Below are 57,061 nucleotides of genomic sequence, written 5' to 3' on the forward strand. Positions count from 1 at the left end.
TAGGTTTAACCGTGGTCGCGGAAGGGGTAGAGAAAAAAGAGCAGCTTGACTGGCTGAGAGGCCACGGCTGCTACCGCTATCAAGGCTATCTATTTGGCCGCCCGACGCCCATTGAATATCTTTTCGAGACCTATTGAGGGGGAAAGCAAAACCCCTTTCCAGCACGCTGAAAAGGGGTAAAGAGTAGTACCTATCAATTTGTCTGGCTTAGCTGAAAAGCGCAAAGCTATCGGCGTTGAGCCACATATGCACCAAAATACTGGCGATGTAGCCGAGCAAAATAACCGGCGACCAGCGTAAGTGGCCCATAAACGTATAGGATCCCCTTGCCTGACCCATTACCGCCACACCGGCTGCGGAGCCTATCGATAGTAAGCTGCCCCCGACGCCAGCGGTTAAGGTAATCAGCAGCCACTGGCCATGGGACATATCGGGCTCCATGGTCAGCACCGCAAACATCACCGGGATGTTGTCCACCACGGCCGAAACAATGCCTAATACGATATTGGCCGCGGTCGCGTTCCAACCGGTATATAGCGCTTCTGACAGTAAGCCGAGATAGCCCATAAAACCCAGCCCACCAACGCACATAACGACGCCGTAGAAGAACAGCAATGTATCCCACTCGGCCCGCGCTACGCGGTTGAAGACGTCAAACGGCACTACGCTACCCAATTGCTCAAGCTTCTTGTTGTCGCCGCGGCGACTATAGCGCTCGCGCTTGCGTTCCAAGGAGCGGGGCAGGCTGCGGCGCAGGTAGTAACCGAAGAACTGCAAGTAGCCAAGGCCGGTCATCATGCCTAACACCGGGGGGAGATGGAGCACCACGTGACACAGTACGGCGGTGACAATCGTTAGTAAAAACAGCAGCACAATGCGCCGGGCGCCACGTTTCATCCACACATCTTCATAAACGCTTTCGGGTTTTTCATCCTTGATAAACAGACTCATGATGCATGCTGGAATCAGGAAGTTGACCAGGGCGGGGAAGAACAGAATGAAGAACTCCTGGAACTCCACCATGCCCGCTTGCCATACCATTAGGGTGGTGATGTCGCCAAACGGACTAAACGCGCCCCCGGCGTTGGCGGCAACGACGATATTGATACAGGCCAGGTTAATATAGCGCTGGTTGCCTTCGGCCACTTTTGTCACCACCGCACACATCAACAGCGCGGTGGTGAGGTTGTCGGCGATGGGGGATAACACAAAGGCGAGACCGCCGGTCAGCCAAAAAAGCGTTCGGTAGTTAAAGCCCTTGCGCAGCATCCAGGAACGCAACGCATCAAAGACACGGCGCTCTTCCATGGCGTTGATGTAGGTCATGGCCACCAGCAAGAACAGCATCAGCTCGGTGAACTCCAAAAGCGTGACGCGGAAAGCGTACTCAGACGCGTCCGACATGCCGTTTTGGACATACACCCAGCCGATGAGGCTCCAGATGATACCGGCCGCCACCAACACCGGCTTAGACTTGCGCATATGGATCTTTTCTTCCGCCATGACTAATGCATACGCCAGGACGAAAATCGCAACAGCAAAAAAGCCAACGGTAGACGTCGTTAGATCTAATTCACCGGTCACTGCAAAAGCATTGGGACTTGCGCCTAATAGTAAGGCCGCTAACAAAAAAAGCCAGCGACGATATAATCGTGGCTGGCGAGAGGGTTGGCACAACGTAGGCATGTGACGTTCTTCCTCATGGTTAAGTTGTCAGGAGTGGTGTAAAAACGCCCTTATTTTATCAGTCTATATTGCGCCGCAATACCTTATTAAAACGAACGAAAGTAGTTCTTCTTAAGGGAATAGCATCTTTTTTTAGTAAATTAATCTTTTAGGTAATGGTAAATCGTGCAGTAATAGTTTTATAAAAAAGTTAATAGCGGTTTAAAAATTATACTATTGACGCATAGCATTGTTGAATAAGATTCAGAGTCTATATCTTTTTAAGCTAATATTAGATGTCAATAAAACACTCTGGCGGGCATGGGGAGGGCGACCGCGGAGAGTGCCTGTCGGAGGACAGTCGTGCTATTTTAATGCGCGCCACGCTCTCAGCTTGGTCATATAACAACTGGGTAAGATAAAAACGAGGCCGATTAGAAGCGGCCGCTGGATACGTCGAGGAATATAACGATGCGCAATCCCTTTCGCTCCCTACACCGCACGCTTTTTGTCTCGGCTGCTACGTTAGTGCTGACAAGTGCCGCCTTCTCCGCCCACGCAGAAACCCGTGTAACCTATAAATCGGCTTCAGCGGGTACCGCCTATTATCAAATGGGTGTAGAGCTCTCAGAAGCGATCCGTCAGGGAACCGATGACGCTATCATCCTCACTCTGGAAGAGAGCCAGGGCTCGGTGCAAAACGTGATGGAGGTCATGGCTCGCCAAGGCAATTATGTATTTACCACGCCGCCTGCGTTAGTCGCTCAGGCCATGGGCGGCGAGGGCGCCTTTGCCGAGCGGCAGAGTCCGCGTTTTCAAGAGATTCGAGGCCTGTTTCCGATTCCCTCTATCACCATGCACTTTGTGTTAGCGGGTGACGAAGGCGTGACTGATATTTCCGCACTGGAAGGTAAGCACTTATTGATTGGCCGCGGCACCTTTGGTGCCCGTGAGGCGGCCCGTTACCTGGAACTGTTTGGTCTGGAAGAGAGCGTGCAAATTGCCGATGCGGCGATTGGCAGCGGCCCCGATGCACTTAAAAACGGTCAAATTGATGGTTTTGTAACCGCTAGCTCTTTCCCCTCGCCCAACGTCATTGAGACAGCGGCCAGCATGCCTGTGACCTTGATTAGCCTCACCGATGAGCAGATCGAACAGATTGGTGCGCCGCGCCAAACGATACCCGGCGGCACCTACCCCGGGGTGGCTCAAGACGTCGAAACCACGTCGCTACCGGTGATTGCCTACACCACAACGGCTATGGATGACGACACTGCCTATACGCTAACCAAGACGTTTTGGGAGCGCCGCGATGCCATGGCCGAAGAGGCTGCCTGGTGGGGCAGTATTAGCCCCGATATGTTGGAAAACATGACCGGCACGCTCCACCCTGGGGCGCTGCGTTACTACCAAGAAGCGCAGATTGCGGTGCCTGACGCGCTGCGTTAGTGGCTTTCTCCCCACCTCCACCTTTCATCTTCCCGCTGCCACGGTGCTTGCGCTGTGGCAGTCCTGTATTGATGCAGTACTGATAGGCAACAAGGCATGCGTGTTTTTACCTCTTCGCAAGCGGCGACCCCTGAGGATGATCGTTCATTAGCGCCTGGCTGGATGGCGTTAGGCGCGGTCAGTGTAATGTTCCATCTTGGCTTGATTTTTTATGGCTTAACACCTGCGCTGGTCAGCCGACCGCTGCATATGGCGCTGCTATTGCCTTGGGTGCTGGTCTATATGGCCAATACGCCAGCGCAGCGAGTCAGCGGCTGGCTGCTGACGGTATTGGGTGCTGCCGCGTGTGGCTATATCGCATTTAACGAAGCTGCGCTAGCCAACCAGTACGGCTTTATTGATACTCATCTACAGATGGGCATTGGCCTGTTTTTGATGGCTTTAGCGCTTGAGGCTGCCCGTCGAGCCATCGGTTGGCCTCTGCCGCTGGTGGCCTTGCTGGCGTTAATGTATGGCGCCTTCGGCCAATATATTCCTGGCGCTTTTGGTCATCCTGGGCTGCCGCTGGCCAGTATGGTGGGTACGCTAACGATTGCCGAAGGCGGATTATGGGGGTCGCTGACGGGGGTAAGCGTCAGCGTGGTGGCGATTTTTGTGATTTTTGGTGCGGTGCTCAATGCGGGAGAGGCGGGCCAGGGCTTTATGAACCTGGCCAGTGCGGTGGCGGGGCGGCTCACTGGTGGGGCCGCTAAAGTGGCGGTGATTTCATCGGCGCTGATGGGCTCTATCTCCGGCTCGGCGTCTGCCAACGTCGCTTCCACTGGGGCAATCACCATTCCCTCTATGGTGCGGCTGCGTTACCCTCGTTCGCTGGCAGGTGCGGTGGAAGCTGTTGCTTCCTCCGGCGGGCAAATCATGCCGCCGCTAATGGGCGCGGGGGCGTTCGTGATGGTGGAGCTGACCGGCACGCCCTATACCCAAATCATGGCCGCGGCGATGCTTCCAGCGGTGCTTTACTTTTTGACCGTCTGGGTGGGTATTAATGCCTATGCGACCCGGCATGATCTAAAGCCCGTGGCTGAAAGTGAACGACCCAGCGCGAAAGAGGTGCTGATTACCTCGCTGTTTTTTGCCATCCCCTTCGTGCTGCTGTTAGAACGTATCTTTAACGGCGGTTTTACTCCCCAGTACGCCGCCAGCATTGCGATTTTCGCCGGTATTGCGCTGCTCTTCTTTAACGTGACGCTGCGTTTTTCGCTCCCCGGCTTTGCTAACCGTTTATCCGACGCAGTGGTCACCGCTGGGCGTCAGATTGCCGTCATTGGTTCCATTATTCTGTGTGCTTCACTAGTGGTCGGCGTGCTGTCGTTGACAGGATTGGGCGTCAAGATCACCTCGGGCATTTTATCGCTCTCCAATGACATGCTCTGGCCAGCCTTGCTACTCACAGCGCTCGCCTGCTTGATTTTAGGCATGGAGGTGCCCACCACCGCCGCTTATGTGATTTGTGTCTCTGTCGCTGGGCCTGCCCTGACCTCGCTAGGTTTGGAACCGCTTTTGGCGCATCTGTTTGTCTTTTGGTACGCGCTGCTCTCGACGATCACGCCGCCGGTGTGTGGCGGCGTGTTTATCGCTGCGGGCATGGTGGGGGAGAATTGGCTAAAAGTCGCATTCAAAGCCATGGCGTTAGGAATAGGGTTGTATATTATTCCTCTAGCCATGGTGGCCAACCCAGAGATGATTCAGCTGGCCTTTAACCCTTTCGGCGCCTTGTTGGATGCGCTGAAAGTGGCGATTGGTTTAGGTGCTATCTCTTACGGAGTTATTGCGCGAAAAGCGCTGTGGCAGCGGGGTGGATTGATCCTGGGAGGAACTATTCTGATCTTTGTAGTTTAGCCCTGTTGTTTAACCGTCAGCGTCTAGCCGTAATGGCGAAGAGGCGGGTAGTGGGGTGGTGGCAAACACTACCCAGGTATCTAGCGCAGGCCCCAGTGACTGCACCAAACGCAGTTGCTCGGGGGCTTGCCCTAGCACCTCTTCAGCGCAAATGCCCGCCTCAAAACGTCCTGCCAGAAGCCCTTCTGCCACCGCCACTGTGGTGGGGGTGTCTATGATCTCTGTATAGGCCGTTAAGTCGGTGTAGTAGCGGGTCGCTGGTTGTAGCGCTACTTGGGTGGGGCTAACAGAGGTGCGCTGGGCGATCAGCGCCAGCGGCTTGCTACCGGCAATAAACGTATCCACAGGGTAAGCGCGATGCATATAGCGGCCGACGCAATCGCTATGGGCAAAATGCGCGGTACACTGCAACACATGGCTCACTTGGTCATTGATCAGTGCGTGGAAGGCATCTTCAAAGCGGGTAAATAACGTAATGCTGCCTTCTCCTGAGCAGCGCATTTTGAGATAGCGCTTGGCAATCAGCTCATGGTTATTGCCACTAGGCCCCAAAGTTGCAATGTGCACGATGACTTTTCTCCGCGATAAACAATCAAGTCGTTGAGCCAAAACGATGGGCTTTTGGCTCAACGCAATCAACGGTTAGATCATCTCAAAAGATCGTAAAGCTCAACGCTATATATGCGGCATAGCCTGCGAGCAGCAAGGCGCCCTCCCAGCGCGACAGGCGCATACCGGTATACAAAAACAGCACCAGTATGCCCGCGGCTCCCAGCATTACCCACTGGTCAAATAGGGCCACCCGCGGCGCAAGGGGCAGCGGCTGTAAAAACGCGGAGATACCCAGAATGCCAAGCAGGTTAAAAATATTGCTGCCCAGAATATTCCCGACGGCAACATCCGCATGGCGGCGTAACGCAGCAATTACCGATACGGCCATCTCCGGCAGGGAGGTGCCGATGGCGACGATGGTTAAACCGATGACTGCTTCGGAAATGCCCATGGCCTGGGCCAACCCAATGGCGCCATATAGGAGTAGCTGGGATCCGCCAATCAGCATGCCCAAACCAACCACTAACGCTACGGCGATCATCCAGCCTGTCGTGGGGAGTTTGGTCATCTCCTCCGCTTCTGAAGCGTGCATTTCCGCCGCGGGGATGTGCTGACGGCTTTCACTTAAGTAGGCCCAAACAAGATAGCCAACCAGGCCCGCTATAAAAATTGCTGCATCGACACGACCCAGTGCACCGCCGAAGGAAAGCGCAATAAACAGCAGGCTGGCCAACACCACGACCAGCCCATCCCGGCGCAGCGCTAAAGGCTGAACCACCATTGGGCAGATAACCGCGCATAGGCCTAGAATCAATAAGATATTGCCGATATTGCTGCCCACAATGTTACCAACCGCAATGTCAGGCTGCTGGTTAATTGCGGCATCAATCGAGACGACAAGCTCAGGGGCCGAGGTGCCAAAACCCACCACCACCAACCCTGTTAACAGTGGCGAGACGCCAGCTCTTCGTGCGCCAGCCACCGCGCCGCGGATAAGTGATTCCCCACCGAGGGTCAACAGGGCGATACCTGCCAACAAACTAAGTCCATATAGCATGCTAAAACCTCTTCCAAAGTGCTCGCCAGGCCGCGAATGACGCGGGTTTCACCGGGCAAGCCAAGCGCGCTAGGCGGACGAATTAGTAGTGCCTAGCTCACTGGCAAGATTACGACTTTTTTGGGGAGTTTGCGCGGTTTTAAAGTGGCTATAAGTGGCAGAACAACAAAATAAAAAACATAAAGGCTTTGACCTGCTGTTGACTACGTGACAGGATGTGCGCAGTTAGTAAGTTAGCAAGCAAGCATGGTTCCAGAAACATTCGAATTCTTTCGGTAGTCTGTAATTGTATTCCTTGTTCTACTCACTATTTATCTGGGTAATACCAGGATTTCTACAATTCGCGACTTGCGAAAAGGATTTAATATCATGGCAACTGGCACAGTTAAGTGGTTCAACGATTCTAAAGGCTTCGGTTTCATTGCTCCTTCTGACGGCAGCGATGACGTTTTTGCTCATTTTTCTGAAATTCAGTCTGATGGCTTCAAAACTCTGCCTGAAGGCGCTAACGTCTCTTTTGACGTTACCCAAGGTCAGAAAGGCCTTCAAGCTTCAAACATTAAGCTGCTTTCTTAATCCTAGCGATTATTTAAGTTCTCGAATCGCTTAGATTCGATGATCGGGCCCCGCTTAGGCGGGGCCCGATGCGTTTGTGCCTGCCAAAAAATATTTCCCATTAAGCATAGCTGCGCCTGCTATAAGAGCAGCAAAAGCTCTGCGATCAATTCCTTAGTTTTATAGGGTTTATTCGCGGAATGTAAAAACGAGCTTGATTGATTGGTATGTTATATTGTATCTTTTGGCGACTTGTTTCACGAGCAGCCAAAGGAAAAACGAATATGACACCATTGCCACTTAAGGCCGCCAGCGCGTTTGTATTGAGTGCCCTGATACTGACGGGCGTTCAAGGCGTTAGCGCCAGCGATCATGACCATGATCACGACCATACTCATAGCGACCACGACCACGACCACGACCACGACCACGACCACGATAGCGATAGCGATATCTATTCAGGCTATTTTGATGATGAGCAGGTTGAGGATCGTGCGCTTTCAGATTGGGAAGGCGATTGGCAGTCCGTTTATCCCTATCTGCAGGATGGCACGCTTGACGAAGTTTTTGCGCATAAAGCAGAAAATGGCGACAAGACGGCCGAAGAGTACAAAGCGTATTACGATACCGGTTACCAAACGGATGTAGAGCGTATCGTCATTGACGGCAATAGCGTCACCTTCGTCGAAAGTGGCGAAGAGAGATCAGGCGAATACCAATACGACGGCTATGAAATTCTAACTTACCAAGCAGGTAACCGAGGTGTGCGGTTTATCTATGAGCTTGAAGAAGCGTCTGAAGACCTGCCTAAATATATCCAATTTAGCGACCACAGTATTTACCCCACTGATGCGCATCACTACCATCTCTACTGGGGTGATGATCGCCAAGCGTTATTAGAGGAAGTCACCCACTGGCCGACGTATTACCCATCCGAGCTGAGCGGTGAGGAAATCGTTGAAGAAATGATTTCGCATTAAGCTGCACTGATTGATACGAAAAAACTCCTTCCATTAGGTTCGTATCACGCTATACGTGCAGGTTACAAAGCGCTGGCTAGATGCCAGCGCTTTGCTTTTTAAGCCACCTTTATTGAGGCTAAACCGGATTTAGCTGCGCCTATTGCCCCCTCTCAGCGGATATGATTTTATTGCTAAATAAATTTAACTCAGGCGCTTGGCGCTCTCGACCGGGCAGAGCATAAGGGTCTAGCCGAAAAAAGCGCGAAGGGAATAGTGAAGGGAATATAGGAGCGGGTATGGCCACCTATACGCTTTATGACAAAGATGGCAATGAACTTATCCACAACGATTTACAAAAAAAGCTGGAGTGGTGTAAGGACGGGGAGCGCTTGGAGACGCGTTTTCTAACGCTATACGGCGAAAAGCTGGGGTTGAGGCTGAATGAGGAGAAGGTAAGCGACCCAACAGTGCCCGATTTTATCCACACTGAATCAGGCAGATACGTTGACCTTAAAAGCCAAACGACGCCCTTTTTTCAGTCACACAAGTATGGCGTCGATCCTCAATACGCGGTGACATTAAATAAAATCGATGTGGATAGGTACTATCAGTTATACCCCGGCATTATCGTTCTTTATCATGTGAACTGGATAGCGGTAAAGATGGTAAGTGGTTATGGGAAAACAACGGAAGTAAAAGCAATGGAAGGAATTTGGGCGGCCACTATCAATAAAATAAAAGCTATGTGTACACCTGAAAATCTCCATGCGTATTTACAGCGCACTAACGACAAGCAGGGTAATGCACGAGATAGCTATGTACTGAACTTAAAGCATCATCACTTCAAAGTCATCGATGATGATAAGCAGAGCTTAAAGCGGCTAAATTGAGCTGCTAGGCCATATTTCATTTGTGTTCTGTTAACTGGGCGAACAGCGGCATCAGTAGCGCGAAGAGTTCCGCCTGGGATGAAATGCAGCACTTGGCATAGAGCTGGCGACGGAAGACTTTAACTGTCTGGAGGCTGACTTCCAGATGTAGGCTGATGGATAAGGATGAGTGGCCTCTTAGAATAAACAGGGCCACTTCCGCCTGGCGTGGACTCAAACGGATGCTGTGTTGTTGATTTAGGGCCTCTCTTAGGCGTTCCTCAAGAGGAACTGACGGCGCTATGCTCATGCCTTCAGCGCGGTAGTCTTGCCAGTGTTTTTTCAGCAGGTAACTGAGGGTCAGCTCGTACTGTTGCAGAACCTCAAGCTCACGCCTATTGAAGGGTTTGCCACTGGAACGATCCCTACCAAAACAGGCGGTTATCGTATCGCTCTCAGTGATATTGGCGAAAACCGCTACCTCGTCCAGTAGTGTGGTCTGCTGATAGTAGTTCTTATAGTAATGCGTGCGTCGAAAGTGATCGGGTGCTATGTCTCTCAATCGGCGTATGCCCTGCACATCGCCTCTGAGGTGCTCACGGTAAAACGGATCCAGCAGGTAATCTCCCCCTAGATATTGGCTATCCATCGGTAGATAAACGACAGGGTCGGTGTATTCCCGATAGAGCACCGCTGGCCGATGTTCGCCGTGATAAGCGATGATGATCAAATTATCGAATGCCGCTAGACGTTTCACCAATGCGGAGAAGTGTTGCGGCAACGCAGGGGTCGCCAACGCCATGAGGGTATTGGCCAGTACTGCGTCAATTTCGCTATGAGTCACCAATTCCACATCCGCAGGCCCATACCACGCTGGGGTTATATACGATCCGATGAGCTGCCAATACCGTTCTAGATAGGTTGGCTAAGAAGCATCTCAGTCTAGCTGGACAGCTGCACCGCCAGCAACTGAGGTTTATTTGCCGATCATTAACGGTAGCAAGCTGGTCTAGCCTCGGCGGCTGGCTTGATAAACCACCTCTTCGTTTTGTGCCGACTCAGCGATTGTCCGCTGTCGGTTCCAACGTTTCCTGGAGACGGATCATGACGGATAACAATATCAAACTGGAAAGAACCCTATCCCTAAAAGCCGTGGTACTGTTTGGCCTAGCCTACATGACGCCATTGATCGTGCTGGGCACTTTCGGTGTGATTGCCAGCACTAGCAATGGCGCCGTACCCACAGCTTACCTCATCACTACCGTTGCCATGCTATTCACGGCATACAGCTACGGCATTATGGCGCGTACTTATCCCGTAGCAGGGTCTGCCTATACTTATGCGCGCAGAGCCATCGACTCGCGGGTTGGCTTCATGGTGGGATGGAGCGTACTGCTGGATTATTTCTTCCTGCCGATGGTGATTTGGTTGATCGGCGCCGCTTATCTGAACGCGCGTTTTCCTGAAGTGCCGAGCTGGATATTCCTGCTGGGCTTCATCGGTATCACCACCTTCTTGAATATCTACGGCATCAAACTTGCTTCCAAAGTGAACTCGTTGCTGATGGTCTTCCAAATACTGGTGATCGCGTTCTTCGTACTGCTTTCAATTCGTCACGTGTTTGCAACCGGTGGCACCGACGCACTTTTTAGCCTGGGGCCGTTCTTGGGTGAAGAGGCGGGCTTTACCGCGATAGCTGCGGGCGCAGCGGTGGCCGCTTACTCGTTTCTTGGCTTCGACGCCGTGACCACACTGACCGAGGAGACCATCGAGCCAAAGCGTAATATTCCCAAAGCCATCATGCTCACCGCTCTGATTGGCGGCGGTATCTACGTGCTTGTGGGCTACACCACCCAGCTGGTTCACCCGGGTGGAAGTTTCGTAAACGCCGACTCCGCCGCCTTTGAAATTGCCACCACCATCGGTGCGGATCTCTTCGGGGCTATCTTTCTGGCCGGCATGGTACTCGCCCAGTTCACGTCTGGCCTGGCCGCCCAAGCGAGTGCCTCTCGACTGCTGTTTGCCATGGGGCGGGACACGGTACTGCCGCCGAAGCTGTTCGGTGCGCTGCACTCGCGCTTCCATACGCCGGTGTTCAATATCGTGTTGACGGGCGCTATCGGCATCATCGCTTTGTTTCTCGATGTATTATCGGCCGCCTCGTTTATCAATTTCGGTGCCTTCATCGCCTTCACGATGGTTAACCTGTCAGTGATCTTTCTGGTGAGTAAAGACGCCGATGCAAAGCGCCAGTATGGTGTGATTAGAGGAATGTTAGTGCCGCTCATCGGTGCCCTGGTCAACCTTTGGCTGATGAGTAAGCTGGATATCAATGCCTTTATTCTTGGTCTGATCTGGCTTTCCATCGGTCTCGCACAACTGGCTTACCTGACCCGATTCTTCCGTCGCGAACCGCCGGAAGTGGCCTTTGATGACTCAGAGCCCGAGTCAGCAACCGCCTCAGTAAAAGCGACCCATTAACGGAGATCTACCATGTCCAGAAATTTGCCTGTCCTTGTGGTGCAGGAAGCCTCGCGGCCGCACGGCATTGACTTCGAGCTGCTGGACTTCGAGGCCGAGATGGCGGTACACCTGAGTGACTTCGGTGCTGATTTTGAACAGCCCAGGATGGTGGTTTATCCGGAGCTTCATCTGTGCGGTGCCACGGGTACGCCTCAGCAGCGCAAGGAGCAACTGGAAGCCGCTGCTGAGCCAATCGATGGCCCTCGCCATCAGCATTTGTCACGTATCGCCCGCAACCTGGGGGTATGGTTGCTACCCGGCACAGTATGCGAACGGGGTGAGGACGGGCATCTGTACAACACCGCGCCGGTGTATTCGCCCGAAGGTGAGCGAGTGGCTGCCTACCGTAAGTGTTTCCCGTGGCGGCCTTACGAACCTTATCAGCCGGGAGATCGCTTTGAAGTGTTCGATGTGCCGGGCATAGGTCGGGTCGGCCTTGCCATCTGCTACGACATCTGGTTTCCCGAGATGGTGCGCCAGCTAGCGTGGCTGGGGGCAGAGGTGATCATCAACCAAGTGGCCACCACCACCTGCGACCGCGCCCAGGAGCAAATCCTTGTCCAGGCAAATGCTATTTTCAACCAAGTGTATATGGTGAGCGCCAATTCGGCCGCGCCTTCGGGGGAGGGGCAGAGTTTGATCGTCGACCCCGAAGGCCGTATCCGCGCGAGGATGTCCGGCGCGACCCCAGGCATTCTTACCGATGTACTTAACCTGGATGAGGTCGAGCGTGTGCGTACTTTCGGCACTGCGGGTTTGAACCGCATGTGGTCTCAGTTCCGAGACGATGACCCGGTGCTGGAATTACCCATGTACGAAGGGCGAATTGATCCACGTAAGTGGAAGGAAAAGCGTTAACAGATCCTTGTAGGCTAGGGCCGCTCGATTGGTTATTCACTAGGGGAACTGGTGTTTATCTCTTTCTGTCCATACAATTAAAAGCATGATAATCGACTTTGACTCAAACAAAAGCGCTCAGAACGAAGAGGAGCGCAGTCTACCGTTTACAGCGGTAGAGCGTTTTGACTGGGAAGGAGCGCTATTCCATGAGGATAAGCGCGTTGACTATCCAGAGCAGCGCTTTATAGGTTTGGGAAAAATTGGGGAGAGGGTGCCTGTGGTGTGCTTTACACCCATTGAAGGAGGCATCCGGGTTATCAGTCTTAGAAAGGCCAACGCACGAGAGGTAAGGCGCTATGAAAACGCGGCTCACGAATAAGGACGGTGAAGTAAGAGAGCTCACAGACCGAGACGTTGAGCAAATGAAGCCTATGTCTGGAGTATTGCCTGCTAATCTGCAGCGAACCATTGGGCAGCGCGGACGCCAGCAGACGCCCACTAAAGTTAAGACCTCCATTCGTCTGTCACCGGAAGTGATCGAGCATTTTAAGGCTCAAGGTGATGGTTGGCAGCGTCGCATCGACCAAGCACTAAAAGCATATATCCAAGAGCATGGTCGGTCTTAAGGCGCGTAGAAACTGCTAAATTAAATGTTGACATAGCTATGCCTAAAACAGCCTTTTACAGCCCACAGGCACAAAAAAAGCACCCGTAGGTGCTTGATTTGTATAGTAAGGTGGTGGAGGCGGCGTCCAACTAAAAGTGATGCTTAACTTTTGATAATTCAGTGTTTTTGTAAGAGGGAAATGTCGTATGCCCCCATTTATGCCCCTTCTTGATGAAGTAATAAAAGTATTGGCTTAACAGGACAGAAATGGCTGTATACCATCATCGTCTTAAGCACATGCATAAAATAGCACAATTACTGGTTTATTGGGAAAATCAGCGACATGTTAATTATAGTCACTCATGGGTAAAAAATTGAGAGCATAAGCCTACTACCTTGGCAGGCGTACCGCACTGCGAAAAACGCTACCGCAGTTGCGGTGCTAATTATCTGATTTTGAAGCATTATACATCTCATTATTTTTTAGGAGTTGTTGTAATGCGTCAAATGAAAAATGACTATCCTACTCTGATTCGCCGCCCTGAAGTATTGAAGCGCTGCGCTTTTAGTAGCACAACCTTGCATCGACTTATCCATGCAAATGATTTCCCTTCGCCCGTTCAGCTTTCTGAACGTTCTGTTGCATGGGTAGAGAACGAAGTAGACGAATGGATTGTAGAGAGAATTAAGAGAAGAAAGGGCTGATACTACGTAATTGAGCTTGTCATCAAGGCAATTACCCCCTTAACCCGTTAGTGTGTTTCTGCGTTATCTTTGCTCCTTGCTTAAGTATTTTAACGCATATTGCAAAGGTTATTTATTGTTTATACCAATTGTATAGGTTTGCTATGCTTTTCTGTGATGATATGTTTAATGATAATTCCTTAGTCTCTGAGTTGTACATTAATGGCGTTCCTAAAGTTGTATGGAGAACGAAAAGGGAAATATTAAAGGAGGACTGTTTCGATTTACCTAAGATTTTTGGAATTATATCAGAGGATTTGAATGCTAGGCTAGGGCGCGATGGTATTAATACAGATAATATTGATATAGTTTTTCAATATCAAAATGAAGATTTTGATGGGTTTGTTAACTTTGAAATAATTGTGTTAGAGGATGTACTAACCCTATCCAAAGAAGTCGGTGTGAGTCAAGATGCGGTTTTGGAAATTTTTAGGAATGTATTTAAATTTTATACGAAGCCCATAGATATTGATTCGTTTTATATTTCAATGAATTGATATTTCAATTATATTATAAATAGTTGAAAATATGTATTGCTTTAAATGCTTAAGCGCTTACATGATGATATGTAAATTTAACACTACAGGTGGCTTTTGCAAAGATCGTCTGATGCATTCATCTATTGATGTATTTGTAATAGCACCATCAGCATTTAAAAAGGGGCTACAGGCAGCTGTAGGGCCGATGAGATAATGCTGCTCGATAACATATGTGAAGATGACAGAATTGAATTTGAAAAATTGGATAATCGAGTGGGTGAGATGCTCTAACTTATGCATATCATCTTGCTACATTACATTTCTAATATTAGTATTCACGTTGTAAAAAATGATTGTAAAGAAATCCATTAATTCAAGGTGAACCAATGTCATCAGTATTGAGTGACTACATCAAGAAAGAACAGCTTCTAAAGCAACTGCAAGAAGAACTGAACGCATTACAAGATAACAAGGAGCTACAGCAAGAATTAGAATTTAAAGACGCACTCACTAAGCTGATGACCGAATATGGCAAAGTATCGCGTGAAGTGTGTGAAATGCTTGATCCCAACTATGAAGCGCCAGGGGCGGGCAAGAAAGCTGCTAGTAACACAGACGGACGTAAGAAACGTACACTTAAGGTCTACAAGAACCCTCACACGGGTGAGGTGGTAGAAACGCGTGGTGGTAACCAGAAACAGATACAAGAATGGAAAGCAGAATTCGGAAATGAAGAAGTTGTAGGCTGGGTTGTTGAAGAGCGAGAATAATTAGCAAATGAAAATTCTTCTATTGGGGTGTATTTGTAGGAGATTACTTACAAATACTGAAGTCAATCACTTACATTCACACAGTTTTAAACAAGGTAGGGTGTAAGTGTGATGCCGAGTATCGCCGCTTAAAGCATGTCGAATGCATCACACCAAGGATGTAATTTTAGAAGGGAAAGGATTCAGTCTTGCCAGGGACGGCATCCTTCTAAGACTTTGCTACCGCTAATTCGTCCCACCTTGATGTATATCGCGGCGTACGATGCTCACAACGGAGCTCCCAGGCGTTTTGCTTTCTTGGCATTCCAAGCCTTACAGTGTTTTTGTCGTGCTCTCGGTTTAACTTATCCAATGTGGCCATGAGTTTTTCATTTCGTGCGCGCTTTGCATCACTCTGTGGCTCGGCTAGCAAACCCAGTTGTTCGTGATCGTGATCGCACAAATCAATTAACATCACGCCGCACTTTTGGTACCAGATACTCTCTTTGAAGATGCGCTCAAGTCCTGCCCTGGCTGCCCTGGCTAGTTCACGACGTCATCAGTGGTGTGCGGGAGGGGGATTAAGAGACCCCGAACACTATCATTTCCCGCTAGATAAACAAGTCAAAACGTTAAAAATATAGTTCGTCTTGTATAAAATATATAGCATAGGCTAACTATGTTTCCCCGCCCTTTACTTTTTCCCTAGCTGCATAAATAATTGAACAATAGTGCATATTAAGTGTGCTAACCCAATAAATATAAAATTACTAATGTTCCAACTCCTGCTGCTCCCAATGCGTCGAGCGTATCTATTAAATCATTTTCAACCATTTTCAGTGCACTGATAGAAAAATAGCGTCCAAGTAACTGTGATATGCCATTTGAAATTATACTTAATATGCCGATGATGATCTCGATTTTTTCTATTCCCGTTAACCACAGCAGAATCGCTAGTAAGGTAATTAAAACAACACTGGCTCTAAAGGAAAGCCATTTAGTAGACTGAATAGATGTATTGGCATCGCCTACTAAGCCTTCCAAGGTTGCCTTTTTTTGGGGTAGAAGCCCTCTCCAAAAACATTGGCTGGAGTCCAATAAATACGATAAAACCATGTGCATGCACCAGAATAATTGAGCAGAGTGGAAACCAGCTTGCCATGGAATACTTAACGATAACTTAAGCATTCATTAATTGGCGATGCTCCGGCACTTTTGGTTAATATCTTCTGCCTGCTGGTAAACGTCCGTTGCTACGCCAAGCAAACCCAGTACGCTGTGAAATAAGTTATCGTGCGAGGCGGCTTGATTAGAGACTTGGCGTAAGCAATCCATATCAAGCCCTTGCTGCTGTGAAAATGAGTTGGAAAGCCACCAGACCATAGGCACATGGGTCTGTTCATCGGGAGCAATGGCATAGGGAATGCCGTGCAAATATAGGCCTTTTTCACCCAGTGATTCACCATGATCAGAGAGGTAGATCATCGCAGTTGCGTAGTCATCCTGACGATTTAACGTCTCAATCACCTGATCCAACACGGTGTCGGTATAGAGAATGGCATTGTCGTAGCTGTTTGTGATGGCGTCTCTTGAACACTTGGCTAAATCAGCGGTGGTGCAGGTAGGCACAAACCGTTCGTAGGCAGCAGGGTAACGTTGGTAATAGCTGGGACCATGGTTGCCTAGCTGATGTAGCACAACCACCTGATCAGCTGAGGTACCGCTAATTTGCGTGGTTAAGGCTTGAACCAGTGCCTCATCCAGGCATCGCCCATCTTGGCATAAAGACGCATAGTCCTCTGATGAGAGCGCTTTTGTTGCTACTCCCTCACAGACACCTTTACAGCCTGACTGGTTATCAAGCCATGTGACCTCAAACCCGGCGTGGGCTAATACGTCCAGCAAGGATTCATGTTGCTGAGCATAAGATTTAGCGTAATCGGCACGCCCTGGTAATGAAAACATGCAGGGTAATGAGACTGCTGTGCTTGTACCGCATGAGGAAACTTCTGAAAAATTGATAACGTCAGGCTGCTGGGCAAGTTTAGGTGTGGTTTGGCGTTCATAACCATTTAACCCCCAATTCGCCGCCCGTACCGTTTCACCCACGACGATGACGAGTAGTGTGGGTTTGTCACCCACGTGCGAACTGATACGGGCGTCCTCTCCCACTGGGGATCGCACCGTGTTCGCGGTAGCGTGTTGGCTGGAAATCGCCTGCGTCATCGATACAATATAATTACCTGGAGTCACCAAGTAGCGAAGCTCTTTATTGTTGCGCATGAGTGACGACACTTCTTGATAAGATAAAAAGATCGCTAACAGCAATATCGCTGTACTGGCGAAGCAATAAGCTAAACGGCGCAGAACAGCCTTCTTCCAGGTTGAAGGCATGATGTTAACTCGCCAAATCATGACGGTAGGCAAGCCAAAAAAGAAGGCCAAATGAATCAATAAACCAACGGTGAGAAGTTCCTGTGCTTCGTTAGTATCTGTTTGAAGCACATTATCTAACATGGAAGTATCAAAATAGGTGCCGTAGTAACTGGTAAAGTAACTGACGAAGGCGGCAATCAGAAACAGTAAGGTTAAGAGGGGTTTTACCAGTGTTCGCGAAGCTAGGCTAACGAAGACCAAAAAGTTAAGACAGGTCATTACTAAAAACATATTGGCAAAGGTCAGCCACGTCTGGACGGCAAAAAGGTCATAGCCAGCAAAGACTTGTTGCCAAAAAGGTACATTGTAAAAAACACTGAATATGACAACACCCCATAAGACAAGCTGCTCCGTACTTAATGTAGGGCGATAAGACCAAGCGGAGTCGACAATTGTTGAAGGCAATGACAGCAAAGGGGACATCGAAAGGTTCTCTGTATGAAAAGATTAATGAACGCTGAGGTGTAATATGACTCTTGAAAGAACAAAGCTTACGGTCCAGCAAATCATGGCCGTCCAGAGGTCATGGGACAGAAAGTGCGCCCCGCGTAACTGTTGTGTGATCCCAAACGTAAGGCCAAGCCCTAAACCCAGCGCAAGCCCTGCCCATCGCCAATGGGGCCGTATGGCGGCAAAAAAGAAGTAGAAGGCTATCCACGTATAGCCTGCGCTGGCATGCCCGGCGGGAAAGCAGGCGGACGCTGGCATTGAGGAAGGCCGTATGTGGAGCAAGCCAATAAATTCTCGTGCCCCACCATAGCGAACTAAGTCCCAAGGGCATTCCATGCTCACCAAGTGTTTAATAGTTGCTACCAATAGCGCTGAAAGAAGCGTTGCGGAAAAAAGATATAAAAGCGGTGTGCGATACGCTTTGAGACGAGTAACTATGGTGCTTAGTATTAATAGGAAAAGTGTGGCTAAACCCATCACCAAGCTTAGCCATTTACCGCCTTTGTGAAGAACATCTTGGGTAATAAAGGTATCTTTCCATTCCCAAGCATTACCCTGAAGGCGATATATAAAATCGGCTAGCGTAAAATCTATGCTTAAACTACTGAAAATCGACATGGCAATAAGAAATAAAAGCCAAGTGGATGCCAAGGGTTGGAGAACATTTAGTTGAGCAGCACGCATAGCCACACACCCATCATCATAAAAATGGTCATCATGACGGCGGCAGCCCCCATGTCTTTAGCACGCCCGCTAAGTTCGTTATGTTCTAGTCCGATACGGTCAATGGTGCTTTCGATAGCGGAGTTAATGAGTTCCACTATCACTACAAGGGTGAGTGAAGAAAACAGCAACGCTTTTTCCACGGAAGTGGCATTAACAAAAAATACAAAAGGGTAAAGGGCGAGACAGAGCATCACCTCTTGCCTAAAGGCAGATTCATTTATCCAGCAAGCCTTTAAACCCGATACTGCATTGATAGAAGCGCGGAAGATGCGTTTAACACCCGTGCCGTTAGGTTTTGATGTAGTTAAAATAGGCAAGACAGTACACTCGATAACGTAATAGTAGAGGCACTATAAAGTGCAAGGCTTAACGAACAGTTATGTGCTTTAATTCAGTAGCTAGAATACAACTGGTCAGCACTAGGTGGTGGTGTTACCCACTGTGTGGGTTGGTTTGTTAACGAGGCCGATTGAACGGGAGCCGTTGCGTTTTGTCCTCCAAGAGTAGCGCGTATGGCGTCTATTACCGTGCTGATCTCTGGGCGCCACAGAACGGTGTCATAGGGTTCTCGTGGTACGAAGGCGAGTGATTTTTTCTGGCGCACCAGGGAAATGGTGGCTACATCAAGAGCAGCCGCTAAGTGCATCGGCCCTGAGTCTGGCGTCACGAGTAGTCGAGCACGCTCTAAAACGGCGGCAAAGTGACGAATAGCAAGCGGAGGACATAAGCTGCCATACAGCGATGACATCAAACGCTGTTCAATGGGTGCTAAAAGCCTAAACTCTTCAGGCCCAAGGAAAACGACATAGCGTATTTTATGGGCTTCCATGGCATCGATGAGCATAAGCCAGAATGCCAACGGCCACCGTTTGTTTTGATGCCCGCCTACGAATATCGCAATAAAGTCAGTCTCTGACGGGTGATCACTATGAAGACTGACGAGCTGTTCTAACTTTGCCATTGCTTGATAGCGTTCCTGCTCCGTTAGCTGGAGCAATGGCCGATTACGGCATGCAACGCCGAGCGGACGTGTCAAATTAACGATGGCATCGTAGGCATGTGATGACTTGCCATCCGCCTCAATGCTATACCAGCGCTGGGGACCTTTACGTGACCCCATGCTGTACCGTGCCCCTATTAACCGGGTCACGATAAAGCCGCTCGTTGATCCTCCGCTCACTTGTACTGCTAGGTCATAGCGTTGTGCTCGTAAGCGTCGTAATAGTGTCACACACTGCCAAGGACGAAGGATCGCGGTTCTCGACAGTAAATAAAAATGGTCAACAGGTCGGTGCTGCAACAGTGGCAACGTTTTATCCGTCGCTAAATAGTCTATGCGCGCGGAAGGAAAACATTCACGCAAAGCATCGATGACAGGGGTACTGATAAGTGCGTTGCCCAGACGAAAATTAGGGCGAATAATTAAAATTTTCTCTATGCCCACAAGGCTGTCGATGCTTTCTGGCGCAGGCGCTTTGAGGATGTATCGTATGCCTCCCAGTAAATATCGTTTCATTCTTTTTTCTAAAAAACGGGCCATTATTTTTAAATAATAGTTTGTTCTAATAAGGGTCAGTAAGTGCATACTCTGGCGCTCTGTTCAGTTAATCGGAAATGATCCACCAATTGCAGCGATTAGGGCGATTCAAAATAAACGCAGGTGATAGCGCTGCGTTGGCTTTGCCCATGGCGGTAGGGACAGCTTGAGCCTCATAACTTAAAGAAGAGTTAAACTGCGCAAGAGGTTTGCAAAATAGGGTGGTTGGATTCAGATGCGTATGCCTTGTGTGGTATACGTTGTCGTATTTAAGAAAAGGTTAAGTTTTGGTAGCCAAGATAGCGGTTTGTCGATTGAGGAAGCAGCATGCGTGCACTGCTGATAGAAGATGACCCCTTGCTGGGGGATGGAATTAAAACGGCGCTGGAACGCGAGGGGTACACGGTCGATTGGTTTATGCTTGGCCGCGAGGCAATCAGCGCTATCAGCAGCGAGACCTTTAGTGTGATCATTTTGGACCTTGGACTGCCCGATATAGACGGTATGCAAGTGCTGCATTTACTCCGTAAGCAATCCACTCTGCCTATTCTGATTTTGACGGCCCGCGATGCGATGGAAGACCGTATTGGCGGCTTAGATGCGGGGGCGGATGACTATGTGCTCAAGCCTTTCAATTTGCAGGAGTTACTTGCCCGTTTGCGGGTTGTCATGCGCCGTGCTGAGGGGCGTGCTTCGCAAATATTGACGCTGGGGGCGCTGAGTATTGATGAAGCTCGTCATGCGGTGAGTTGGCGGGGTAAAGACGTAAAGTTGGGCCGACGCGAGTATGCCTTATTGTTAGAGTTAGCCAGGCACCCGGACAGGGTTCTCTCTCGTCCTCGTTTAGAAAATTTGCTTTACGGTTGGGGCGACGAGGTAGAGTCCAATGCGGTGGAAGTGCATATCCATCATCTGCGTAAAAAGCTTGAAAAGCATCTGATTATTAACGTACGCGGGATTGGCTATCGACTGGATAGCCAAGCACAATGATATCGATAAGGCGTTATCTACTCCGCACCCTAGCCATTACCATGGTGGTCGCCGGGGGCGTTGCGGTTACTGCTGCCTACTTGATTACGGATCATGAGCTAGAAGAAATTCTCGATACACAGCTCAGCCTGCATAGCCGGATTGTGGCTGGCCAGCTCGATCCAAACGCGACCATTGACGACTATGCTCGCATGGCTTCGCGCATGGGGCTTCCAGAATATCCGGCGCAGCTATATCGTGATGGTAAAGCAGTGCCAGTGATCAGCGCTGAATCAGGTTCCCAGCTTTATCACGAAGAAGAGCTTAAATTAGTACTGGGTTTTTGGAATGCAGATGGCTCACCCAGACTGTTAGGGGGCAAATGGAGCGATGCAGGCCCTTTCCCCGCGCCTCTAGAAGAGGGCTTTCGCTGGGAAAGCTACGATGGTCATCGTTGGCGGGTGTTCAGCATGTTCGACTTTGCCAGCGATACCTGGATCAGCATGGGGGTGCGAGGTTCGTTTCACGATGAAGTGGTGGAGCGCATCACCTGGAACAATTTATTGCCGATGCTCTTTTTGCTGCCACTCCTCCTGTGGCTAATGAGCCGTATTATCCTGCGCGGTATTACGCCCATCCAAGCGCTTTCCAGCCAAGTACAAGGCCGCTCCGCCCACGACTTACGTAAAATCGATAACCCTGTTCCTCAAGAGCTGAATGAATTACGCCAATCGCTAAACGACTTTATAACTAGGTTAAAAGAAACCTTAGAGCGCGAGAGACGCTTTACAGCAGATGCGGCCCATGAATTACGTACTCCCTTAGCCGCACTTAGGATACATCTGGATAACGCGCAGGCGGGGGGGGAGCATTCACTGCAAAAGGCTTATGTTGGCGTAGAAAGGCTTCAGCGGGTGGTAGAACAATTGCTTATTTTGGCGCGTTTGGATCAAGTCGCTACAACCTCGCCTGCGACTATCGATCTTTATCCGATTATTGCTGAATTGGTAGCTGAGATGTGGCCACTCGCTGAAGAGCGAAACCAGCACTTAAGACTAACAGGCTTAACCCAGCTGGAGGTTCGCGCCGACGAAGTCGAGGTGGGTATTCTCTTTCGTAACCTACTGGATAACGCCTTGCGCTATACGCCGGAAGGCGGTGAAGTGGAAGTAGAGTTGGCGCTTTGGGAGGGGTCGCCTCAACTGATTGTACGAGACACTGGCCCAGGGCTGCCTGAGGCACTTTTGGATAAAGTCACTGAGCGCTTTAGGCGCGCTGCTGGCCAGGGCACCACCGGCAGCGGATTGGGTTTATCGATTGTCTCGGAGTTGGCTCAGCGCCAAAACGCACGCCTTACGCTTAGTAATCGCACGCCCCATGGGCTAGCGGTCATTGTGACGTGGGAGCAAAACCAACAACAAAATCATTGATTAGCTTGCTGAGTTTGTCTTCGAATCTAACTGCGTTTCCACCGTTATATGCACCAGAGAATCGCACTGTTTCTGAATGCGCTGCCGGTAAATGTCAGGTGATTCTGGGGTGCCTGAGACCAGCGCGACAATCGCTGCATGGATATTGGGACCAATCGACCAAATGTGTAAGTCGGTGATGTGCTTTTGCTCGTCTTCGATAGCCTTTTTAACCTGTGCTTCTAGTTCACGGCGCTGCTGATCAAGTAATACGCGGGCGGTATCCTTAAGCAAAAGCCACGACCATCGAGTGATCAGCACGGTGCCAACAATGCCCATGGCTGGAGCCATCCAGTTCCAGCCCATGTATTTACCTGATAGTAGGGCGGCAATCGCCAGCACTGACGTTAAGGCATCGGCGAGTACGTGAAAGTAAGCCGCGTGCTCGGTTTAGCCGCTTGATGATCTTTGGATGTGTTTGATGTTTATGCGATGTCATGATGTGTCCCCTCTTATATTCCTATCCCCCCGGAGGGGATGTTAAATTATTCAGAATTTTTTACTATAACCTGTGAATGACGAACACCGCTGGTGGTGCATTGCAATGGATTATGCGCCCGATGTTGTTGCTATAAGAGTCGCTGCGAACGCTTGTCTATCTAAATTTAAGTCAACACCTGGTTACTTAGTGTCACTGCTAATAGTGACGTAGAGGATGGAGCTGTTGCGACATTCACTTACTTGGGCGTCCGAGGGTGGGTCACTGAATTTCGACACCCGCGGTAAAGGAAATGGCAACTTGATCAGCTACGAGAAAAGGTCGCGGCGTGCCCGAAAATAAAGGCGGATTATAAACAGCGTTCACTGGCAACCACGGTTGGTTCTTCCGTAACCGCAATGATAACGACGTGACCGTCGTTTTGCGTGTTGGGGGACTACGGGGAGCTTAAGTGTATGCTTTGATGTCCTCACCCGAACCGCTCCGGCCAAGTTGTTTAATGAGCTATTCTATGATTCTCCTTTGGAGAAAAAAATATACAGCAAGAAATTGACCGATTAACGGTGTTTACCAAAATTCCCAAAAGTTCGATTCGAATTCCGGTATCTGGTGGGGGAACCTATTCACCTCACTTCGTTTACATTGTCGAAGGAAGGGTTGGTAAAAAGCCACTGAACTTTATCGTTGAGACCAAAGACAAGGATGAGGGAGACTTTTAAAAGGATGAGAAACAGCGAATAAAACATGCGGAAGAACTACTTAACCGACTCAACCTTGGCATCGAAATTGCTTTCAAAACTCAGTTTAAATCACAGCATATGGTCAACTTGATAAAGGCACAGTTTATAGAAGAAGGTGATTAGTGAGCATCTGTGTCAGCCACGACCCTTACTATTGCTGTTAGTCTGGATGGTGGTTGCTTGAAGGCGTTGTATAGGGGCTCGGCTGTGGGTGCTGGAGTTGAACTAAGCGGCCTACGCACCCTCTGGCGATGCATGTTAATAAAAAAAACCGCCAAGAAGGTAGATTATTAATGCACAGTTTCAGAATAGCTATCTCGTTAGCAATTATTCAACAATCTCTTTGAACCGCCCCGGCTTTACCGGAGACTCCATATCTTGAGAGGATGGAGTTATGAACTCACCAAAACGATATTCCCCAGAAGTCCGGGAGCGAGCTGTTCGATTAGTCCTTGAACAGCAAGGCGAATACCCGTCCAAGTGGGCGGCGATCTGCTCCATTGCCAGCAAGTTCGGCTGTACACCAGAGACTTTGAGAGCCTGGTGCAAACGCACAGAACTCACGCAGGAAAACAGCTCGGTTAACCTGTCTGAACATGAACGGCTCAAGCAGCTAGAGCGTGAAAACACCGAATTGAAGCGTGCCAATGAAATTCTCCGTAAGGCGGCTGCTTTTTTCGCCCAGGCGGAGCTCGACCGCAAACCCAATTGATGGTGTCATTTATCGACGAGCATCGTGCTCAGTTCGGGGTCGAGTCGATTTGTAGTCAACTGCCAATCGCCCCATCGACGTATTACCACCACAAGGCACTTGAAGCTGATCCTGAACGGCGGGCAGACCGGTATCGGCAGGATGCGTTTCTTACCGCTGAGATTCAGCGCGTGTGGGAAGAAAACTTCTGCGTCTACGGTGCCCGTAAGGTCTGGCGGCAACTCCGCCGTGAAGGCGTTAATGTTGCTCGTTGCACTGTAGAACGGCTCATGCGCCGCCTAGGAATTCGCGGCGTGGTGCGAGGCCAACGCCCCTTCACGACCCTCAGTGATCCCGGCCAGAAACGGGCACCTGATTTAGTGAAACGTGACTTTACGGCTATGCGTCCTAATCAGCTTTGGGTGGCCGATTTTACCTATGTCGCTACCTGGTCTGGCTTCGTTTACGTTGCGTTCGTTATCGATGTTTATGCACGCTGTATCGTGGGTTGGCGTGTAGCGACGTCGATGAGAACGGCACTGGTGCTGGACGCTCTGGAGCAAGCTCTGTGGGCACGAAAACACAGACAAGGGTTGATCCATCATAGTGATAGGGGAAGCCAATATCTCTCGATCCGCTACACCGAGCGTATGGCTGACGAGGGTATCAATGCCTCAGTCGGCACCACCGGCGACTCCTACGACAATGCGCTGGCTGAAACCATCATCGGCTTGTTCAAAACGGAGGTGATCCATCATCGTGGCCCATGGAGGGGACTGGATGCCGTTGAGTATGCCACGCTGGAGTGGGTTGACTGGTTCAACAACCGCCGACTGCTGGAACCCATCGGAAACGTTCCACCAGCAGAACGAGAAAGGACGTATTATCGTCAACTGGAAGAGTCGGGTGAAGCTGCCTGACTCAAACAAACCGGTCTCCGGAATAACCGGGGCGGTTCACTTCTTGACGAATGCGCATCACTGAGAAGCTCAAGGTAATGGGTTCTGGACGATAGTTAATAAACACAAGTAAATGGGAATTTTCAGTAATCTTTAGGTTATACCTGAAAGAACACACCCCTTGAGTAGGTATAGCTGTGTTCATATATGTGCATTTACAACCCATAAGACCACATGTATTATGAATACACTCAAATGACTACATTGACGCTTGGAGATGATCATATGGCAGAGTCGATATTCATCCGTGCTTATCTCCGAGCATCAACTGGCGATCAGAATGCGAGCCGTGCTCGTGAAACGCTCAATGCCTTTATCGAAGAAAAAGGATTTAAGGTGGCGGCGTGGTACACCGAGAATGCGAGTGGTACCAAGGTTGACCGTACTGAGCTCTCCCGCTTGATTGATGATGCACAGTATGGCGATGTTTTGCTTGTAGAGCAGGTCGACCGCCTTACCCGCTTATCTAAGCCTGATTGGAACCGGCTCAAAGGTGCGATTCAGAGCGCTGGGTTGCGTGTTGTCTCACTGGACTTGCCAACAAGCCATGCAGCACTGCGAATGTCCAACAGTGACGACTTCACTGGTCGAATGCTGGATGCTGTCAATTCGATGCTTATGGATATGCTTGCTGCAGTAGCTCATAAAGATTGGGAGGATCGTCGCCGTCGCCAACGAGAGGGTATAGAGCAAGCAAAGCGAGAAGGGCGTTACAAAGGTCGCCCCGTAAATGTTGCCCTCCATGCACGCATCACTGAGCTGCGTCGTCATGGGCTGAGTATCCGCAAGACAGCAGACATAGTTGGTTGCGGGGTAAGTACCGTACAGCGTGTTGAGAAACGTGCTTGCACCTAACGGAGCTAATCATGGATTTCTGTTGTAATCGGGGTTCTAAATTATAATTCTCTTCACTTTCCGCCTTCTTTAAATATAATTTTATATTAAGTAATTGTTTTATAAAGGAAAACTATTTTTAAGCTGATGCAAGTCAAAGAAAACTAAATTAACATCTTAGTTGCTAATGTTCTGATTGCTCCTGCCGATACTTATGTTACAAACATAAGACAAGCATGTTAATTGTTTGTTATAGCGTTGCACCTTCCCCGTGGCTGGATACATTCGTTACCGATTGATCCCTCTATATAAGTGTCGAAAATGAATAACTTATTGAAAAACCTCTCCGTTAAGTCAGGCTTAACGGCTGTTCTGGGCTTGTTTACTGCATTGATCATCCTAGTCGCAGCGTTGGGTTACCAATCTAGCACGCTGGGTGCCAGTTCGATTGATGAACTTAACCGTATCAATATTGAGCAGTTGAACGCTCTCAACCGTGCGCAAGTAAATATCGCTGATACCCAGCTGTTTTTACTGAATCATCTCGACGCATTGAACGAAGGAGAGCGGGCTCTTGCTGAATCGAATCTCGAAAAAGCTAATCAAATGCTGCAGAGAGCCCAAGAGCGTTTTGAAGCCTTCGCAGCAGTACCGAAGTCAGAGCAAGGAAAGCCCTTTGCAGAAGCGCTAATAGCTGCTTTTAATCAACTAGTGACTAGTGGTTTAAAACCGCAACACCAGGCCTTAGAGCGAAATAATGAAAGCGCCTTTCGTGCGGCTAAACGTGAAGGTGACCAGCTCAACCTAGCCTATATGCAAGCAAATGAAGCTTTCATCGATTATGCAAGGGCACGCGGTCAGAATCTTATGGCCGATTACCAGTCGACCATGGCCAGCTCTAGTTATATTGGGCTGGCTGCATTGCTACTGGTTGTCTTTTGTGTCGTCTTGGTTCGGGTGGGCATGATGCGAGTTGTCATTCGTCCCCTTCATGAAGCCGTGCAGCATTTTGAACAGATTGCTAAGGGAGACCTTTCGCACAAGATTGCCGATCGAGGACGAAACGAAATTGGCCAACTCTTCGCAGCCATGCAGCATATGCAGACAGGGCTTTATCAAACCGTTTCAACGGTGCGTGACAGTAGTGAGTCCATCCACATCGGCGCGCGTGAAATTTCCGGTGGCAATGCCGACCTATCATCGCGTACTGAGCAGCAAGCAGCTTCACTAGAAGAGACAGCTGCCAGCATGGAACAGCTAACCGCCACAGTGAAACAAAACTCAGATAACGCTCGACAGGGCAGTACGTTAGCTAGTGAGGCTTCTGCTACAGCAGCACGTGGTGGAGATGCCGTTGATCAAGTGGTCGTGACAATGCACGGCATAGCGGAAAGCTCTAAAAAGGTAAGAGATATCATTGGCGTGATCGACTCGATTGCCTTTCAGACTAATATTCTGGCGCTCAATGCCTCTGTTGAGGCAGCCCGTGCGGGGGAGCAAGGGCGAGGTTTCGCGGTCGTAGCGACTGAAGTGCGCAATCTCGCTAGCCGTAGTGCTGATGCAGCTAAAGAAATTAGGACATTAATCGAAACATCGGTTGGTCAAGTTGACCAGGGCTCAACCCTAGTGGAAGGAGCAGGCCAAACGATGGAAGATATTATGGCTGCTGTGAAGCGTGTTGCCGATATTATGGATGAAATTTCTGCTGCTTCAATGGAGCAAAGCGACGGGATTGAGCAGGTAAATCAAGCTGTGTCACAGATGGACGAGGTCACTCAGCAGAACGCAGCTCTGGTTCAGGAATCTGCTACAGCGGCAGCGTCTCTTGAAGAGCAAGCCGCGCAGCTTGAATCAGCAGTCTCAACCTTTAAGCTGTCGGAGGGAGAAGTTCGAGGGCACCTTCCTGTCGGCAAACCCGTATCAAGGGCAACCTCACCTGCTATAAAGGCTCGTGCTCCAAGTGGAAGACTGGCTAGCTCTAAAGCGAAGGAGCTAGAGTGGGAAGAGTTTTAAGTAAGAGCTTAATTCAAATGCAGGTTATCGATAGATAGCATTGAAACCCAGCCCCGTGGCTGGGTTTCATTTTTCCCAAAATAGTAACGCTAAAGAGCCTAGGTCAATGGCTTTTTCTTATGTACAGATATTGCGCAAGTCGGATATTGCACCCTGAAATGAATAGCGCATTGATGAGGGTTAATAGTTATCGGAGTGGTGTAGGCCGTGCGATCTGACCTTTTTCAAAGCTACAAGCGTTGAGGCATTGATGCACGGCTTCCTTGTCGCGCTATTAGCTTAGTTATAGGTCATTTCAAGATGAATGACTTGCCCCCATGAAGCCGGTGCCTTGCCGTTTTCAGTAATCACCCATAGCACCGGAAAATTCGGCGTTGTCTCGGGTGTACGTCCATAGCCATCAGTAAAGCAAAGCAGGCACTCGGGCATCACATCTTTGGCCCGTTCGAATACAGGGCGAAAGTCTGTTCCTCCTCCTCCCCGCAATGTAAGACCATGACCTTCAACGCTACCAATATCTTGCAAATCTTGAACGTGATTAACGACACGCTCACGTTGGATGTCTGCATCACACTCAATCAGGTGTATTTCGACGTGTTCAGCACAAGTCAGCAGGGCTTGCAGCTCAGCGATAAACACTGGCAACTGACGTCGTGTGCTGCCACTGGTGTCGATAGCCAACATGATGGATAAAGATTTGCCTTGTCGTCCTGGCAGACAGAGCCCCTGGGCAAAAAATCGACGGTTAACTCGACTCCAGGTTAATTGGTTTCCGCTGCGGTGTAGAAAAAAGTCTTGAAGGGCCGTTCGCCAATCTACCTGTGGCTTAGCGATATTACTCACTACCAGATTCATCCCGGCGGGTATCGATCCCGGTGACATCTGCTGCGCCTCTTGCATCACTATTTCCTGCCAGTGCTCGGTAATCTGACGTGCCGTATCTGTGTCGACCGGAAGGGGTGCAAAATCTGGATCAACCACTAAGACGTTGTTACCGCCATCCATGGAAGCGGGAGCAAATAGTTCATCTCCATGAAGATCGAAGGGCACATCCATCTCGGGTCGTGGATGTTTTAGCAACCATTGATAGATGGTCTCAGCATTACGACCTGCCTGTGCAGGGTAGAACACGGCATCCGATGGCATCGATAGACCATCAAGCATCAAGCGGTAATTGGCTTCCGCATCAACAGCTAAATTCCAGCACAGTCGATCACGCCCGTACTGACGCATGAAATGCCCAAGCAGCACATGATAGAGCTCATGGCCCATTACGAATCGACGCAGTGCTGATGAGCATTGATCCGCAAAGTGAGCATTGACGAAGACATTGACCCCATCGGTGCAGGCCGTAGGCACACGGGTATCCACGACCATCACCAATTTTAGCCGCATCACCAGTTTGGCAGTGAAGGGATAGGCGAGCAGCCAGTCACGAATTTCCTGTCGCCATACGGTATGTTGCTGGGCTTTGGTTGCTTGTTCTTCAACTGTAGGATTACGAACGGGGAGGGAGTGTGGTTGTTTCATCATGGTTGCTGTTTCCCTGATCCGTTGGCTGCTTTCAGGGAGGCACGGCGAGCACTGGCGGTAGCGAAGCGACCCTCAGGTAAGGCAATGCTGGGGTCTGAAGTGATATGTTCCATGGGTACCCCATGGTGTTGCAGCCATCCTTCAAAACCAGGGTGTGCAAACACACACTCAGCCCGTGTATCCGCGTCGGTGTCATCACTCACCCGTAGCACATCCATGAGCATCAGCGTTGCGAGGTCACTGGAAAGTTGTGAACTGATCTCGAAGAAAACCGAAAGGCGTTGTTCCTGCTGACGGTTATCGCCTTGCCACAGGTAATTCGCCACTGAGGCACAGAAGGTTAGCTGCTGATCGATACGCTCAGGAATCGCGACGGCGATTTCACCCCGCAACATCGCTGGAATATCGAAACGTTGATGAGTCATCTGACGAAAAGCCATGAGCTCCGTACAGGCTGATTCACCGACAAGACCTGAGATCATTAGTCGTTGGGTAACGTCATCAAGCTCAATATTCGTCTTGAGCAAAGAAGCCGCCCGTTCCCACGAGCGCGGTGAAGGCCATCCACGCTGACAGTTGGCGTCGTTGACTAGCAGGTACTCGGGCTTGAAGCGTAAGAATGCCACCACATCCGCATGCAGCCCTTTAGAGACGGCGTAAGCGCCCCACGCCTCGATATCGGCTTTGATCTCTAAATGCATCAATCGATTGGCAAGCGCCGATGACATGGGGACGGAAACAGCACGATCTTCTGCGCGGTTACCTGCGCCCATCATTAGCCAGCCATCGGGTAGTGTGTAGATATCGCCTAGACGACGATCCAGCAGTAACTCGTAGGCTGCCACCTGCAATGAGCGATCTGCCGCTGGGAGTTCGTCGAACAGCACAATGCCCCGGCTATCGGGATCACTTGGCCATGAGCTCGCTACTAACCATTTCACACTGTCACCGTCAGGAACCGGGATGCCGCGCATATCCACTGGTTCCATTTGTGAAAGACGCACATCAATGAAATGAATGCCTAACTGTTGGCAGAGCTCACGCACTACCTGACTTTTGCCAATGCCAGGTGGCCCCCACAGCATAATCGGGGCAATTTCCTGGGGAGAGCCTGGAGACGACCACAACAGCTGTAGCTGGGTCTCAATGATACGACGGGCTTGAAAAAGACTGGTGGCAAGCGACATAGCGTCTCCTTAATGGTGTGACCCCTGTAGAGTAAAGGGCTCACACGACGCCACTTGTCGCTTTCGCTATTTTTAATTCAGACTGCCCGTGAAATCGCCAGTGCTATCGCTTTAGCACGATAGTGATCCGCTTCACGTGCGTCATCGCAACGCTCTTCCCGCCAGTACCAAGGGCGTTGTGCGATGTTTAATAGGCATGCACGAATTTCGGGGTGATGACATCCGATTCTCACCAGGACATCCACTAGGTCTTTAAGATGCAGGAGTTGTTCGCAGGCAGCTAAATAAGCACGATCCAGTCGTTGATACCTTCCATAGCGCGCACTTAACATTCGCGCCTGTGATGCCCAGTTAACAGCTCTCAACGGCTCTTTCGCTGACATGACGTCCATGACCTCACACCACAAATCGAGCTCATCGTTATGAGTTAAGTCGGAATGCCGCGCCATGGCATAAACTACTGCCTGCATGGCCAATCCATCAGGTTTGTTAGCACAGGCTCTCACCATGGCATGGCGGTAGTAAAATGCTTCGGGAACTACCGGTGCACAGTTCGCCCATAGCTGGTAGTCCGACTGCCAGCCCTCACGACATAAATCATCGGGCAACTGCCACTTCCAATGACTTAAAGCGACAGCCGTCTTAGATGTTGAATCACGTCGGCGTTTTGTACGAAACGCGAGATGCATTGCTGATAGATCAAGGCGAATTTTCCAAAGCTGTTCCAGTGGTGCACCCAGTTCGCTCAATTGCTGAAGGAGCTGTAACGCCTTTACACAAGGAGCTGAGGGTGACATCGAAGGGATCAATTTCGCCAGTTTTACCATGATGACGTCTGGGTACTGTGGATAAGCACTGACCAGCGATTTGACCATCGATTCATCCACAACGACGGTAGCAACACCGAGCAATGATTCTGGCACCGCGCCTTCGCACTGTACGGTTGTCATTGGCGCTAATGTCACCTTTTTTAATGACGGACAGTGCAGCACTGATAGCTCAGTGGGTTCATTGATGTCGAGCGCTTCAACTTTAGAATGGCATAACATCAATCGTTCGCTGGTCATCGCTATTCGTAAAGTATCAGCCCGTTGCGCGACATGAGACAGATGTAGATCAGTCACGCTCCCTGAAAGCAGCGTAAGGGAATGACAGTCACGCAGATAAAGGCTTGTGGTGGGTGAATGGATATCCACTGAACGTAGCTCTGGCAATGCCTGTGCTTCGATCTGAGGCAGTTGGCTACTAAGGGATACTATGGACAAGGTCTCAAGCTGATTCCCACCTGAGAGGTAACAAAAACGTACCTGGGGGGCGTCAATCACAAGGTGCGGTGTGGCGGGGGATAATATGATCCAGCACTCAGCCTTACGTGATAAAAAGGCTTGGGAAATGTCCTTAAGGTGATGACTGACCCATACCCCTTGCCAAGGAGCCCCGGCGCTATTAGCTGAGAATTGTCCCGAAGACCAGCAAGCATCGAAGAGCTCAACCCAACCTTCTACCTGCAAAGAAGGCATGTGATGTCCGCTATCAAAATGAATAACGGCACCACTACCATGATGAGGAACATGTATGCGTTGCAGAGAAGGGCAATTTTGAAGTGTGATGTGACAGTCTGATTGGCACAGAGATAAATCAAGACAGACCAATGAAGTACAGTCCACCACGTCAAGATACTGAAGTTGTGGAGATACAATGGAGATGGACATACCACCATGCCCGATTAACTCACCACCGCCATTGCTATCTACGTCTACCTCAACCAACGAAACGTGCTTGTCATGACATGTCGGGATATCGGCTTCCTGCATCTCACGCGCTCTCTTCTTTGCAAAGCGACAGAATAGCCGGTGAGAGCGACAAAGAATGGCCTAAAAATAGTCTTTAGGCAGCTACTTTGGATGAGAAATGGGAATTGCTGAAATCAGATGACCAGTCACTGGGCACAGGCAAGTCGATTTGATACTGATGATCCAACGACCACCGATAGGGTCGTGTGGATTCATCACATAGAATAGGAAAGTGAAGGCTTAAGCGTTCTGACAAGTCACGCTGAATAGATCGTTGTGTTAGATAAATCCCACGTTGCTCAAGAAGCTGTAGTAGCTCAGGCGTTGTGATGTAACGTGGGTAGGAGGGAATTGATTGGAGAATGGTTATATATCGATAGAAGACACCTGCGAAATCGGACATAGCTCACTCCTCAGATAAATCTATCGTTTTATGATGACAATAAAATTGTACTGAATTATAACTCATAAATGAATAACTTCCAACAAGGTGTGAGTTTAAATTAATTCACTGAAATCTCCGCCCTTTAAGAGTTAATTGTTGATATAAAACCGGATTTATTTTTTCTTCCATTTCTTTTGTAATGTAATTTGCAAGGCGATCAATATCATAAATCTTCTCAAACCATCGATTTTCTATTGTGAGTTTTGCTTTTGAAGGTGATGTGGTATTTGAGCTGCAACGCATCCAGGCTTCATGTACTTTTTCAGGTAAATTAAAATCCTTTAAAATGTTTTCATTCGTAATTCGACTTCTAACATCTTCAATCAAAAGATGGACGTGAAGCCCACCAGACTTATGGTGCTCAGCTACGGAGTAGCAATTTACTCTTTTTTTGGAACGACTACCAAAAACCATAGCGCTCAAAACATTAATAAATTTACCCACTATTGCTTCAACTTTATCACGTGATTCTATTTTATTATTGAAAGTCAGCGTAAAAAAATATTGCCATTGATACGAGCAGATATCAGACACTGTCTCCTGTCGAAATTTCATTAATTGCGCTTCACTCATATAGCTTAAATCTCTTTCTTTTTTTAATGTGCTCATTATCATCTCCTATATGATGTTTGTCAGTGAACATTTGATTGCATGATGCGTGTCCAGTAAATTCTCTATTTTGTCAAATATATATTTATAATATTGGTTAATATTGTATATGTTATTGAATTAATGATATTGTTAATCTATTGTTTATATAGTTATGTTAAGCTATAGTTATTAATATTATGTTTAATTTTTATTATTATTTTACTTATATTTAGACAATTACTTCCACCAAGACATTCTTTGAAAAGAACATCTAAACCAAGTCCTATACAGCATTTGCAAAAGTCACCTTATGTGTTAAGTTTGCATGTCATCTGTAGAAACCAATATGTACTTCATCAAAGTGCATTTTTAACAGCTTGAGTATTTGATGAACTCTTCCAATCATCCTCCTGCTTAGGGCGTTCGTGAACAATGCAAACAGCCTGGAAGCAGGAGGATGAATGTATTTATCTCCCAAAATATGGATAATGTTAAAACTGGCTTATCCAGCCTGAAATTTTCTATTAGCAAATGTGAGATGTCTCATGGCTACCACAGGAAAACAACGCTACGAAGCAGTTCAAGCTGTTGATAGTGAAAGAAGAAGAGAAGGGAGTTGGCGGAAGAAGGGCAACAGAATCACTCAGGTCAAGGCATGTAAAAAAGTTGATATCTCTACGCATCAGTATCGAAAGTGGAAGGCGATCATTAGTAAAAATGTGAGCAAGCCATTAGATGAAATCTACAGACTGCTAGAAGATAAACGTTATGCACCTAACAAGCTTACTGCTCAACAAGAAGAAATTGTAATAAAGTACGCGGAGGAGTTTCCTGATAAAAGTTATCGTGAGATAGCGAAAAATATTGAAGAAGAAGTAGGGAGAAAACTACACCACGGTACTGTTAGTTCAATACTTAAAAAATAAATGTTTATACGCACTGGTGTATAAAAATTGATTATTGAGCCAGTGGTTATGCTTGTTCTCTATTATAGTGTTTAGGTAGGGCGTAATATAATAATATATTACCAAAATGTACACTCTGATAAAGCTAAAAAAATACAATCAAATAAATTATTAGAAAGCTCGTTGTGAATATGGTTTTTTGCTGTTAATAAAGCAGTTGTGTTCTCAATAATAAATTGAATATATGATTTGGCTTGTATGATATTTTTATAGCTGTTTGTTTTCTGCACATAGCCCAAATGAGGTGTATTTTGCGTTCGTTATTACTTACCTAGTGGTTGCTTGTTAAATCGCTGTGTATGGCTTATATTTACGTAGCCATATTCTAATTATGTAACATAAAACGTAACGTTATACCCTATAAAGAGTATATAGGATTAAATGTTACACTTTTGAGTGCAACTCATTGATTTGGAAGTGATTGCGATTATTAATGCGAATAGCGATGTGTGTTTATCGCTAATTCGCATTGATGATTGCACGTGATATGGCCGAAGGGCATACACGGCATAGCAATTAAGAAACGCAATTGTTAATGCGTATCTCGAGTGGGGTTGGTGTATACCCGCTAATGAGTATTGATGATTGCCCTTGGGATGTCTCGAATGACAAGCAACGCCTTCAGCTATCAATATAATCATCTAGTAATTGTGGTGCTATCCAACTCGCTTCGCATCGTTGTCTAGGGAATTCGCGTTACTCCCTCTGGTGCGTAACACAAATTCAGCTCTTTATACATGAAACGGGAATAGCAGTGAATTTGTATTTGGTCTGTTGTAACTAAGTACACATATACATATTGTCGTGATTAAAGTAATTACTGTTGCTACATGTAAATTTAAATTATTGGATTAATGGGTTGATTTTTTAAATTCCTATTAATAGGTATTAAATTCAATTTGATAAATTATGATTCATAATAAAGAACTACCATGACCAATATGCATGAGTGGTTGTGTACATGAGTAATTGCTAACCAAAGCGATGGAATATGGGAATGGCTTGTATAAACCACTGGTGCCAATTTAAAGCGTTTCGAAAGCACCCAGTAGGTAGGTATAGGTAAGCATCCTAAATGGCTTTAAAACGAGTCACAGGGAAGGAGGTGGATGTAATTCAGGCTCTATGCTGGGCGAGGTGTATGATGCACACAATGAACTGGCGTATGTAAGAACTAAGCTGACGTTCGTCAGGCAGACAACACAGCAGCTATGCATTCGAATTTTTCAGAGTTTCATAGCATACAATGACTATCGTATGGTGTAGCTATACGCCAGAATAATCATGCACCATCAAGTAATCTCCGACGTGCGGGATATTCCGCGTATTTTTAAAAAAATGGGGTACCGTTTGGGTTACGTAATTTAAAAAATGCCTTTATAAAACTAATAATACATTAAAAGCTTGTGTAAATGGAGTTGAATGGTTTCAGGAAACATATGAACAATATAAATTATTTAAGTATCTTAACAAAGAGATAGAAAAGGGGCGCTCAACTTTTTTGTTTGAAAATGTTTGTATGAGCAGTAGAAAATAATTTTAATTATTAGATAAATTACCTGCATTTTCTTAGCCTTTCATTTTTTCTTTCATGGCTTTGTTTGCTTCACTAAATATTGTTTCCAAATTTCTTCTGCTTAAACCATCTACATCCCGATATTTTTTATTTTCAGTTATAGCTATTATGATTGAGTCTTGAGTGTGGTTTTTCTTTGGTTCGTTTTTTAAAACATCTAGTAGTGCTGCCACCGCTAATAAGCGAGATGGTAATTGATCATTAACTGTCGAAATTATTTTTTCGCAGTTAATATTTTCTGTAGATAGTAATTTTTCAATATCAGTTTTTAAAATTAACATTTGACTTTTTACTGGTGGTTCTGGAAAAGGCATATCGTCAAAAGAAAATGATGTTACTCCTAATGATAAGTATTTAATATTGAATGGTGTAAAAAGCGAATCACCATTTATGCTTTTTAAATACCATTTTTCTTTTTTTGTACGTATGTAGTAATAAAAACCAGAAATTAAAACTTCTTTGTTTATCTCAGCAATATATTCATTTAAAGGGGAAAAATGGTGAGATAAGCTATAGTTTAAAACATCGTTCTCAAGGTTTGATGTTTGTACATTAGGCATTATTTCATTAATTAATGGCCAAGCCCGATAATTTTCAACCTTTATTACTGGTGTGAGTTTTTTGTTATTTATAAGCATATTTATATATTCAATTGAGAAATCCTCTTTAGTTTTTAGTGACATTAAATCAGCAGCTTCTTCGAAGTTGTAAGCATCGAGACTTTCGAGTATTTTTAGTTTCTTTGAGTTCATGCTATTCCCCTGTTGTTTCTTAGTTTAAGTTTTGTTTAATTGCTTATGCAAAAGTAAAACAGGCATAAAGCACCAGTAAATGACTGATTTTCCTGGTCTGAAATGCACGAAAAATTAAGCATAAGCACTTTGGGTGCTAATGGTTAAATATTTTAAATTTAATTTAAGTGGCGAAGTTCATCTAAATAGTCAGCCCACTGTTGCATCATTTCACGGCGTTGCTCAAGAAATTGTGTGCGATTATACGCACGTCCATTTGTATCTTTCACACTATGCGCTAGTTGTTGTTCTATATAGTGATCAGGTACTTCTAATCGTTCGGCAAGCATAGTGCGTGCCATCGCACGAAAGCCGTGAGGTGTCATACGGCCTTTAAAATCCATTGTATGCAGTGCTGAGCGTATAGTGTTGTTGCTCATAGGGCGCTTGTCGCTTCTTACTGACGGGATCACATATTCACATGTACCTGTAAGAGCTTTTAGTTGATGTAAAATCTCCATAGCTTGTTTGGGTAACGGAACGAGATGCGGTGTATGTGTTTTACTGGCAATAAATGACCATGAACAATCCTCAAAGTCGATATCTTGCCACTTGGCTTGTCGTAGCTCACCTGGACGCACAAAAAGCAACGCTGAAAGTTTTAGAGCCGCGAGAGTCGTAATGTGGCCTCCATATGTGTCAATGGCACGAAGCAATACTGACACCTCACTAGGAGTGATCAGTGCAGGATAATGTTTGGGTTTTGCTGCCTTCAGACTCCCTTTTAAATCGAAGGTAACATCACGTTCAGCCTTACCGATGCTTACGGCATAGCGAAAAATTTGGCTGAATAGCGTTTTGACACGTTTAGCGGTTTCTAAGTTACCGCCATCCTCAATTTTACGCAGGCATGCGAGTACTTGCGGAGCATTAATCTCCGCGATAGGGCTATCGCCTATCTGTGAATAGGCATAAATCTCAAGTCGTCGTTCATTTCTTGTGAAGTGACTCGGCACAACATTGTGCTGATGTACGTCAGTAAGCCACTCCTTTGCCACGACCTTGAAAGTCGTAGCCCCAACTTCTTCCCCAAGTGTACGTTTTAACTTTTTCGCGGAGCTAGGATCAACTTGCTGTGCAAGGAGGATTTTGGCCCGATCTCGCGCTTCTCGCGCATCTGCTAGCGTTACCCCTCCGTTGTTACTGCCGTACACTCCGATTGAAAGACGTTTTTCTTTGCCGTTGAAGCGATACTTCATACGCCAATATTTGCTCCCTGTCGGTGCGACCTCTAAATACAAACCACCTCCGTCGGCAAGCTTATAAGATTTTGTTTTGGGTTTGGCTCCACGGATTGTCGAGCTATTCAACTTGTTCAGGGTGCGAGACATAAGGGCTTCTCAAAAAGATGTGAGTCGATTGATGCCCCTCGGGAATGGATAGACATCGCCTACTTATAAGTGGCGTCTCATGTATGCATTTACACGTGAGACTTTAGTCTTAGGTAGGCGAGAGATCATTCTTTTGGGGGCATCAATATTTGAGTTGGACGTTATGCCCCCGCAGATGCCCCTTAATAAGGGGCACATTAAGAAAGGTTGCGGAATGTCCTGACACAAGAAAGGGGCCCGAAGGCCCCTTGTCATGTGGTTTCTGATGTTGCTAGGAACATCCTGAAACCCTTGTGTGGTGGAGGCGGCGGGAATTGAACCCGCGTCCGCCAGCACGCGCCTATTGGCTCTACATGCTTAGATTCCGTCATTTAGTTTAGCGCGACTGACTCCGACGGTCAGGATTCAGTCACGCGAGTCTTCTAAAGTTTAGCGCTTGGCGAGAAGACACCACCAAACGCGATCCTATCAGCTTTAGCTCGTATCCCCGCAGTGATGAATAGGCACATCACCTTGGGGCCAGACAAGAAGCTAACAGTGTTTAAGCTGCTAGCGCGCCTTGAGCGTAGTTTTCGTCATTTGCGACTATTTTTCGTGATGTGGGATTTACGAGATACATCACGCTCTCGGCATGCACCGCAAGGGTTGTCACCGGCGTCGAAACCATGTCGCCCCCTTATTTCAGGTGAGCATTCTAACGTGCTCACACCTGATTGACCAGTTATGCCTTGTTATGTTCCCGCATAATTCGACCTTTTTGGCGGCTCCAGTCGCGATCTTTTTCTGTCGCGCGTTTGTCATGCAGCTGTTTACCGGTCACCAGTGCCAGCTCGCACTTCACTTTATTGCGCTTCCAGTAAAGCTTAAGGGGCACACAGGTGTGGCCTTTGTCCTGGGTGATCGAAAAGATTTTGGCGATCTCTTTGCGATGCAGCAGCAGTTTGCGGGTGCGCGTCGGGTCAGCAATCTCGTGGGTGCTCGCGGTATTCAGCGGCATGATATGACTACCCAGCAGAAACGCTTCGCCGTTACGAACCAAAATATAGGTATCGGTGAGCTGAGCCTTACCGGCGCGCAGGCTTTTCACTTCCCAGCCAGCCAGCGATAGCCCCGCCTCGAAGGTCTCATCGATATGATACTCAAACCGTGCCTTCTTGTTTTGGGCAATAACGCTGCTACCGGGGCCCTTACTGTTACCTTTCTTAGTGGCCATGGAACCTCATAATTAATCTGTCAGTGGCTTCCCCTTCGTTATTTGGGGAGGCGTGATACCATTTAGGGTCTGAAAAATGTTTCCCATGATACGCTTTGGGCACTGTGAAGTCAGCGGAGAGGTCAATGCCAACCGTCAATCGTTCCGCCTTAGTGCGGCACACCCCCCAGAAAATGTTCGATCTGGTTAACGACTTCGAACGCTACCCGGAGTTTTTGCCAGGCTGCCGCCAGGCGCGCTTGCTCGAACATGATGATGTACATCTGATCGGCGAAATGACTCTGGGTCGCGCCGGTGTCGAGCAAACCATTACCACTCGCAACGAACTTTTTGCGCCCGAGCGTATAGAGCTGTCGCTGGTAAAAGGGCCGTTCAAGCGGCTTAAAGGACGCTGGCTATTTATCCCCATGGGGGAGGATGCCTGCAAAGTGAGCCTAGAGATGGAGTTCGAGTTCGCCAACCGGCTGCTTGGTATGGCGTTCGGAAAACTCTTTCAGCAAATCGCTGGCCAGCTAGTCGATGCCTTCACCAAGCGCGCAAACGAGCTGTATGGGCGCTGAGGCGCTTACGGTTGAGGTAGCCTTTGCGTTGCCATCCAAACAGCGCATAGTGGCTCTGCGCGTGCCTGAGGGCACTACCGCACGTCAGGCCGTTGCCCTGGCCGATTTGCCCACGCTCTTTCCTGATGTGCCCGGCGAGACCTTTGCTCAAGCGCCGCTGGGCATCTTCGGTAAGGCGCTACGCGAACCCGATACCCATCTATTACGCGACGGGGATCGGGTCGAAGTCTACCGACCGTTGGCGATTGACCCCAAGGCCGCTCGCCTAGAGCGCGCTAAGCGCCAAGCGAGCGACCCGAAGCGTTAACCCGCTTTTAAAACTGCTGAACAGGCTGTGTGCCCTCGGGTGGCCGCGTCTGGGTGCTCTCTGTAGGGAGGGCATCCATTGGGTCAACGCCTTCCGTTGCGGGCCCCATGCTGCTCTCGCCTTCAAGCGGTAGCTCTTTGGATAGATCTCCCTCTTGCTCAATGTTCACCAAGCGACCCTGGGGATCGAAGGTGAGCGTTACTCGACGCTGCTCAACATCGCCATACGCTTTATCTAAACGGAACACATAATCCCACTGGCTGGCGTCAAAGGGCGCTTCCAGCAATGGCCTGCCCATTACGTAAGTAACCTGCTCTTGGGTCATGCCTGGTTGAAGCTGGCTGACCATCTCTTGAGTGACCAGGTTGCCTTGGGGGATATCGCGCTTGTACACGCCTACGTAGCTACAGCCGCTAATGACGGTAAGGGCAACGGAGAGCGTGATGATTTGAGTCAATTTTTGCATTTGGGCCTATTCTTCACTATCGTGGTTTCGGTTGATCATACCCGACCTAACCAGTTACTGCGAAGAGCGACCATGGCCGATCAGAACCATGAATTGCGCAAAGCCGGTCTAAAAGTGACCCTGCCGCGCGTCAAGATACTTCAAATTCTCGAAAATGTTTCGGGTCAGCACCACCTTAGCGCGGAAGAAGTGTACAAAACACTGATTGATGCGGGCGAAGATGTTGGCTTGGCAACCGTATACCGCGTATTGACTCAGTTTGAGTCAGCGGGCTTGGTAATTCGTCATAATTTCGACGGAGGCCATGCGGTATTCGAGATGACCCAAGAGGATCACCATGACCACATGGTGTGCCTTGAAAGCGGCGAAATCATTGAGTTCGTTGATGAAATCATTGAGCGCCGTCAGCAAGAAATCGCTGAAGAGCACGGCTACGAATTAGTGGATCATGCTCTGGTGCTCTATGTGCGTCCGCGCGGTTCCGACGTGACGCGACAGGACAGCGGGCCGACGAACAAGAAATAGCGTTCGTAGGTCGCCGTTAGTCGCAGACCGTGAATCGCGGTTCGAAATATAAGCGCCCCTGAGCCATTTGGCCGAATTCCTGGTTAACAGAAGCTGTTAACTGAATTCGCCAAGTGGTTCAGGGGCGTTTGTTTTGCTATCTGCAGGTGTGCTGTATAGCTATGCGCTATCGCCATGCACAGAGGCGGCGTAAGTCACCCGCTCAATCAGTGCGGCGGGCGCTGGCTGGCGTGCAGCATTTCCCGTGCGTGGGCGAGGGTTTGGTCAGAAAGCGTGACACCGCCCAGCATACGCGCCAGTTCGCTGATGCGCCCCTGCTCGTCGAGTAGCGCCATCTGGGTCAGCGTTGTATCGCGCTTCGCCTGTTTCTCGATATGCAGGTGCTGGTGCGCCTGTGCTGCCACCTGAGGGAGGTGGGTCACGGTCATGACCTGGCCGTTTTCGCCCAGTTTGCGCAGTAGTTGGCCAACGATCTCTGCGGTGGCCCCCGAGATACCCACATCCACTTCGTCAAACACCAGGCTGGGCACCGTTGAGTGCGTCGCCGCGACCACTTGAATCGCCAGACTAATCCGTGACAACTCACCGCCGGAGGCGACTTTGGTCAATGGGCGAGCGGGCTGGCCGGGGTTGGCGCTAATCAAAAACTGCACGCGATCAAGGCCTTCAGGGGAGGGCGCGTCTTTCGCGGTGACTTCCACTTCAAAATGAGCTTTGCCCATGGCCAAAAAGCCCAGCTGCTGCTGCACCTCTTTACCCAAGCGAAGCGCGGCTTTTTGACGGCTCTCGCTGAGTTTTTTTGCCCCTTGGCGGTAGCTCTCGCGTAGCTCGACAACCCGTGCACTGAGTGCCTCCAGGTCATTGCCACCCTCTTCTAGCTGCGCGACTTCCCGCTGTAGCTCAGCATGCAGGGCGCATAGCTCTTCAGGAGCAACGTGGTGCTTGCGGGCAATTCGATGGACGTCGGTCATTCGCTCTTCAACCCAGGCGAGCCGCTCAGGGTCTAATTCGGTGGTGCTGGCAAGGCGATTGAGTTCGCTGGAGGCCTCTTCCACTTGAATGCGCGCATCGCTCAGCATGGCAAGGGTGTTTGCCAGGGTGCCTTTGTCACTGCCTGGCAGCGCACTTAAGTGGGCGAACGCTTGGTTGAGCAAAGAGAGCGCGCCGCCCTCGTCGCTGGCGCAGCAGTCGGCGGCAAACTGGGTTTCGCGCAGGGTCTCTTCCGCGTGAGCCAGGGTGTGCTGCTCCTCTTCTAGCGTGGTTAATTCACCCTCCGCTAAACCGAGCTGATCCAGTTCTTCTACTTGGTAGCGCAGCAACTGCCTTTTGGCCTCAACTTCACTGCCTTCTTCGCTTAGCTTCTTCAACTGACGACGCGCGCTGCGCCACTCCCGGAACGTTTCGCCTAATTGAGCGGTGGCATCGTTTAGGCCAGCGTAATCATCTAGCAGGGCGAGGTGGGTCTCTTCACGCATCAGCGCATGGTGGGCATGCTGTCCATGAATCTGAATCAGCTGCTCGCCGAGGGATTTTAAGTCAGAGATAGTCGCGGGGTGGCCGTTAATCCACGCCTTGGAGCGGCCGTTGGCGGTGACCACGCGGCGCAGCAAGCACTCTTCTGCTGGGAGCTCCCGTGCCGTTAGCCACTCGACGGCGGCGGGCAGGTGCTGAATATCGAAACGTGCGGAGAGATCCGTACGCTCCCGGCCGTGGCGCACGCTTCCAGCGTCGGCACGCTCGCCCAGGCAGAGCCCAAGGGCGCCTAACAGGATCGATTTGCCCGCGCCGGTTTCCCCGGTAATCGCAGTCATACCGCCGGTCAAGTCGAGTTCCAAGTGATCGACAATGGCGAAATCTTGAATAGCTAGCTGAGTAAGCATGGCGCCTCCTGAGGCGATACAGCATAGAAGCTGGATACTTATCCAATAGTTGTTGATTTATACAGTAGTTAATAACTCACTTCAATGCACCTCTTGAGATGGAATTTATGGCCCCCATATAGCGTGCATGATCAGTCAAAGCTAGTGACTCAAAGCTTACTTCTTTGCGCGCCGCCCGCGTGGCCGCGCTCTACTTTTTAGGAGCACAACATGGCGAAAGAACCGCAAACACCAATGGACGATGAGCTGGCCCGCCACGAGCATGAAGCCGAAGGCGCTGAACAAGCGGCTGAGAAGGTCGCTGAAGAGCGCTTGATGGAGGGTGAGTTGGAAGGATTGATCAATGACGAAGAGGCGCTAGAAGACAGCGTCGACAACCCGGAAGCGGAAATGCTGGCAGCCCAAGTGGGCGAGTTAGAGCAGAGCTTGGCCGAAGCCAAGGATCAAGCCCTGCGCGCCGCCGCTGAAGCGCAAAACGTGCGCCGCCGTGCTGAGCAGGAGGCCGAGAAAGCGCGCAAGTTTGCCCTGGAAAAGTTCGTTAAAGAGCTGCTGCCGGTGGTGGATAGCCTGGAAAAAGCGCTTGAGACCATGGAAGAGGGGGCATCGGAAGTTCACCGCGAAGGTGTCTCCATGACCTTGAAGATGCAGCTGGATGTGCTCAATAAGTTCGGCGTTGAAAGCATTGAGCCACACGGTGAGCCCTTCGACCCCCAGGTGCACGAAGCCATGACCATGGTGCCTAACCCGGATCTCGATCCGAACACCGTGATGGACGTTATGCAGAAAGGCTATTTGCTCAATGGACGCCTGGTGCGCCCGGCAATGGTTGTAGTGAGTAAAAAAGCCGATTAAGCCACTGGCGGCACAGAGTTTGAAATAAGAGTGTGAAAAAAGCCCTTGAAATGTCAGCGGCGGCCCCCAAATAAAGGGCAACCCCGCGGGGAAACCCGCAGACAAGCTTTAAAGACTAAATTTTCAGTTTTGTAACAACCGAATTCGAGGTATTGCTATGGGACGTATAATTGGTATCGACCTGGGCACCACTAACTCTTGTGTGGCCGTGCTCGATGGTGACAGCGCTAAAGTTATTGAAAACGCCGAAGGCGGCCGTACGACGCCGTCTATCATCGCTTATACCGATGATGGTGAAACGCTGGTCGGTCAGGCGGCTAAACGTCAGGCCGTTACTAACCCAGAAAACACCCTGTACGCCATCAAGCGTCTGATTGGCCGTCGCTTTAAAGACGACGTTGTCCAGAAAGACATCAAGATGGTGCCGTACAAAATCAGCGAAGCTGATAACGGTGACGCTTGGGTTGAAGTAAAAGGCAAAAAAATGGCACCGCCGCAGGTAAGCGCGGAAGTGCTGAAGAAAATGAAGAAGACCGCCGAAGACTACCTGGGCGAAGCGGTCACCGAAGCGGTCATTACCGTACCGGCCTACTTCAACGACAGCCAGCGTCAGGCGACCAAAGACGCCGGCCGCATTGCCGGTCTGGACGTTAAGCGCATTATTAACGAGCCAACCGCTGCCGCACTGGCCTACGGTATGGACAAGTCGCGCGGCGACAAAACCATCGCGGTCTATGACCTGGGTGGCGGTACCTTCGATATTTCGATCATCGAAATTGCCGATGTCGACGGTGAAACCCAGTTTGAAGTGTTGGCCACCAACGGTGACACCTTCCTGGGCGGCGAAGATTTCGACTTGGCGTTGATCAACTATCTGGTTGATCAGTTCAAGTCTGACAGCGGCATTGACCTGTCCGGCGACAACCTCGCCATGCAGCGTCTGAAAGAAGCTGCCGAGAAAGCCAAAATTGAGCTTTCCAGTGCCCAGCAGACCGACGTGAACCTGCCGTACATCACTGCCGACAACACTGGCCCGAAACACCTTAACGTTAAGGTGACACGCGCCAAGCTGGAGTCGCTGGTAGAAGAGCTGGTTCAGCGCTCGCTCGAGCCTTGCAAAATGGCGCTGAAAGACGCGGGTCTTTCTGCGGCTGAAATCGACGAAGTGATCCTGGTCGGTGGCCAGACACGGATGCCGATGGTGCAGAAGAAAGCCGCTGATTTCTTCGGCAAAGAAGCACGTAAAGACGTTAACCCGGACGAAGCGGTTGCCGTTGGTGCAGCGATTCAGGGCGGCGTACTGGGTGGCGATGTTAAAGACGTTCTGCTGCTTGACGTTACCCCGCTAACCCTGGGTATCGAAACCCTGGGTGGCGTGATGACGCCGCTGATCGACAAGAACACCACCATTCCGACCAAGAAGACACAAACCTTCTCAACGGCGGATGACAACCAGACAGCGGTGACCATTCACGCCGTACAGGGCGAGCGTAAGCAAGTATCGCAGAATAAGTCGCTGGGTCGCTTTGACCTCGCCGACATTCCGCCCGCGCCGCGTGGTGTGCCGCAGATCGAAGTCGCCTTCGACTTGGATGCCAACGGTATCCTGAACGTATCGGCGAAAGACAAGGCCACTGGCAAAGAGCAGTCGATTGTCATCAAGGCGTCTAGCGGTCTGTCCGAGGAAGAAGTCGAGCAGATGGTGCGTGATGCCGAAGCTCACGCTGAAGAGGACAAAAAGTTCGAAGAGCTGGTGCAACTGCGTAACCAAGCTGACGGCATGATTCACGCGACGCGTAAAACGTTGGAAGAAGCTGGCGACAAAGCGACTGACGACGAGAAGCAGGCGATTGAAACGGCCATCAGCGAGCTGGAAGAAGCGGTTAAAGGTGACGACGTCGATAACATTCAGAAGAAACTGGATGCACTGACCGAAGCCTCTGGCCAGCTAGCCCAGAAGATGTACGCCGAGCAGGCCGAAGCGGCTCAGCAAGAGGGCGGTGAAGGTGCCGAGAACTCGGGCACCAAGCCGGAAGAAGACGTGGTTGACGCCGAGTACGAAGAAGTCAACGACGATCAGAAAAAGCAGTAACATCCTCTTTCTGCCAAGGAAAGCGGTGACGCGGGAGCCTACTCCCGCGTTGCTGTTTCCGCGGCCAAGACGCACGTAGTTAAGTATCACGTAGTTAAATATACAGTTGAATACATGGCTAAATGTGCAGTTGAGTGCGTAGCTAACCAGGAGGCGTAGGGCCTATGTCCAAACGCGATTATTACGAAGTCCTGGGTGTCGAAAAAGGGGCCGATCAGAAAGAGATCAAGAAGGCCTATCGCCGTCTGGCGCAAAAATTCCACCCTGATCGAAACCCGGACGATACCAGCTCCGCGGAAAAATTCCGCGAAGTGTCCGAAGCGTATGAAGTGCTTAGCGACGGCGAAAAACGCGCTGCCTATGACCAGTTCGGCCATGCGGGCGTTGATGGCCAAGGTGGCGGCGGCGGCGGTTTCGGCGGTGCTGGCGCTGGTGATTTCAGCGACATTTTCGGCGATGTGTTTGGCGATATCTTTGGCGGAGGCGGTGGTCGCCGTCGTGGCCCCAATGCCCCGGCACGCGGTTCCGACCTGCGCTATAACTTAGAGCTGGATCTAGAGAATGCCGTTTCAGGCACCACGGTCGATATTCGCGTGCCGCGGCATATCGAGTGTGACCGTTGTGATGGCGGCGGCGCTGAGCCAGGCTCTTCTAAAGAGACCTGCCCGACCTGCCACGGTCACGGCCAAGTGCGTATGCAGCAAGGCTTCTTTGCCGTGCAGCAGACTTGCCCGACCTGTCATGGCTCTGGTCAGCACATTAAAGTGCCGTGCCATAAATGTAATGGCGAAGGTCGTGTACGTGAGACACGCACGCTGTCCGTCAAGATTCCGCCCGGCGTGGATACCGGCGACCGTATTCGCTTGAATGGCGAAGGCGAAAGCGGCGTGAACGGTGGCCCGCCTGGGGATCTGTATGTGCAGGTGGCGATCAAGCCGCACCACATCTTCCAGCGTGACGGCAAGCACCTGCAGTGCGATGTGCCGATCAACTTTGTTGATGCCGCGCTAGGTGGTGAGCTTGAAGTGCCCACGCTAGACGGCCGCGTGAAGCTGAAGATTCCGCCGGAAACCCAAACCGGCAAGCTGTTCCGCCTGCGCGGTAAAGGCGTCAAGCCAGTGCGCGGTGGTATGCCCGGCGATTTGCTGTGCAAGGTAGTGGTGGAAACCCCCGTCAAGCTCAACGACGAGCAGCGCGACCTACTGCGCCAGCTGCAACAGAGCTTCGACGACAGCAATAGCCACAACCACTCGCCGAAGAAAACCGGCTTCTTCGACAGCGTGAAGAGCTTCTTTGAAGATATGAAGCCGTAACGGCGACGACGCGTTTCGCTGCATGATCAACGCCCCAGTATCTTTAGATGCTGGGGCGTTTTTTTGCATGTGCTTTATCGCTGTAGGTGATCCATTCGCCACGTTAGCGCCTCGCGATCAGGCTGCCACCGGGTCGATCTGGGTAGTACTAACGACTGCCCATCTAATTCCCAAAGCCAGTAATTATCGGCCACGAAACGGTCAATGCTTGGACTTACATGCCATTTGAGGTCTGGCCCAGGGGAGATAAGGTGGTTATCCATCGCCCAATGCAGGTTTGGTGTGAGCGCGAGACCGTTCGTTGGGCGATCATCTTGGCTTTCCGAGAAAGGAACTAGGTGGGCAGCTTCTACAAGGTAGCGATAGTCGGGCGTAATGTAGCGGAGACGACTTGCTGCACACCGGTAGTCATAGGCTTCTAGTACTAAGGAACGAAAGGCGGCAGAGCGAGCCTGCTGTTGACGATCCTCCCTGACATTGCCGACCAGTTTTTCGGGGTGCTTTTCGTATTCACTGCTGTCTAAAGCGCTAGTCAGGTATCGGTAAATGTCTTGCTGGTTGTATTGCTCGTCATGGAGATAGTTGTTTACAAGGAGGGCGCAGGCGTCATGAGCCCTCTGGCTGTTCTGGAATATTTTAAACAGCTTGGGATCTAGTAGTGCTTCGGTGAAGAGTTCCCGTAGGGCGGTGATGGACTTTGGTTGGCCTAACTGCGGCGCAAGGGTGGCAATACTAGTAGCAAATAGTGGTTTCCATAGATGCCCGGATGGGCCTTGTTCACTTTTGAGATGCCAAAGTGGAAGCTGAGGGTTAGCTGACTGGCGTTGCCCGGTAGTGGCTTCATAGAGGTCGAAGTAGCGGGCAATAAGTTTGTCATCAATAGCTACAGTCGGTGTTGTTATATGTCCGCTCTGGATTTCACAAATAATCGCCAACAAGAGGCAAGGCTTGTTGGGGGCCAAGCGGCCACGGCTGTGACCCACTCTTAGAGTGTTCAGACAGCTTAGCGGTTCATCCATTATATTGTGTCTCTAGCGGTGCATAACATTGCGGTGAAGGTTAGCACGCCTTTGAGATAAAACGAGGGCGCAGTGATGTAAAATGGTCGGACTTTATTTGCTATCTGGCATGGTAAGTTGGCGCTTCGTGCAATCCTGTCTCGCTATTTAACGCTCTGTTTGGAAGTAAATTTTTTTGCAAAGGACAATAGAAATGGCGGTGGATGAAGAAGGGCGTCCGGGGCTGGGGATTGGGTTGCGGGTACTTTCAGGTGCCCTGTTCACCGGCATGCTGGTGTGCATTAAGGCAGTCAGTGACGAAGTGCCTGTGGGGCAGTCGATATTTTTCCGCTCGCTGTTTGCGCTGTTTCCGATCGTCATCTTTTTAATGATCCGCCGGGAATTTCCCAAGGCGCTGGCTACCCGCCGACCATTGGGCCATTTATTGCGCTCTGGATTGGGCGCGGCGGCGATGTTCTTCTCGTTTTCCGCCGTGGCGTTCTTGCCGGTGGCAGAGGCGACGCTCTTGGTACAGCTTGCGCCGGTGTTTATGGCGATAGGCGGTGTGCTGCTGCTAGGTGAGAGGTTCTCATTTTATCGTGCTGGCGCTATTGTGCTGGCCCTTGCGGGTATGGCCGTGCTGGTCATTCCCGGGCTTAACGCAAGCGAAGGCGATGGGCGGCTGCTGGGGTATGTATTGGGTACGCTAGGGGCGATATTGACCGCCGGGGCGCTGCTTACCGTGCGGCGCATCTCGCGCACCGAAACCGCCGGCTCCATCGCCTTCTACTTTATCGTGGTGGCAGCGCTAGCCGGGCTGGCGACGCTGCCGCTGGGGTGGGCCTCGCTTAGTCACACCCAGTTTGCGCTTTTGGTGCTTTCGGGCCTGTTTGGTGGGGCTGGGCACATCGCCATGACGCTGGCGTTTCGCTATGCCGAAGTCTCGCGGCTGGCTCCCTTTGAGTATGTGGCGCTCGTCTGGCCTGTGATCGCCGATTGGGTGCTGTTTGGAATCCCTGTCTCCAGCGGCTTCCTGCTCGCGCTACCGCTGATGTTAAGCGGGGTAGCGCTGGCGGCGATGGAAGGGCGGCGGCGTAGGTTAAGAGCTAGGGTTAAGAGCGAGGGTTAAGGGCTAGATAGCCGCTTCGACGATAAGCTGCGGCTGGCCCTTCGAGCAGGGCTCGATACGCGCTGCTACCTGGTAGACTTGACGTAAAAGCTCCGGGGTAATCACCTCGGCGGTAGGGCCGCAGGCAATCAAGCGACCATTTTCGAGCATCATGGCGGCATCGGCGAAACGTAGTGCATGTCCCAGGTCATGGAGCGCCACCAGAATCAGCATCTGGCGCTCATCGGCTAACCGCCGCAGCACCGTCAAAAGGCTGATCTGGCGGTTAAGGTCGAGTGCCGAGGTGGGCTCATCCAGCATCAGAATCTCGGGCTCTTGCACCAGGGCCTGGGCAGCGCTGACCAACTGGCGCTGGCCGCCGCTAAGGTCGCCAATATCCCGTTCGCCAAGGGGTGTAATGCTGAGTTCCTCCAGCGCGCGATCAACCTGCGCTAAATCCTCAGGCTGCACTTTTAATCCACGCCCCTGCATACGTGCCAAAAGCACTGATTCATAGACCGTCAGCACGGCCTTGGCACCGGTGTCCTGGGGCATATAGCCCACGGGGCGCTCGGCGTTGGTGCCGCTAATAATCACCTCGCCTTCGCCTTTCAATAAGCCCAGTATGCGGCGAAAAAGTGTCGATTTACCCGCCGCATTGGGCCCTAGCAAGGCCACGACTTGCCCACCGTGAAAACAGGGGGTGGTGATATCTTCCAGAATAGCGCGACGCCCGTAGCGAGCGGATACACGGTTCAGTTGTAGGGTTACCATGAGGCCTTCTTGTGGTTAAGCACCAGAAATAGAAAGAAGGGAATGCCCACCAGCGAGGTGATAATGCCAATGGGAATAATGGTGCCGGGGATAATGATCTTGGAAATGACCGAGCCCACGGAGAGTATCAGCGCGCCGCACAGGGCCGAGCCGGGCAAAAAGAAGCGCTGATCTTCGCCCAGTAAAATGCGCGCAATATGTGGCCCCACCAAGCCGATAAAGCCAATGGTGCCCACGAACGCCACCGCGATGGCGGCAAGCAGTGACACCAGCACCAGCACTTCCAAACGCAGCGCGCGGGGATTGACGCCCATGCTCTCGGCTTTGGCGTCGCCCAGGCGCATGGCGGTCAGCGCCCAGCCATGCCGGGCAAGCAGCGGCATGGACAAGGCAAGAATGCTAAGGGCGATCCAGAACTTGGGCCAGGTGGCTTTGGTTAAGCTGCCCATCGTCCAGAACACCACTGCGGAGACTGCCTCCTGGCTGGCAAAGAACTGAATCAGCGCCATCAGCGAGTTGAAGATAAACACCATGGCGATGCCGAGCAGCACAATGGTCTCTACCGTCACGCCGCGCTTAAGGCTTAAGGCATGAATTAAAAACGCGGTGAACATGGCCATTACAAAGGCGTTGATGGGTACCACAAACTCAATGGCGGCTGGTACCAGCGCCACACCGAAGGCGAGACCCAAAGCAGCGCCAAAACTGGCCCCGGCGGAAATCCCCAGGGTAAACGGGCTGGCCAGCGGGTTGCTCAGAATGGTTTGCATCTGCGCCCCTGCCACCGACAGGCTGGCGCCCACCACTAGCGCCATCAGCGCCACCGGCATACGAATTTCCCACAGAATGACTCGCGCCTGCTGGCTAACGCTGTCTGGCGTAAACAGCGCTGCGATCACTTCACCCAGGCTATAGCGGGCAGGCCCCAGCGCCAGGTCAACGCAGAGGCTAAAAAACAGCGCTAAAACCAGTGCCACCAGTATCATCTGGCGGCGGAAAACCTGGCTATGGTAGAAGGCGCGACCCTGTGAAACATGCTCTGCTGCCGCAGTTTCTGGATGCCTGGTCTCTGAAAGTCTGGCTTCAGTGAGCTTCGTTTCAGTCGTCATGGAGCGAGATCCAATAGCCGGGTTCATAGTCGATGGGCAAGAAGCGCTCGTGGAGCTCTTCCATGGTGGCGTTGGGGTCTAGGTCTTCAAACAGCTCAGGGTGTAGCCACTTGGCTAACTGCTGCACGGCCACGAAGTAGTAGGGGCTGTTGTAAAACTGGTGCCAGATGGCGTGGAAATTGCCAGATTCAACGGCCTTAATGCCGGTCATCGCGGTGCGCTCGGTCAGCGCTTCCAGCTTGGCGTGGGCCTGCTGCATATCTGAACCAGGTCCTACGCCCACCCAATCGCCGCCCGGCACGTAGGCATCCCAGTTGCCGCCGGTGACAACAACATGGTCAGGATTGGCGGCAATGATCTGTTCAGGGTTCAGGTTGCCGAAACTGTTAGGGATGATGCCCTCGGCAATATTGCTTCCACCAGCCAGAGTGACGTAGTCGCCAAAGTTGGCGGGGCCAAAGCTCATGCAGCACTCATCGGAGTAGCCGCCGGCCCGGTCAATAAACACGCTGGGGCGCTCCGGGTTGGCCTCGGCGATGACATCGGTTACCCGTGCCAGCTGCGTCTCGGCAAACTCGATGAACTCTTCCGCCGCTTCTTCGTCGTCCATGATCTGGCCGATAATGCGCATGGAGGGAATGGTGTGCTCAAGCGGGTCTTCACGAAAGTCCACATAGATGATGGGAATGCCGAGTTGTGCCAGCTTGTCGTCGTAGGCGGCGTCTTCTGTGGCGGCCTTAGCCTCGATGTTCATCAGCACCACGTCAGGGTTAAGCGAGGCCGCCTGCTCTACGTCAAAAGTGCCGTCTTTAAAACCGCCAAAGGTGGGAATTTCCTCAATCTCGGGAAAGCGCTCCAGGTAGCGGGCATAGTTATCAGGATCCGCCTGAGAAAAGTCCTCGCGCCAACCGACCACGTGGGCGAATGGGGCGTCAGGTTCGAGTAAGCCGAGCAAATAAATTTGCCGCCCTTCGCCTAGAATAACCCGCTCGGCAGGGGCGTCCAGAGTGATTTCTCGGCCCGCGACATCAGTAACAGTGATAGCGTCAGCCATAGCAGTGGCGCCGCAAGCAAAGCTGATAAGCGTACCAAACAGGATTTTTAAGCGCGGAGAACTGAGCATTTTTTTAACTCGTTGGTCGATATTGATTAACAAGGCTGGCATCGCTGATGGGCTTTACAGTTTGATAGCACAGAGATGCAGTTGCTATTGTAACTGATTAGCGTTTGGGCGGCATTATTGGGGTGCTGCGCTTAATGGTCAACATGCTACGCTCTAGTTTTAGCATTTATTCTGCGGCGGTGGCTTCACGCATCTGGCTCTAAGCAGCAATGCATTATTGATGCATTGTTAGTTAGCAAGTACTTACATTTTTGGAGAGGCCGCTATGCCTTTATCTCGAGTTGAAATTGTCACGCCTTCCGCCGAGCGTTTGATTAATCGGCTCTGCAAGCACTGGGCGCATAAGTTGGAGGTCGAGCAAAGCGACCAGCAAGCCACCATTACGTTTGCTACCGGTACCTGCTTGATGGTGGCTGAGGCCGATAAGTTGGTGGTGGCCCTCGAAACCCTGGAAGAGGAGCATCTGGATGAGTTGGAGGGGGTAGTCGAGCGCCACTTGGTGCGCATGGCCGGTGATGAAGAGCTGGCGATTGTATGGGAGAACTAGGCAACGACTGGTCTGCTATAATCGCGCTGATTTTGAAAACATAAGTCTTATGCACTGAAACCGAGAGCGCAGGAGTTCGCATGACCCGAATTGCCATTGTAGGCGTGGCTGGCCGCATGGGCCGTACGTTGGTAAATGCTGTAGAGCAAGATGCTGAGGCGACGCTTGCTGGTGGGATTGTGGAGCCAGGCAGTTCCTTGGCGGGCGCTGACATTGGCGAGCTTGCTGGCGTAGGGAAGCGCGGCGTTGTTGCGGTCGATTCGCTCGCGTCGATTGTCGATGACTTTGATGTGCTAATCGACTTCACGGCTCCCCAGGTCACGCTGGGTAATCTGGCGTTCTGCGCAGAGCACGGCAAGCGTATCGTGATTGGCACTACCGGCATGAGCGATGATGAGTTGGCTCAGCTCGATAGCTACCGTGACAAGGTTGCCATGGTGTTCGCGCCCAATATGAGCGTCGGGGTTAATTTGACCCTGAAGCTGCTCGAAACGGCTGCCAAAGCGCTAGGCGATGAAGGCTACGATATTGAAGTGATCGAGTCTCACCACCGCCATAAGGTTGATGCGCCTTCCGGTACTGCGATCAAAATGGGTGAAGTCATTGCCGACAGCCTGGGGCGTAACCTTAAAGAGCACGGCGTGTTCGAGCGAGTCGGGCAGTGCGGCCCACGCACCGACAAAGAGATCGGCTTTGCCACCGTGCGTGCGGGCGATATCGTGGGTGAACACACGGTAATGTTTGCCACCGAAGGCGAGCGCATCGAAATCACTCACAAGGCCTCCAGTCGAATGACCTTTGCCAAAGGCGCTGTGCGTGCGGCGCGCTGGGTCGCTGGCAAACAGAGCGGTCGTTACGATATGCAGGATGTGTTGGAACTAAGCTAGCCTGGGCGAGAAGGGGTGAGAGCCCCTTCTGGGCATCTAAACAGTGGGCCTTAAAACAGGCTGAGACTGGGCTGCGGTACCTTTTGCTGTCGCTCGAAGGCTTGGCTCCACTCGTAGTGAGAGGTCTCCCGGTAGCGTGAGAATTTAAAATCTTCAGGCGGCGCCGTTGCTCTGTTGTCGAGCAGGTCTTTGATCAGCTTGCCTACCGCGTAACCCAAGCTGGCCGGTACGGCGTTGCCCACTTGTTTATATTGCTGTACTAGTGGCCCCGCCAACTGCCAGCCATCGGGAAATTCCTGGATTCGTTTGTACTCTTCTATGGATAAGGGCCGGTCTTCTTCTGGATGTGCCAGGTCTGTGGCGGGCATGGCGGGGTGGGTAACCAGGGTGGGAGAGGGTTTGTCCCAGCTTAGGCGCCTCAAAAAGCCTGTTTTGCCGCCGCCGGAAAAATAAGACTTTCCCAATGCTTCTTGCTGCATGGCGGTGGGTAACGCGCGCCAGTTCTGCCCGGCCTTTAGCTGCCGATAATACTTCAAGCGTTTTTCTGGAAAGTTAAGGTGGGTGTGGCTTTCCAGGCCAGCGACCGCGTCTTTAAAGGTTTTCCACCTGGGTAGCCCATGGCTGCCGTGCTCAGAGTGGGTTGGCTGCAAAAAGGGTGCCGCACTGCCATCACGTGAGCAGATGATGATGACTCTTTCACGGGTTTGCGGGGTGCCAAAATTCGCCGAGTTATACAGATTGAAGGTGCACGAGTAACCGGCTTTTCTGAGTAGGCACAGCACAAAATTAAGCGCCCCGCCTTTCATCTCGTCTAGCGAGAGGTCAGGGAAGCCAGGGCCACGTTGGCTATGTGGCCTGTGATCCATTGGGCATGAAAGCAGCCCGCGTACGTTCTCAATGACCAGAAAGCGTGGCTGTATCTCAATCGCCAGATCGATAAACTTTAGAAAGGCGTTGCCGCGATCATCATTGAACGCCTTGCGCTTGCCCGCAGTGCTGAACGCTTGGCAGGGCGGGCCGCCGACCATCAAGTCGACCCCCTCTGCCTCGAGCTGCGCCGCTGCTAAAATTTGTGCGGCTGAGTAGTCATTAATATCGCCGAGCAAGGCGGTGTTGGGGCGGTTAAGTAGAATCGTTTGGCGGCAATATTTGTCGAATTCGCAGGCTAGGCGGATATCGAACCCGGCTGCTTCGATGCCCAGGTCAAGCCCCATCGCGCCTGAAAAAAAACTCAAGGCAATGGGCTTGTCCGTATCGCCGGTAGCGTCAAAATAGGCCGGGTGATCTTTTGCGATATGCTGCTCTGCTGCTTGCTGGTAATGTTTGACGCTTTCGGCATCGACCACCCAAGTGCTGCCGATTCTTTCTGCCTTTAGCACCTGTTTCCGACACAGGGATCTTGCATGCTGAGGGCTTACCCCAAGCGTTAACGCGGCATCTTCAATGCTGATGTGGGTACTCAATCTTGTTTCCTTTGCGAAACCTGAGGCAGGTACCTATGGTCGACGCCTAGCGGGTTAGTGTCAATGTGCGCTTAAGGGGGTAGTCTTGGGTCAAGAATTCCTGTAACATTTCAAAAATTTTGGCCGGGTGGCCTGGAAATCTTAAACGGCGCGCTTGTTGCGTTGGCCAACCCAAAGCCTGCCTCCTCAGGGTTTGCTGCTATAAAGTGGCGGTGCTGTAAAGCGTAACGTCAGAAGCTAAGCGACTCAGAAAGGCATCGAACAACAAGCGGGATGAAACCGATTCTTTTTATCGGCTTCGTCCCGCTTTTTTACGACCCCAGTTTTACTAGTGATAGTTTTTATTAGCGATAGTGTTACGTCGCGGATAATCAAGAAATTGCTGAGCCTGCGCCCCACAGGCTCCCACCAGCATGGGAGGATCTTGTTTTGAATAACCCCGCATTGAGCAAACCCGCAATATTGGCCCTGGAAGATGGCAGCGTGTTCCACGGCATCGCCATTGGCGCGGACGGATTAACAAGCGGTGAGGTGGTGTTCAATACGGCCATGACCGGCTATCAAGAAATCCTCACCGACCCCTCCTACACCCGCCAAATCGTTACCCTCACCTATCCCCATATCGGCAATACCGGCATTAACGCTGAAGACGTTGAGTCAGCGTCTATTGCCGCAGCAGGCTTGGTGATTCGCGATCTACCGCTAATGGCCAGCAGCTTCCGCTCTGAGCAGTCGCTTTCAGACTACCTGAAAAGCCAGAACGTGCTGGGCATTGCCGATATCGATACCCGCCGCCTAACGCGTATTTTGCGTGACAAAGGTGCGCAGAACGGGGCGATTTTGGCGGGCGCTGATGCGGAAGGTGATGACGCGGTTACGCGGGCGCTGGAAGCCGCCAAGGCTTTCCCTGGCCTGAAAGGGATGGATCTGGCCAAAGAGGTGTCGTGTAAAGAGGCCTACGAGTGGTCGGAAGGTGAGTGGACGCTGGGTGAAGGCTACGCTGATGCTTCCAAAAGCGAGCGCCCCTACCATGTGGTGGCGTACGACTACGGCGTTAAATTCAACATCCTGCGCATGCTGGCCGCCCGCGGCTGCCGCTTGACGGTGGTGCCCGCGCAAACGTCTGCTGCTGAGGTGCTGGCGATGAATCCGGATGGCGTATTTTTAGCCAATGGCCCGGGTGACCCTGAACCCTGCGACTACGCCATCAAGGCGATACAGGACGTGCTGGAAACCGATATTCCGGTGTTTGGTATCTGCCTGGGCCACCAGTTGCTGGCGCTCGCCGCCGGTGCCAAAACGGTCAAAATGAGCCACGGCCACCACGGTGCCAACCACCCGGTGCAGGATCTGGATAGTGGCACCGTGATGATCACTAGCCAGAATCACGGCTTTGCGGCGGATGAAGCGACCCTGCCTGCT

55 protein-coding genes, 1 other RNA gene and 1 other annotated feature (2 of these 57 running past the window's edge) are annotated in these 57,061 nt (G+C 50.5%); of the genes, 30 read left to right on the plus strand and 26 right to left on the minus strand.

Translation table 11 applies throughout. From position 1 onward, the window contains the following. Positions 1-137, plus strand: partial view of a putative bifunctional diguanylate cyclase/phosphodiesterase gene (locus SR894_RS01140; protein WP_133731622.1) — the final stretch only. It extends 1,702 nt beyond the left edge of the window; only the last 137 of its 1,839 coding nucleotides appear in the window; its start codon lies off the left edge, out of view; it ends in the stop codon at positions 135-137. 70 nt (positions 138-207) lie between these two features. On the opposite strand, the gene nhaD is transcribed toward SR894_RS01140, so the two are convergent. Next, positions 208-1,686, minus strand: a complete 1,479-nt coding sequence (gene nhaD, locus SR894_RS01145) for a sodium:proton antiporter NhaD (protein WP_133731621.1) — start codon at positions 1,684-1,686, stop codon at positions 208-210. A gap of 450 nt (positions 1,687-2,136) precedes the next feature. Here nhaD and SR894_RS01150 point away from each other — a divergent pair, with 450 nt between their 5' ends. Further along, on the plus strand, positions 2,137-3,114 hold the full coding sequence (locus SR894_RS01150) for a TAXI family TRAP transporter solute-binding subunit (protein WP_223288613.1): 978 nt from the start codon (positions 2,137-2,139) through the stop codon (positions 3,112-3,114). Between the two features lie 96 nt (positions 3,115-3,210). Further along, complete coding sequence (locus SR894_RS01155; protein WP_223288612.1) at positions 3,211-5,010, plus strand: TRAP transporter permease; 1,800 nt, start codon at positions 3,211-3,213, stop codon at positions 5,008-5,010. A 9-nt stretch (positions 5,011-5,019) separates the two neighbouring features. Here SR894_RS01155 and SR894_RS01160 read toward each other — a convergent pair whose 3' ends face one another. Further along, the gene (locus tag SR894_RS01160) at positions 5,020-5,577 is read right to left on the minus strand and encodes a hypothetical protein (RefSeq protein WP_133731618.1); all 558 of its coding nucleotides are present in this window, start codon (positions 5,575-5,577) and stop codon (positions 5,020-5,022) included. 85 nt (positions 5,578-5,662) lie between these two features. Next, entirely contained in the window at positions 5,663-6,619 is a 957-nt protein-coding gene (locus tag SR894_RS01165; RefSeq protein ID WP_133731617.1) for a calcium/sodium antiporter, read from the minus strand. 369 nt (positions 6,620-6,988) lie between these two features. On the opposite strand from SR894_RS01165, the gene SR894_RS01170 reads away from it, so the two are divergent. The 3 genes from SR894_RS01170 (at position 6,989) to SR894_RS01180 (ending at position 9,026) form a co-directional block, all read left to right on the plus strand. After that, positions 6,989-7,195, plus strand: a complete 207-nt coding sequence (locus SR894_RS01170) for a cold-shock protein (RefSeq protein WP_007111857.1) — start codon at positions 6,989-6,991, stop codon at positions 7,193-7,195. A gap of 263 nt (positions 7,196-7,458) precedes the next feature. After that, on the plus strand, positions 7,459-8,154 hold the full coding sequence (locus SR894_RS01175; protein ID WP_223288611.1) for a metal-binding protein ZinT: 696 nt from the start codon (positions 7,459-7,461) through the stop codon (positions 8,152-8,154). Positions 8,155-8,432: 278 nt separating this feature from the next. Beyond that, on the plus strand, positions 8,433-9,026 hold the full coding sequence (locus SR894_RS01180; protein ID WP_133731615.1) for a hypothetical protein: 594 nt from the start codon (positions 8,433-8,435) through the stop codon (positions 9,024-9,026). A 16-nt stretch (positions 9,027-9,042) separates the two neighbouring features. Here SR894_RS01180 and SR894_RS01185 read toward each other — a convergent pair whose 3' ends face one another. After that, positions 9,043-9,849 (minus strand): helix-turn-helix domain-containing protein, encoded by an 807-nt coding sequence (locus SR894_RS01185; protein WP_244286533.1) that lies wholly within the window; start codon positions 9,847-9,849, stop codon positions 9,043-9,045. 260 nt (positions 9,850-10,109) lie between these two features. Between SR894_RS01185 and SR894_RS01190 the strand changes: the two genes are divergently transcribed. From SR894_RS01190 to SR894_RS01220, 7 genes are all read left to right on the plus strand, one after another. Then, complete coding sequence (locus SR894_RS01190; RefSeq protein WP_133731613.1) at positions 10,110-11,486, plus strand: APC family permease; 1,377 nt, start codon at positions 10,110-10,112, stop codon at positions 11,484-11,486. Positions 11,487-11,498: 12 nt separating this feature from the next. Further along, on the plus strand, positions 11,499-12,386 hold the full coding sequence (locus SR894_RS01195) for a carbon-nitrogen hydrolase family protein (RefSeq protein WP_208862675.1): 888 nt from the start codon (positions 11,499-11,501) through the stop codon (positions 12,384-12,386). An 85-nt stretch (positions 12,387-12,471) separates the two neighbouring features. After that, the gene (locus tag SR894_RS01200) at positions 12,472-12,747 is read left to right on the plus strand and encodes a BrnT family toxin (RefSeq protein ID WP_133731612.1); all 276 of its coding nucleotides are present in this window, start codon (positions 12,472-12,474) and stop codon (positions 12,745-12,747) included. Beyond that, positions 12,725-12,994: a BrnA antitoxin family protein gene (locus SR894_RS01205; RefSeq protein ID WP_133731611.1), complete on the plus strand. Its 270-nt coding sequence runs from the start codon at positions 12,725-12,727 to the stop codon at positions 12,992-12,994. The genes SR894_RS01200 and SR894_RS01205 overlap by 23 nt, the downstream gene beginning before the upstream one ends. A gap of 479 nt (positions 12,995-13,473) precedes the next feature. Then, complete coding sequence (locus SR894_RS01210) at positions 13,474-13,680, plus strand: helix-turn-helix transcriptional regulator (protein WP_246638202.1); 207 nt, start codon at positions 13,474-13,476, stop codon at positions 13,678-13,680. Positions 13,681-13,841: 161 nt separating this feature from the next. Beyond that, complete coding sequence (locus tag SR894_RS01215) at positions 13,842-14,216, plus strand: hypothetical protein (protein ID WP_223288610.1); 375 nt, start codon at positions 13,842-13,844, stop codon at positions 14,214-14,216. 368 nt (positions 14,217-14,584) lie between these two features. After that, complete coding sequence (locus SR894_RS01220) at positions 14,585-14,968, plus strand: histone-like nucleoid-structuring protein, MvaT/MvaU family (RefSeq protein ID WP_223288609.1); 384 nt, start codon at positions 14,585-14,587, stop codon at positions 14,966-14,968. Between the two features lie 208 nt (positions 14,969-15,176). Here the strand turns inward: SR894_RS01220 and SR894_RS22910 are convergent, their stop codons facing one another. The 6 genes from SR894_RS22910 to SR894_RS01245 all read right to left on the minus strand — a co-directional run bounded on the left by SR894_RS22910 (position 15,177) and on the right by SR894_RS01245 (position 20,144). Beyond that, positions 15,177-15,422 carry a DUF4113 domain-containing protein gene (locus tag SR894_RS22910; RefSeq protein ID WP_223288608.1) on the minus strand — a complete coding sequence of 82 codons (246 nt, stop codon included), beginning with the start codon at positions 15,420-15,422 and terminating at the stop codon, positions 15,177-15,179. A gap of 272 nt (positions 15,423-15,694) precedes the next feature. Beyond that, positions 15,695-16,063, minus strand: a complete 369-nt coding sequence (locus SR894_RS01225) for a hypothetical protein (RefSeq protein ID WP_223288607.1) — start codon at positions 16,061-16,063, stop codon at positions 15,695-15,697. A gap of 75 nt (positions 16,064-16,138) precedes the next feature. Next, the gene (locus SR894_RS01230; protein WP_223288606.1) at positions 16,139-17,806 is read right to left on the minus strand and encodes a phosphoethanolamine transferase; all 1,668 of its coding nucleotides are present in this window, start codon (positions 17,804-17,806) and stop codon (positions 16,139-16,141) included. Positions 17,807-17,830: 24 nt separating this feature from the next. Continuing rightward, positions 17,831-18,517 carry a phosphatase PAP2 family protein gene (locus SR894_RS01235; RefSeq protein WP_223288605.1) on the minus strand — a complete coding sequence of 229 codons (687 nt, stop codon included), beginning with the start codon at positions 18,515-18,517 and terminating at the stop codon, positions 17,831-17,833. Then, positions 18,499-18,876 (minus strand): diacylglycerol kinase, encoded by a 378-nt coding sequence (locus SR894_RS01240; protein ID WP_246638201.1) that lies wholly within the window; start codon positions 18,874-18,876, stop codon positions 18,499-18,501. Before SR894_RS01240 ends, SR894_RS01235 begins: the two co-directional genes overlap by 19 nt. Before the next feature lie 74 nt (positions 18,877-18,950). Next, positions 18,951-20,144, minus strand: coding sequence for a glycosyltransferase family 9 protein (locus SR894_RS01245; protein WP_223288604.1), 1,194 nt, complete (start codon positions 20,142-20,144; stop codon positions 18,951-18,953). Positions 20,145-20,423: 279 nt separating this feature from the next. Here SR894_RS01245 and SR894_RS01250 point away from each other — a divergent pair, with 279 nt between their 5' ends. Beyond that, entirely contained in the window at positions 20,424-21,086 is a 663-nt protein-coding gene (locus tag SR894_RS01250) for a response regulator (protein ID WP_223288603.1), read from the plus strand. Beyond that, a complete protein-coding gene (locus tag SR894_RS01255; protein WP_223288602.1) occupies positions 21,083-22,495 on the plus strand; it encodes an ATP-binding protein in 1,413 nt (470 codons plus the stop codon). Before SR894_RS01250 ends, SR894_RS01255 begins: the two co-directional genes overlap by 4 nt. Here the strand turns inward: SR894_RS01255 and SR894_RS01260 are convergent, their stop codons facing one another. Continuing rightward, the gene (locus SR894_RS01260) at positions 22,496-22,840 is read right to left on the minus strand and encodes a cation diffusion facilitator family transporter (protein WP_246638200.1); all 345 of its coding nucleotides are present in this window, start codon (positions 22,838-22,840) and stop codon (positions 22,496-22,498) included. It abuts the gene before it with no gap. Between the two features lie 681 nt (positions 22,841-23,521). Here SR894_RS01260 and SR894_RS22915 point away from each other — a divergent pair. The 4 genes from SR894_RS22915 to SR894_RS01275 all read left to right on the plus strand — a co-directional run bounded on the left by SR894_RS22915 (position 23,522) and on the right by SR894_RS01275 (position 28,210). Continuing rightward, positions 23,522-23,692 (plus strand): restriction endonuclease, encoded by a 171-nt coding sequence (locus tag SR894_RS22915; protein ID WP_479694318.1) that lies wholly within the window; start codon positions 23,522-23,524, stop codon positions 23,690-23,692. Positions 23,693-24,107: 415 nt separating this feature from the next. Next, positions 24,108-25,324, plus strand: a protein-coding gene (locus SR894_RS01265) for an IS3 family transposase (protein ID WP_159342931.1) whose coding sequence is annotated in 2 segments (ribosomal slippage) — positions 24,108-24,393 and positions 24,393-25,324 — 1,218 coding nt in all. Because the reading frame shifts where the segments join, the coding sequence is not laid out codon by codon here. Beyond that, positions 24,383-24,499 (plus strand) — a sequence feature (AL1L pseudoknot). Its footprint overlaps the gene before it by 117 nt. A 264-nt stretch (positions 25,325-25,588) precedes the next feature. Next, positions 25,589-26,218 (plus strand): recombinase family protein, encoded by a 630-nt coding sequence (locus tag SR894_RS01270; protein ID WP_246638271.1) that lies wholly within the window; start codon positions 25,589-25,591, stop codon positions 26,216-26,218. 300 nt (positions 26,219-26,518) lie between these two features. Then, positions 26,519-28,210 carry a methyl-accepting chemotaxis protein gene (locus tag SR894_RS01275; RefSeq protein ID WP_223288896.1) on the plus strand — a complete coding sequence of 564 codons (1,692 nt, stop codon included), beginning with the start codon at positions 26,519-26,521 and terminating at the stop codon, positions 28,208-28,210. A 279-nt stretch (positions 28,211-28,489) separates the two neighbouring features. Here SR894_RS01275 and SR894_RS01280 read toward each other — a convergent pair whose 3' ends face one another. The 4 genes from SR894_RS01280 to SR894_RS01295 all read right to left on the minus strand — a co-directional run bounded on the left by SR894_RS01280 (position 28,490) and on the right by SR894_RS01295 (position 33,777). After that, a complete protein-coding gene (locus SR894_RS01280) occupies positions 28,490-29,743 on the minus strand; it encodes a vWA domain-containing protein (protein WP_223288897.1) in 1,254 nt (417 codons plus the stop codon). Beyond that, positions 29,740-30,930, minus strand: a complete 1,191-nt coding sequence (locus tag SR894_RS01285) for an AAA family ATPase (protein ID WP_223288898.1) — start codon at positions 30,928-30,930, stop codon at positions 29,740-29,742. Before SR894_RS01285 ends, SR894_RS01280 begins: the two co-directional genes overlap by 4 nt. Before the next feature lie 77 nt (positions 30,931-31,007). Next, a complete protein-coding gene (locus SR894_RS01290) occupies positions 31,008-32,744 on the minus strand; it encodes a hypothetical protein (RefSeq protein WP_223288899.1) in 1,737 nt (578 codons plus the stop codon). A gap of 487 nt (positions 32,745-33,231) precedes the next feature. Beyond that, on the minus strand, positions 33,232-33,777 hold the full coding sequence (locus SR894_RS01295; RefSeq protein WP_223288900.1) for a rolling circle replication-associated protein: 546 nt from the start codon (positions 33,775-33,777) through the stop codon (positions 33,232-33,234). 527 nt (positions 33,778-34,304) lie between these two features. On the opposite strand from SR894_RS01295, the gene SR894_RS01300 reads away from it, so the two are divergent. Then, on the plus strand, positions 34,305-34,685 hold the full coding sequence (locus tag SR894_RS01300; RefSeq protein ID WP_223288901.1) for a helix-turn-helix domain-containing protein: 381 nt from the start codon (positions 34,305-34,307) through the stop codon (positions 34,683-34,685). 1,608 nt (positions 34,686-36,293) lie between these two features. On the opposite strand, the gene SR894_RS01305 is transcribed toward SR894_RS01300, so the two are convergent. From SR894_RS01305 to smpB, 4 genes are all read right to left on the minus strand, one after another. Continuing rightward, positions 36,294-37,052: a hypothetical protein gene (locus SR894_RS01305; RefSeq protein ID WP_223288902.1), complete on the minus strand. Its 759-nt coding sequence runs from the start codon at positions 37,050-37,052 to the stop codon at positions 36,294-36,296. Positions 37,053-37,210: 158 nt separating this feature from the next. Next, complete coding sequence (locus SR894_RS01310; protein ID WP_223288903.1) at positions 37,211-38,422, minus strand: tyrosine-type recombinase/integrase; 1,212 nt, start codon at positions 38,420-38,422, stop codon at positions 37,211-37,213. A 296-nt stretch (positions 38,423-38,718) separates the two neighbouring features. Continuing rightward, positions 38,719-39,098, minus strand: a transfer-messenger RNA (tmRNA) gene (gene ssrA / locus SR894_RS01315). Positions 39,099-39,143: 45 nt separating this feature from the next. After that, complete coding sequence (gene smpB, locus SR894_RS01320; RefSeq protein ID WP_008958772.1) at positions 39,144-39,635, minus strand: SsrA-binding protein SmpB; 492 nt, start codon at positions 39,633-39,635, stop codon at positions 39,144-39,146. Positions 39,636-39,760: 125 nt separating this feature from the next. Between smpB and SR894_RS01325 the strand changes: the two genes are divergently transcribed. Continuing rightward, complete coding sequence (locus SR894_RS01325) at positions 39,761-40,195, plus strand: type II toxin-antitoxin system RatA family toxin (RefSeq protein WP_088702172.1); 435 nt, start codon at positions 39,761-39,763, stop codon at positions 40,193-40,195. Then, entirely contained in the window at positions 40,185-40,502 is a 318-nt protein-coding gene (locus tag SR894_RS01330; protein WP_133731610.1) for an RnfH family protein, read from the plus strand. The genes SR894_RS01325 and SR894_RS01330 overlap by 11 nt, the downstream gene beginning before the upstream one ends. Before the next feature lie 7 nt (positions 40,503-40,509). Here the strand turns inward: SR894_RS01330 and bamE are convergent, their stop codons facing one another. After that, positions 40,510-40,968, minus strand: a complete 459-nt coding sequence (gene bamE / locus SR894_RS01335) for an outer membrane protein assembly factor BamE (RefSeq protein WP_223288904.1) — start codon at positions 40,966-40,968, stop codon at positions 40,510-40,512. Between the two features lie 72 nt (positions 40,969-41,040). On the opposite strand from bamE, the gene fur reads away from it, so the two are divergent. Next, on the plus strand, positions 41,041-41,493 hold the full coding sequence (gene fur / locus SR894_RS01340; protein ID WP_007111850.1) for a ferric iron uptake transcriptional regulator: 453 nt from the start codon (positions 41,041-41,043) through the stop codon (positions 41,491-41,493). Positions 41,494-41,699: 206 nt separating this feature from the next. Here the strand turns inward: fur and recN are convergent, their stop codons facing one another. After that, positions 41,700-43,373, minus strand: coding sequence for a DNA repair protein RecN (recN, locus tag SR894_RS01345; protein WP_223288905.1), 1,674 nt, complete (start codon positions 43,371-43,373; stop codon positions 41,700-41,702). A gap of 210 nt (positions 43,374-43,583) precedes the next feature. On the opposite strand from recN, the gene grpE reads away from it, so the two are divergent. The 3 genes from grpE to dnaJ all read left to right on the plus strand — a co-directional run bounded on the left by grpE (position 43,584) and on the right by dnaJ (position 47,630). Continuing rightward, complete coding sequence (gene grpE / locus SR894_RS01350) at positions 43,584-44,225, plus strand: nucleotide exchange factor GrpE (protein WP_223288906.1); 642 nt, start codon at positions 43,584-43,586, stop codon at positions 44,223-44,225. A 157-nt stretch (positions 44,226-44,382) separates the two neighbouring features. Then, the gene (dnaK, locus tag SR894_RS01355; RefSeq protein WP_223288907.1) at positions 44,383-46,317 is read left to right on the plus strand and encodes a molecular chaperone DnaK; all 1,935 of its coding nucleotides are present in this window, start codon (positions 44,383-44,385) and stop codon (positions 46,315-46,317) included. A gap of 164 nt (positions 46,318-46,481) precedes the next feature. Beyond that, positions 46,482-47,630 carry a molecular chaperone DnaJ gene (dnaJ, locus tag SR894_RS01360; protein WP_223288908.1) on the plus strand — a complete coding sequence of 383 codons (1,149 nt, stop codon included), beginning with the start codon at positions 46,482-46,484 and terminating at the stop codon, positions 47,628-47,630. 74 nt (positions 47,631-47,704) lie between these two features. Here dnaJ and SR894_RS01365 read toward each other — a convergent pair whose 3' ends face one another. Continuing rightward, complete coding sequence (locus SR894_RS01365) at positions 47,705-48,649, minus strand: HNH endonuclease (RefSeq protein WP_133731604.1); 945 nt, start codon at positions 48,647-48,649, stop codon at positions 47,705-47,707. Positions 48,650-48,842: 193 nt separating this feature from the next. Between SR894_RS01365 and SR894_RS01370 the strand changes: the two genes are divergently transcribed. Continuing rightward, positions 48,843-49,757, plus strand: a complete 915-nt coding sequence (locus SR894_RS01370) for a DMT family transporter (protein ID WP_223288909.1) — start codon at positions 48,843-48,845, stop codon at positions 49,755-49,757. A gap of 3 nt (positions 49,758-49,760) precedes the next feature. Here SR894_RS01370 and SR894_RS01375 read toward each other — a convergent pair whose 3' ends face one another. The 3 genes from SR894_RS01375 to SR894_RS01385 are packed head-to-tail and all read right to left on the minus strand — an operon-like array spanning position 49,761 to position 52,742. Beyond that, positions 49,761-50,510, minus strand: coding sequence for an ABC transporter ATP-binding protein (locus SR894_RS01375; RefSeq protein WP_133731602.1), 750 nt, complete (start codon positions 50,508-50,510; stop codon positions 49,761-49,763). Next, positions 50,504-51,619: a FecCD family ABC transporter permease gene (locus SR894_RS01380; RefSeq protein ID WP_133731601.1), complete on the minus strand. Its 1,116-nt coding sequence runs from the start codon at positions 51,617-51,619 to the stop codon at positions 50,504-50,506. The genes SR894_RS01375 and SR894_RS01380 overlap by 7 nt, the downstream gene beginning before the upstream one ends. After that, complete coding sequence (locus SR894_RS01385) at positions 51,609-52,742, minus strand: ABC transporter substrate-binding protein (protein WP_133731600.1); 1,134 nt, start codon at positions 52,740-52,742, stop codon at positions 51,609-51,611. The genes SR894_RS01380 and SR894_RS01385 overlap by 11 nt, the downstream gene beginning before the upstream one ends. Positions 52,743-53,007: 265 nt before the next feature. Here SR894_RS01385 and SR894_RS01390 point away from each other — a divergent pair, with 265 nt between their 5' ends. Then, positions 53,008-53,289 (plus strand): DUF2218 domain-containing protein, encoded by a 282-nt coding sequence (locus tag SR894_RS01390; RefSeq protein ID WP_133731599.1) that lies wholly within the window; start codon positions 53,008-53,010, stop codon positions 53,287-53,289. Between the two features lie 80 nt (positions 53,290-53,369). Beyond that, positions 53,370-54,176 carry a 4-hydroxy-tetrahydrodipicolinate reductase gene (gene dapB, locus SR894_RS01395; protein ID WP_133731598.1) on the plus strand — a complete coding sequence of 269 codons (807 nt, stop codon included), beginning with the start codon at positions 53,370-53,372 and terminating at the stop codon, positions 54,174-54,176. A 50-nt stretch (positions 54,177-54,226) separates the two neighbouring features. Here the strand turns inward: dapB and SR894_RS01400 are convergent, their stop codons facing one another. Further along, positions 54,227-55,639 (minus strand): DNA cytosine methyltransferase, encoded by a 1,413-nt coding sequence (locus SR894_RS01400; RefSeq protein WP_133731597.1) that lies wholly within the window; start codon positions 55,637-55,639, stop codon positions 54,227-54,229. Between the two features lie 444 nt (positions 55,640-56,083). On the opposite strand from SR894_RS01400, the gene carA reads away from it, so the two are divergent. Further along, positions 56,084-57,061, plus strand: the 5' portion of a protein-coding gene (carA, locus tag SR894_RS01405; RefSeq protein ID WP_223288912.1) for a glutamine-hydrolyzing carbamoyl-phosphate synthase small subunit. Its footprint extends 168 nt past the window's final position; only the first 978 of its 1,146 coding nucleotides appear in the window; it begins with the start codon at positions 56,084-56,086; its stop codon lies off the right edge, out of view.

This window comes from Vreelandella neptunia (genome assembly GCF_034479615.1).
GTDB lineage: Bacteria > Pseudomonadota > Gammaproteobacteria > Pseudomonadales > Halomonadaceae > Vreelandella > Vreelandella neptunia.

Bases quoted from the DNA above. Each gene is read 5' to 3' on its own strand.
- nhaD (WP_133731621.1), bottom strand. From the start codon at position 1,686: ATGCCTACGTTGTGCCAACCCTCTCGCCAGCCACGATTATATCGTCGC.
- SR894_RS01150 (WP_223288613.1), top strand. From the start codon at position 2,137: ATGCGCAATCCCTTTCGCTCCCTACACCGCACGCTTTTTGTCTCGGCT.
- SR894_RS01155 (WP_223288612.1), top strand. From the start codon at position 3,211: ATGCGTGTTTTTACCTCTTCGCAAGCGGCGACCCCTGAGGATGATCGT.
- SR894_RS01165 (WP_133731617.1), bottom strand. From the start codon at position 6,619: ATGCTATATGGACTTAGTTTGTTGGCAGGTATCGCCCTGTTGACCCTC.
- SR894_RS01170 (WP_007111857.1), top strand. From the start codon at position 6,989: ATGGCAACTGGCACAGTTAAGTGGTTCAACGATTCTAAAGGCTTCGGT.
- SR894_RS01175 (WP_223288611.1), top strand. From the start codon at position 7,459: ATGACACCATTGCCACTTAAGGCCGCCAGCGCGTTTGTATTGAGTGCC.
- SR894_RS01180 (WP_133731615.1), top strand. From the start codon at position 8,433: ATGGCCACCTATACGCTTTATGACAAAGATGGCAATGAACTTATCCAC.
- SR894_RS01190 (WP_133731613.1), top strand. From the start codon at position 10,110: ATGACGGATAACAATATCAAACTGGAAAGAACCCTATCCCTAAAAGCC.
- SR894_RS01195 (WP_208862675.1), top strand. From the start codon at position 11,499: ATGTCCAGAAATTTGCCTGTCCTTGTGGTGCAGGAAGCCTCGCGGCCG.
- SR894_RS01200 (WP_133731612.1), top strand. From the start codon at position 12,472: ATGATAATCGACTTTGACTCAAACAAAAGCGCTCAGAACGAAGAGGAG.
- SR894_RS01205 (WP_133731611.1), top strand. From the start codon at position 12,725: ATGAAAACGCGGCTCACGAATAAGGACGGTGAAGTAAGAGAGCTCACA.
- SR894_RS01210 (WP_246638202.1), top strand. From the start codon at position 13,474: ATGCGTCAAATGAAAAATGACTATCCTACTCTGATTCGCCGCCCTGAA.
- SR894_RS01215 (WP_223288610.1), top strand. From the start codon at position 13,842: ATGTTTAATGATAATTCCTTAGTCTCTGAGTTGTACATTAATGGCGTT.
- SR894_RS01220 (WP_223288609.1), top strand. From the start codon at position 14,585: ATGTCATCAGTATTGAGTGACTACATCAAGAAAGAACAGCTTCTAAAG.
- SR894_RS22910 (WP_223288608.1), bottom strand. From the start codon at position 15,422: ATGTTAATTGATTTGTGCGATCACGATCACGAACAACTGGGTTTGCTA.
- SR894_RS01225 (WP_223288607.1), bottom strand. From the start codon at position 16,063: ATGGTTTTATCGTATTTATTGGACTCCAGCCAATGTTTTTGGAGAGGG.
- SR894_RS01230 (WP_223288606.1), bottom strand. From the start codon at position 17,806: ATGTCCCCTTTGCTGTCATTGCCTTCAACAATTGTCGACTCCGCTTGG.
- SR894_RS01235 (WP_223288605.1), bottom strand. From the start codon at position 18,517: ATGCGTGCTGCTCAACTAAATGTTCTCCAACCCTTGGCATCCACTTGG.
- SR894_RS01245 (WP_223288604.1), bottom strand. From the start codon at position 20,144: ATGCACTTACTGACCCTTATTAGAACAAACTATTATTTAAAAATAATG.
- SR894_RS01250 (WP_223288603.1), top strand. From the start codon at position 20,424: ATGCGTGCACTGCTGATAGAAGATGACCCCTTGCTGGGGGATGGAATT.
- SR894_RS01255 (WP_223288602.1), top strand. From the start codon at position 21,083: ATGATATCGATAAGGCGTTATCTACTCCGCACCCTAGCCATTACCATG.
- SR894_RS01260 (WP_246638200.1), bottom strand. From the start codon at position 22,840: ATGGGCTGGAACTGGATGGCTCCAGCCATGGGCATTGTTGGCACCGTG.
- SR894_RS01270 (WP_246638271.1), top strand. From the start codon at position 25,589: ATGGCAGAGTCGATATTCATCCGTGCTTATCTCCGAGCATCAACTGGC.
- SR894_RS01275 (WP_223288896.1), top strand. From the start codon at position 26,519: ATGAATAACTTATTGAAAAACCTCTCCGTTAAGTCAGGCTTAACGGCT.
- SR894_RS01280 (WP_223288897.1), bottom strand. From the start codon at position 29,743: ATGATGAAACAACCACACTCCCTCCCCGTTCGTAATCCTACAGTTGAA.
- SR894_RS01285 (WP_223288898.1), bottom strand. From the start codon at position 30,930: ATGTCGCTTGCCACCAGTCTTTTTCAAGCCCGTCGTATCATTGAGACC.
- SR894_RS01290 (WP_223288899.1), bottom strand. From the start codon at position 32,744: ATGCAGGAAGCCGATATCCCGACATGTCATGACAAGCACGTTTCGTTG.
- SR894_RS01295 (WP_223288900.1), bottom strand. From the start codon at position 33,777: ATGAGCACATTAAAAAAAGAAAGAGATTTAAGCTATATGAGTGAAGCG.
- SR894_RS01300 (WP_223288901.1), top strand. From the start codon at position 34,305: ATGGCTACCACAGGAAAACAACGCTACGAAGCAGTTCAAGCTGTTGAT.
- SR894_RS01305 (WP_223288902.1), bottom strand. From the start codon at position 37,052: ATGAACTCAAAGAAACTAAAAATACTCGAAAGTCTCGATGCTTACAAC.
- SR894_RS01310 (WP_223288903.1), bottom strand. From the start codon at position 38,422: ATGTCTCGCACCCTGAACAAGTTGAATAGCTCGACAATCCGTGGAGCC.
- smpB (WP_008958772.1), bottom strand. From the start codon at position 39,635: ATGGCCACTAAGAAAGGTAACAGTAAGGGCCCCGGTAGCAGCGTTATT.
- SR894_RS01325 (WP_088702172.1), top strand. From the start codon at position 39,761: ATGCCAACCGTCAATCGTTCCGCCTTAGTGCGGCACACCCCCCAGAAA.
- SR894_RS01330 (WP_133731610.1), top strand. From the start codon at position 40,185: ATGGGCGCTGAGGCGCTTACGGTTGAGGTAGCCTTTGCGTTGCCATCC.
- bamE (WP_223288904.1), bottom strand. From the start codon at position 40,968: ATGCAAAAATTGACTCAAATCATCACGCTCTCCGTTGCCCTTACCGTC.
- fur (WP_007111850.1), top strand. From the start codon at position 41,041: ATGGCCGATCAGAACCATGAATTGCGCAAAGCCGGTCTAAAAGTGACC.
- recN (WP_223288905.1), bottom strand. From the start codon at position 43,373: ATGCTTACTCAGCTAGCTATTCAAGATTTCGCCATTGTCGATCACTTG.
- grpE (WP_223288906.1), top strand. From the start codon at position 43,584: ATGGCGAAAGAACCGCAAACACCAATGGACGATGAGCTGGCCCGCCAC.
- dnaK (WP_223288907.1), top strand. From the start codon at position 44,383: ATGGGACGTATAATTGGTATCGACCTGGGCACCACTAACTCTTGTGTG.
- dnaJ (WP_223288908.1), top strand. From the start codon at position 46,482: ATGTCCAAACGCGATTATTACGAAGTCCTGGGTGTCGAAAAAGGGGCC.
- SR894_RS01365 (WP_133731604.1), bottom strand. From the start codon at position 48,649: ATGGATGAACCGCTAAGCTGTCTGAACACTCTAAGAGTGGGTCACAGC.
- SR894_RS01370 (WP_223288909.1), top strand. From the start codon at position 48,843: ATGGCGGTGGATGAAGAAGGGCGTCCGGGGCTGGGGATTGGGTTGCGG.
- SR894_RS01375 (WP_133731602.1), bottom strand. From the start codon at position 50,510: ATGGTAACCCTACAACTGAACCGTGTATCCGCTCGCTACGGGCGTCGC.
- SR894_RS01380 (WP_133731601.1), bottom strand. From the start codon at position 51,619: ATGACGACTGAAACGAAGCTCACTGAAGCCAGACTTTCAGAGACCAGG.
- SR894_RS01385 (WP_133731600.1), bottom strand. From the start codon at position 52,742: ATGCTCAGTTCTCCGCGCTTAAAAATCCTGTTTGGTACGCTTATCAGC.
- SR894_RS01390 (WP_133731599.1), top strand. From the start codon at position 53,008: ATGCCTTTATCTCGAGTTGAAATTGTCACGCCTTCCGCCGAGCGTTTG.
- dapB (WP_133731598.1), top strand. From the start codon at position 53,370: ATGACCCGAATTGCCATTGTAGGCGTGGCTGGCCGCATGGGCCGTACG.